This window comes from Limnospira sp. PMC 289.06 (assembly GCF_032350395.1).
In the GTDB taxonomy this organism is placed as follows: Bacteria; Cyanobacteriota; Cyanobacteriia; order Cyanobacteriales; family Microcoleaceae; genus Limnospira; species Limnospira platensis.
This window is the reverse complement of record NZ_JARPLC010000005.1, coordinates 27,252-84,922: the sequence shown is the minus strand read 5'-3', so window position 1 is coordinate 84,922 and position 57,671 is coordinate 27,252. Positions and strand designations below refer to the sequence as shown.

The 57,671-nt window shown below is 45.6% G+C and carries 51 protein-coding genes, 1 rRNA gene, 2 pseudogenes and 1 CRISPR repeat array (1 of these 55 only partly in view); of the genes and pseudogenes, 33 read left to right on the top strand and 21 right to left on the bottom strand.

What is annotated here, in order from left to right:
* Positions 1–562: the end of a glycosyltransferase gene (locus tag P5674_RS02520; RefSeq protein ID WP_062945865.1), read on the top strand. The gene continues 794 nt to the left of window position 1, outside the view; the window shows 562 of its 1,356 coding nt (coding positions 795–1,356); its start codon lies off the left edge, out of view; the stop codon is at positions 560–562.
* On the opposite strand, the gene P5674_RS02515 is transcribed toward P5674_RS02520, so the two are convergent.
* From P5674_RS02515 to P5674_RS02505, 3 genes are all read right to left on the bottom strand, one after another.
* A complete protein-coding gene (locus P5674_RS02515) occupies positions 541–1,608 on the bottom strand; it encodes a hypothetical protein (RefSeq protein WP_014276289.1) in 1,068 nt (355 codons plus the stop codon). The genes P5674_RS02520 and P5674_RS02515 overlap by 22 nt on opposite strands.
* A gap of 40 nt (positions 1,609–1,648) precedes the next feature.
* Positions 1,649–3,238: a hypothetical protein gene (locus P5674_RS02510; protein WP_014276290.1), complete on the bottom strand. Its 1,590-nt coding sequence runs from the start codon at positions 3,236–3,238 to the stop codon at positions 1,649–1,651.
* A 119-nt stretch (positions 3,239–3,357) separates the two neighbouring features.
* Positions 3,358–4,971 carry a polyprenyl synthetase family protein gene (locus P5674_RS02505; RefSeq protein ID WP_014276291.1) on the bottom strand — a complete coding sequence of 538 codons (1,614 nt, stop codon included), beginning with the start codon at positions 4,969–4,971 and terminating at the stop codon, positions 3,358–3,360.
* Between the two features lie 167 nt (positions 4,972–5,138).
* Here P5674_RS02505 and P5674_RS02500 point away from each other — a divergent pair, with 167 nt between their 5' ends.
* Positions 5,139–5,264 carry a hypothetical protein gene (locus P5674_RS02500; RefSeq protein WP_286171587.1) on the top strand — a complete coding sequence of 42 codons (126 nt, stop codon included), beginning with the start codon at positions 5,139–5,141 and terminating at the stop codon, positions 5,262–5,264.
* Here P5674_RS02500 and P5674_RS02495 read toward each other — a convergent pair.
* Positions 5,261–6,406, bottom strand: a complete 1,146-nt coding sequence (locus P5674_RS02495) for a pentapeptide repeat-containing protein (RefSeq protein ID WP_152088318.1) — start codon at positions 6,404–6,406, stop codon at positions 5,261–5,263. The two genes, P5674_RS02500 and P5674_RS02495, sit on opposite strands and share 4 nt — an antisense overlap.
* Positions 6,407–6,948: 542 nt before the next feature.
* On the opposite strand from P5674_RS02495, the gene P5674_RS02490 reads away from it, so the two are divergent.
* Both P5674_RS02490 and P5674_RS02485 read left to right on the top strand, forming a co-directional pair.
* Entirely contained in the window at positions 6,949–7,149 is a 201-nt protein-coding gene (locus P5674_RS02490) for a hypothetical protein (RefSeq protein WP_014276293.1), read from the top strand.
* Positions 7,150–7,209: 60 nt separating this feature from the next.
* Positions 7,210–7,428, top strand: coding sequence for a hypothetical protein (locus tag P5674_RS02485; protein ID WP_014276294.1), 219 nt, complete (start codon positions 7,210–7,212; stop codon positions 7,426–7,428).
* Here P5674_RS02485 and lhgO read toward each other — a convergent pair.
* Positions 7,423–8,613 carry an L-2-hydroxyglutarate oxidase gene (gene lhgO / locus P5674_RS02480; RefSeq protein WP_006619545.1) on the bottom strand — a complete coding sequence of 397 codons (1,191 nt, stop codon included), beginning with the start codon at positions 8,611–8,613 and terminating at the stop codon, positions 7,423–7,425. The genes P5674_RS02485 and lhgO overlap by 6 nt on opposite strands.
* A 78-nt stretch (positions 8,614–8,691) precedes the next feature.
* Between lhgO and amt the strand changes: the two genes are divergently transcribed.
* The 5 genes and pseudogenes from amt to P5674_RS02455 all read left to right on the top strand — a co-directional run bounded on the left by amt (position 8,692) and on the right by P5674_RS02455 (position 12,468).
* On the top strand, positions 8,692–10,272 hold the full coding sequence (amt, locus tag P5674_RS02475) for an ammonium transporter (RefSeq protein ID WP_014276295.1): 1,581 nt from the start codon (positions 8,692–8,694) through the stop codon (positions 10,270–10,272).
* Positions 10,256–10,330, top strand: a pseudogene (locus tag P5674_RS02470) (hypothetical protein); the annotation flags it as partial. The gene amt and the pseudogene P5674_RS02470, both read left to right, overlap by 17 nt.
* A gap of 3 nt (positions 10,331–10,333) precedes the next feature.
* Positions 10,334–11,188, top strand: a complete 855-nt coding sequence (locus tag P5674_RS02465) for a PP2C family protein-serine/threonine phosphatase (RefSeq protein ID WP_006619547.1) — start codon at positions 10,334–10,336, stop codon at positions 11,186–11,188.
* A gap of 165 nt (positions 11,189–11,353) precedes the next feature.
* Positions 11,354–11,953, top strand: a complete 600-nt coding sequence (locus P5674_RS02460) for a Tll0287-like domain-containing protein (RefSeq protein ID WP_006619548.1) — start codon at positions 11,354–11,356, stop codon at positions 11,951–11,953.
* Positions 11,953–12,468 carry a DUF3122 domain-containing protein gene (locus P5674_RS02455; protein WP_006619549.1) on the top strand — a complete coding sequence of 172 codons (516 nt, stop codon included), beginning with the start codon at positions 11,953–11,955 and terminating at the stop codon, positions 12,466–12,468. Before P5674_RS02460 ends, P5674_RS02455 begins: the two co-directional genes overlap by 1 nt.
* Before the next feature lie 47 nt (positions 12,469–12,515).
* On the opposite strand, the gene P5674_RS02450 is transcribed toward P5674_RS02455, so the two are convergent.
* Both P5674_RS02450 and P5674_RS02445 read right to left on the bottom strand, forming a co-directional pair.
* Positions 12,516–14,456, bottom strand: coding sequence for a M48 family metallopeptidase (locus P5674_RS02450; protein WP_315669776.1), 1,941 nt, complete (start codon positions 14,454–14,456; stop codon positions 12,516–12,518).
* 2 nt (positions 14,457–14,458) lie between these two features.
* Positions 14,459–15,070 (bottom strand): LemA family protein, encoded by a 612-nt coding sequence (locus P5674_RS02445; protein WP_006619551.1) that lies wholly within the window; start codon positions 15,068–15,070, stop codon positions 14,459–14,461.
* 289 nt (positions 15,071–15,359) lie between these two features.
* Between P5674_RS02445 and P5674_RS02440 the strand changes: the two genes are divergently transcribed.
* Together P5674_RS02440 and P5674_RS02435 are read left to right on the top strand one after the other, a co-directional pair.
* Positions 15,360–16,643 (top strand): valine--pyruvate transaminase, encoded by a 1,284-nt coding sequence (locus P5674_RS02440; protein ID WP_315669775.1) that lies wholly within the window; start codon positions 15,360–15,362, stop codon positions 16,641–16,643.
* A gap of 233 nt (positions 16,644–16,876) precedes the next feature.
* On the top strand, positions 16,877–17,302 hold the full coding sequence (locus tag P5674_RS02435; protein ID WP_006619553.1) for a hypothetical protein: 426 nt from the start codon (positions 16,877–16,879) through the stop codon (positions 17,300–17,302).
* 15 nt (positions 17,303–17,317) lie between these two features.
* On the opposite strand, the gene P5674_RS02430 is transcribed toward P5674_RS02435, so the two are convergent.
* The 3 genes from P5674_RS02430 to radA all read right to left on the bottom strand — a co-directional run bounded on the left by P5674_RS02430 (position 17,318) and on the right by radA (position 20,124).
* Positions 17,318–18,007 carry an SH3 domain-containing protein gene (locus P5674_RS02430; RefSeq protein WP_006619554.1) on the bottom strand — a complete coding sequence of 230 codons (690 nt, stop codon included), beginning with the start codon at positions 18,005–18,007 and terminating at the stop codon, positions 17,318–17,320.
* An 87-nt stretch (positions 18,008–18,094) separates the two neighbouring features.
* The gene (locus P5674_RS02425; protein WP_006619555.1) at positions 18,095–18,322 is read right to left on the bottom strand and encodes an indolepyruvate ferredoxin oxidoreductase subunit alpha; all 228 of its coding nucleotides are present in this window, start codon (positions 18,320–18,322) and stop codon (positions 18,095–18,097) included.
* A gap of 62 nt (positions 18,323–18,384) precedes the next feature.
* The gene (radA, locus tag P5674_RS02420; RefSeq protein WP_006619556.1) at positions 18,385–20,124 is read right to left on the bottom strand and encodes a DNA repair protein RadA; all 1,740 of its coding nucleotides are present in this window, start codon (positions 20,122–20,124) and stop codon (positions 18,385–18,387) included.
* Between the two features lie 151 nt (positions 20,125–20,275).
* Between radA and rpaB the strand changes: the two genes are divergently transcribed.
* Genes rpaB through P5674_RS02395 form a run of 5 tightly spaced genes read left to right on the top strand, consistent with a single transcriptional unit; the run spans position 20,276 to position 23,006 of the window.
* The gene (gene rpaB, locus P5674_RS02415; protein ID WP_006619557.1) at positions 20,276–21,007 is read left to right on the top strand and encodes a response regulator transcription factor RpaB; all 732 of its coding nucleotides are present in this window, start codon (positions 20,276–20,278) and stop codon (positions 21,005–21,007) included.
* Positions 21,008–21,041: 34 nt separating this feature from the next.
* Positions 21,042–21,713 carry a cofactor assembly of complex C subunit B gene (locus tag P5674_RS02410; RefSeq protein ID WP_006619558.1) on the top strand — a complete coding sequence of 224 codons (672 nt, stop codon included), beginning with the start codon at positions 21,042–21,044 and terminating at the stop codon, positions 21,711–21,713.
* A gap of 14 nt (positions 21,714–21,727) precedes the next feature.
* Positions 21,728–22,249 carry a DUF456 domain-containing protein gene (locus tag P5674_RS02405; protein WP_006619559.1) on the top strand — a complete coding sequence of 174 codons (522 nt, stop codon included), beginning with the start codon at positions 21,728–21,730 and terminating at the stop codon, positions 22,247–22,249.
* A gap of 50 nt (positions 22,250–22,299) precedes the next feature.
* Positions 22,300–22,671, top strand: a complete 372-nt coding sequence (locus P5674_RS02400) for a hypothetical protein (RefSeq protein WP_006619560.1) — start codon at positions 22,300–22,302, stop codon at positions 22,669–22,671.
* The gene (locus tag P5674_RS02395) at positions 22,671–23,006 is read left to right on the top strand and encodes a hypothetical protein (RefSeq protein ID WP_315669774.1); all 336 of its coding nucleotides are present in this window, start codon (positions 22,671–22,673) and stop codon (positions 23,004–23,006) included. Before P5674_RS02400 ends, P5674_RS02395 begins: the two co-directional genes overlap by 1 nt.
* A gap of 50 nt (positions 23,007–23,056) precedes the next feature.
* Here P5674_RS02395 and P5674_RS02390 read toward each other — a convergent pair whose 3' ends face one another.
* Positions 23,057–23,656, bottom strand: a complete 600-nt coding sequence (locus P5674_RS02390; protein WP_315669773.1) for a gamma-glutamylcyclotransferase — start codon at positions 23,654–23,656, stop codon at positions 23,057–23,059.
* Positions 23,657–23,815: 159 nt separating this feature from the next.
* Between P5674_RS02390 and mgtE the strand changes: the two genes are divergently transcribed.
* Complete coding sequence (gene mgtE, locus P5674_RS02385) at positions 23,816–25,195, top strand: magnesium transporter (protein WP_152088315.1); 1,380 nt, start codon at positions 23,816–23,818, stop codon at positions 25,193–25,195.
* Here the strand turns inward: mgtE and obgE are convergent.
* From obgE to P5674_RS02365, 4 genes are all read right to left on the bottom strand, one after another.
* Positions 25,178–26,188: a GTPase ObgE gene (gene obgE, locus P5674_RS02380; RefSeq protein WP_006619564.1), complete on the bottom strand. Its 1,011-nt coding sequence runs from the start codon at positions 26,186–26,188 to the stop codon at positions 25,178–25,180. The genes mgtE and obgE overlap by 18 nt on opposite strands.
* Before the next feature lie 20 nt (positions 26,189–26,208).
* A complete protein-coding gene (psb32, locus tag P5674_RS02375; protein ID WP_014276297.1) occupies positions 26,209–26,916 on the bottom strand; it encodes a photosystem II repair protein Psb32 in 708 nt (235 codons plus the stop codon).
* Positions 26,917–27,058: 142 nt separating this feature from the next.
* Complete coding sequence (locus P5674_RS02370; protein WP_286167355.1) at positions 27,059–27,391, bottom strand: hypothetical protein; 333 nt, start codon at positions 27,389–27,391, stop codon at positions 27,059–27,061.
* Positions 27,392–27,565: 174 nt separating this feature from the next.
* Positions 27,566–28,468 (bottom strand): NB-ARC domain-containing protein, encoded by a 903-nt coding sequence (locus P5674_RS02365; RefSeq protein ID WP_234933347.1) that lies wholly within the window; start codon positions 28,466–28,468, stop codon positions 27,566–27,568.
* Between the two features lie 235 nt (positions 28,469–28,703).
* Between P5674_RS02365 and P5674_RS02360 the strand changes: the two genes are divergently transcribed.
* Genes P5674_RS02360 through P5674_RS02345 form a run of 4 tightly spaced genes read left to right on the top strand, consistent with a single transcriptional unit; the run spans position 28,704 to position 30,479 of the window.
* Positions 28,704–29,147, top strand: a complete 444-nt coding sequence (locus P5674_RS02360) for a hypothetical protein (protein ID WP_006619566.1) — start codon at positions 28,704–28,706, stop codon at positions 29,145–29,147.
* Positions 29,144–29,380 (top strand): hypothetical protein, encoded by a 237-nt coding sequence (locus P5674_RS02355; protein WP_148261863.1) that lies wholly within the window; start codon positions 29,144–29,146, stop codon positions 29,378–29,380. Before P5674_RS02360 ends, P5674_RS02355 begins: the two co-directional genes overlap by 4 nt.
* On the top strand, positions 29,335–29,943 hold the full coding sequence (locus tag P5674_RS02350) for a tRNA-(ms[2]io[6]A)-hydroxylase (RefSeq protein ID WP_006619567.1): 609 nt from the start codon (positions 29,335–29,337) through the stop codon (positions 29,941–29,943). Before P5674_RS02355 ends, P5674_RS02350 begins: the two co-directional genes overlap by 46 nt.
* Positions 29,944–29,996: 53 nt before the next feature.
* Positions 29,997–30,479 (top strand): GNAT family N-acetyltransferase, encoded by a 483-nt coding sequence (locus P5674_RS02345; protein ID WP_315669772.1) that lies wholly within the window; start codon positions 29,997–29,999, stop codon positions 30,477–30,479.
* A gap of 101 nt (positions 30,480–30,580) precedes the next feature.
* Here P5674_RS02345 and P5674_RS02340 read toward each other — a convergent pair whose 3' ends face one another.
* A complete protein-coding gene (locus P5674_RS02340; protein ID WP_043468481.1) occupies positions 30,581–31,573 on the bottom strand; it encodes a ribose-phosphate pyrophosphokinase in 993 nt (330 codons plus the stop codon).
* A 333-nt stretch (positions 31,574–31,906) separates the two neighbouring features.
* Between P5674_RS02340 and P5674_RS02335 the strand changes: the two genes are divergently transcribed.
* From P5674_RS02335 to rrf, 3 genes are all read left to right on the top strand, one after another.
* Entirely contained in the window at positions 31,907–33,901 is a 1,995-nt protein-coding gene (locus P5674_RS02335) for a serine/threonine-protein kinase (protein ID WP_148261864.1), read from the top strand.
* Between the two features lie 9 nt (positions 33,902–33,910).
* Positions 33,911–34,627 carry a dethiobiotin synthase gene (gene bioD / locus P5674_RS02330; protein WP_006617476.1) on the top strand — a complete coding sequence of 239 codons (717 nt, stop codon included), beginning with the start codon at positions 33,911–33,913 and terminating at the stop codon, positions 34,625–34,627.
* Positions 34,628–34,758: 131 nt separating this feature from the next.
* Positions 34,759–34,875: ribosomal RNA gene (gene rrf / locus P5674_RS02325) — 5S ribosomal RNA — on the top strand.
* Between the two features lie 144 nt (positions 34,876–35,019).
* Here rrf and argZ read toward each other — a convergent pair.
* A complete protein-coding gene (gene argZ / locus P5674_RS02320) occupies positions 35,020–37,134 on the bottom strand; it encodes a bifunctional arginine dihydrolase/ornithine cyclodeaminase (protein WP_006617477.1) in 2,115 nt (704 codons plus the stop codon).
* 153 nt (positions 37,135–37,287) lie between these two features.
* Here argZ and P5674_RS02315 point away from each other — a divergent pair, with 153 nt between their 5' ends.
* From P5674_RS02315 to P5674_RS02305, 3 genes are all read left to right on the top strand, one after another.
* Complete coding sequence (locus P5674_RS02315; protein ID WP_231851978.1) at positions 37,288–38,547, top strand: DNA cytosine methyltransferase; 1,260 nt, start codon at positions 37,288–37,290, stop codon at positions 38,545–38,547.
* Positions 38,548–38,553: 6 nt separating this feature from the next.
* Positions 38,554–39,423 carry a Bpu10I family restriction endonuclease gene (locus tag P5674_RS02310; RefSeq protein WP_152088314.1) on the top strand — a complete coding sequence of 290 codons (870 nt, stop codon included), beginning with the start codon at positions 38,554–38,556 and terminating at the stop codon, positions 39,421–39,423.
* Positions 39,424–39,614: 191 nt separating this feature from the next.
* A complete protein-coding gene (locus P5674_RS02305) occupies positions 39,615–42,773 on the top strand; it encodes an efflux RND transporter permease subunit (RefSeq protein WP_006617480.1) in 3,159 nt (1,052 codons plus the stop codon).
* Positions 42,774–42,970: 197 nt separating this feature from the next.
* On the opposite strand, the gene P5674_RS02300 is transcribed toward P5674_RS02305, so the two are convergent.
* Together P5674_RS02300 and P5674_RS02295 are read right to left on the bottom strand one after the other, a co-directional pair.
* Positions 42,971–45,160 carry a WD40 repeat domain-containing protein gene (locus P5674_RS02300; RefSeq protein ID WP_315669771.1) on the bottom strand — a complete coding sequence of 730 codons (2,190 nt, stop codon included), beginning with the start codon at positions 45,158–45,160 and terminating at the stop codon, positions 42,971–42,973.
* Positions 45,157–47,079, bottom strand: a complete 1,923-nt coding sequence (locus P5674_RS02295; protein ID WP_006617555.1) for an ATP-binding protein — start codon at positions 47,077–47,079, stop codon at positions 45,157–45,159. Before P5674_RS02295 ends, P5674_RS02300 begins: the two co-directional genes overlap by 4 nt.
* Positions 47,080–47,360: 281 nt before the next feature.
* On the opposite strand from P5674_RS02295, the gene P5674_RS02290 reads away from it, so the two are divergent.
* The 3 genes from P5674_RS02290 to P5674_RS02280 all read left to right on the top strand — a co-directional run bounded on the left by P5674_RS02290 (position 47,361) and on the right by P5674_RS02280 (position 50,517).
* On the top strand, positions 47,361–47,528 hold the full coding sequence (locus P5674_RS02290) for a hypothetical protein (protein WP_157888720.1): 168 nt from the start codon (positions 47,361–47,363) through the stop codon (positions 47,526–47,528).
* A 30-nt stretch (positions 47,529–47,558) separates the two neighbouring features.
* The gene (gene speA, locus P5674_RS02285) at positions 47,559–49,520 is read left to right on the top strand and encodes a biosynthetic arginine decarboxylase (RefSeq protein WP_006617556.1); all 1,962 of its coding nucleotides are present in this window, start codon (positions 47,559–47,561) and stop codon (positions 49,518–49,520) included.
* A gap of 85 nt (positions 49,521–49,605) precedes the next feature.
* On the top strand, positions 49,606–50,517 hold the full coding sequence (locus P5674_RS02280) for a UTP--glucose-1-phosphate uridylyltransferase (RefSeq protein WP_006617557.1): 912 nt from the start codon (positions 49,606–49,608) through the stop codon (positions 50,515–50,517).
* 73 nt (positions 50,518–50,590) lie between these two features.
* Here the strand turns inward: P5674_RS02280 and malQ are convergent, their stop codons facing one another.
* Complete coding sequence (gene malQ / locus P5674_RS02275) at positions 50,591–52,102, bottom strand: 4-alpha-glucanotransferase (RefSeq protein WP_006617558.1); 1,512 nt, start codon at positions 52,100–52,102, stop codon at positions 50,591–50,593.
* A 315-nt stretch (positions 52,103–52,417) separates the two neighbouring features.
* On the opposite strand from malQ, the gene P5674_RS02270 reads away from it, so the two are divergent.
* The gene (locus tag P5674_RS02270) at positions 52,418–53,230 is read left to right on the top strand and encodes a hypothetical protein (protein WP_006617559.1); all 813 of its coding nucleotides are present in this window, start codon (positions 52,418–52,420) and stop codon (positions 53,228–53,230) included.
* 129 nt (positions 53,231–53,359) lie between these two features.
* Here the strand turns inward: P5674_RS02270 and P5674_RS02265 are convergent.
* Positions 53,360–53,494: pseudogene (locus P5674_RS02265) on the bottom strand (4-alpha-glucanotransferase); the annotation flags it as partial.
* A 268-nt stretch (positions 53,495–53,762) separates the two neighbouring features.
* Here P5674_RS02265 and P5674_RS02260 point away from each other — a divergent pair.
* Positions 53,763–53,972: a hypothetical protein gene (locus P5674_RS02260; protein WP_014276309.1), complete on the top strand. Its 210-nt coding sequence runs from the start codon at positions 53,763–53,765 to the stop codon at positions 53,970–53,972.
* A gap of 17 nt (positions 53,973–53,989) precedes the next feature.
* Positions 53,990–54,733 (top strand): sirohydrochlorin chelatase, encoded by a 744-nt coding sequence (locus P5674_RS02255; protein WP_014276310.1) that lies wholly within the window; start codon positions 53,990–53,992, stop codon positions 54,731–54,733.
* Positions 54,734–55,108: 375 nt separating this feature from the next.
* Positions 55,109–57,435: a CRISPR direct-repeat array (repeat unit 37 nt; unit sequence GTCAGACCCTACCAATTCCCCGCAAGGGGACGGAAAC).
* Positions 57,436–57,671: the final 236 nt, after the last annotated feature.

Genomic DNA, 57,671 nt, shown 5'->3' with positions numbered 1-57,671 from the left:
GTTTACTTTGGGTTCAACGGTGGTCTGGACTCCCGGTAATTTTTATTGGTCTAGTGCGATCGCCGCCCACCAATTGGGTTATCGGTCAGTGCTAATGATGGGCCCTGGGGCGGATAGTCTCAGACCGGACCAATTGCCCGAAGGTGCGATCGCCGTCAATTATGCCCCCCACGGGCAAATTTTCCCCAGGGCGGCGGCGATCGTCCATCATGGAGGCATGGGAACCACAGCAGAAGCATTGCGATCGGGGCGGAGAATGCTGGTGGTTCCCCACAAATACGACCAGCCAGAAAATGCCGCCCGCGTCGTCCGCCTCGGGGTCGCCCGAATGCTCCTACCCCAACAATATACTGCGGAGTTGGTAGCTGCCGAACTTCGACAACTGTTGTTTGAAGAACAATATACCCAGAAAGCCGCTGCCATTGGAGAAGCGATCGGGGCGGAAAATGGAGTAGAAACAGCCTGTGATGCGATCGCCAACTTGATGAGCCAATACCGGAGTCGGAAACCCGCCAGATATTCCGGCTCCCCTAATGATTCTCAGATCACATATTCCCCGTAAACTAAGCCGGTGGCGAGCCATGTTTTTTCTCCTAGTTTAAGGGTAACGGCGGCGCGGCCAGTCAGTTCTTCAATAAAAGTATATTGCCGTTGTTGATTGTCGGGGACGATTAATTCCACTACCGACTCAAAATCAATCTCAATTAGCAATTGGTCTTGGTCATCAGCGGCGATAATTTCTAAGGTGCTGGGGGTTTGCAATAAGCGATCGCTAAATAATAGCGCCATAATTCCCGGCAACCTGGGGGGAATGACAGCCACCTCCGACCAGTCCCAATTAATCTGTAAAGTGGCACCCAAAAACACTTTTCGCAATTGGTGATTGACATAAATAAAAATATAGGGAAAGCCGCCTTGGGAATGGTCTTTGTTGGTGCGTCTGTCCAATACCAAAGTGATGGAGGTGCCATCAATGCAGGTGCCAAAAGCGACGAACCACTCCCAACCGATATCTTCCCCCCAGCGGAAGCGGCCAAAATTGCGATCGTGGTAGCAAAACCAGTTCGGGTGAATGGGAAACGATCGCCCAGCAACGGATAAGTTTCCCCTCACTTGCAAGCCCGGTACTAATCCCCAGCCGATGAATCCACTGCCAAACGGTGAATTTTCTGTGACTAATAGGGGGGTGGCTGTAGCTGTCGCCTCCAATTCAATGAATAGCTGCGATCGCCGATCTTCTACTTCTAACCGCGTCTGGGTTCCGTTGACTTGCAATTCCATCCCTTCACCTTGCCAATGTACGGGTTCCGGGCTGATTTGACTGGGGTTCCACTCTTGGGAAAAAGTCGTTCCGAAACTGGCAAAAGGGGCGCTCTGGCTACAGTCGAGCCCTTGAAAATCAGTCGGAACTGTCACCATAAAACTGGTTTGAATTTCTCCAGTTCCCGGTCTGGCGATCGCCGTCAGATTCACCAGCACTCTAATCTGAGTATCAGGATCTAATAATACATAATGATACCAATCTTTCCAATCTAGGGGGGCGGTGGGATCCTCGAGAGGGATTCGCAGTTGTTCCACTCGGGCAAGTGTTTGTTCGTCAATGGTCATTTTGGCGCTAGAAATTAACTACAATTGGGCGGTGGATAACTTATCGTTGTAGGGAACCTGGCTCGCTGAGAACGTCTTTAATTGGCGGGGTGGGGGTGGGGGCGGGTGGGGACACGGACGGTGCGCTAGAGGCGATCGCCTCCAATGTCGTAGCTATCCTGGGGGAAACACAACTGAGTCCCAAAACAATCTTGAGAAACCAAGCCTCCCCATCTATTCCTAATTGGTTCACCAAGTCCGCCGCCGAAGTCTGGGAATTAGGGATTGGGGAACCAGCAATATCCCACAACCACTGTTCCCAAAACTTGAGCAAACCCGCCCTAGAAGCCGGAGTCCCCACGGAATTGTGAAAAGCGGTAGCCGTGGCTTGACTGACGGCGATCCAACGGGGGACGGAGGCGGCGGCTAAACTCAAAACCCCATTTTTGCAGAACCGGGTGAGTCGCAATCGCTCTAGTAGCATTCGACCTGGGGGGGTTCTGGCATAGTCGTCCCCTTTTTGGGCGAAAATTAGCAATAATTCTAACACCAACCAACGAGCCGGAAGTAAGTCTAATTCTGGCAATCGCGTCCCTAAATGATACGAGCAACCCGCTATGGTTTGGGGGGGAGAGGTGGCTGGGTTTAATGGCTCAATTTTCTGGGTGGCGATCGCCTCTATATGGGAAGCAATTCGAGGCGACAATGACATCAATCCTAGGAGAAAATAACCCAACCAGCGATCGCTATCTGTTCCCAGTTTAGCCACAAATTCTGTGAAAGGTGCGTCAGAAATCAAATGCTCCGGTGTTGATTTAAATTCTCCGAATCTGACGCACCCTACAAATAATGGGGCGACGATGGGTTTAGCCGTTTCTGGGGCTTCTACGTCGCTGTCTACCAAACTCAACAGCCACCTTTCCCAAATATAAAGCAGGCCTTCCCGGCGATCGCCCTTGAGGACTTGACCGGACATCGATAAAGTTTCCGAAATCCAATCGGGGACTTTTGCCGTAGCCAGCACTGTCGATACAGTTGAGAAAAAAGCGGTTTGTCGCAGTTGCGAGAACAGTTTTACACCCTCCGGGGTGCCGGTGTATTCCTCTCCTTTTTGGCTGATGGCTACTAATAATTCTGCCACCAGCCAGCGAGAAGGAATGCGATCGAGGTCGTTCAATGCCGAAATCAATCCCCAGGCATTTTGGGTGGTTATGTCCTCATACATTGACGGGTTTTGAGCCGCTAATTTTGTTAATGGAAAGCTGATATTAACCGGATATTCTCTAGGCTTTCTCTCGGCAATTTCAGCTTTAACATTTAGGATGATTACCAGAGGTTCCTCAAGTAATCCGGGAAATCTTAGCCAACTTTTAATAACCTGTCCTGGTGGCAGTTCTAAAGGTAGTTTTACCCTCACAGTTTGAGTGGCTTTTCCCGCACCAGAACCTAGATAAATATAGTCAGGTTCCACCGGATTAATGGTGGCGAAAATATCCCCGTTCTCGGCGATCCAATTATCTAAAACTGGTCGCACCAGTAGGGTTTCACCGCTATTATTATGCAGGGACAGTCTCAGCACCAGTTCACCGCCGGGGTGAATTTCAGCTTCGACTGGGGGGGGCATTGCCATCGGGTTTTTATGTTCGATCATCTTGACAATCTCTCTATTTTATGGTAGAATAACTTCCTCAATACCACTTGATTTTATGGTGGGTCAATCCTCCTTAAATGAGCAAGGGGCTATGAATCGTATCATAACCCCCAAAAATGCTATAAATTTCGATAAATCACATAGTTAATTAATTCTTTCAGAAAGCGGCGATCGTGAACCGGGGTCTGCCATTTTTCCCCTGGTCTGAGCGGAGTTTTCGGTTCCATAAAATCCAGACTGTCCAAAATCTGGGCAGCTTTTTGAGCCAAAGATCTAGCCACAGCCCAACCATGTTCGATGCTACCATACTGGCGCATTTTCTCCATGACAAATTCTACCTGTTCCGGGGTCTTTTCCGGTCGGGGGGTGGCGAGAATTTCCAACATTCGGCGGGATTCGACTGGACTACTATGGGCGATCGCATGATTGAGCATCAAAGTTCGTTTTCCCTCATAAATATCTCCGCCAATTTCCTTCCCATAAGCCTTCATATCTCCCACCAAGTTTAATAAATCATCTTGGATCTGAAAAGCAATGCCTAAAATCATGCCAAACCGAGTAACTCCCGCCAAAGGTTCCACCAAATCTTGAGGGTTAGCCGAGGAATTCCCCACAATCAAACCGATGCGACAGGGGGTCATAAAAGAATACCAGCAGGTTTTTTTGACGCACATTTTAAAATAATCGCGATCGCTTAAATTTTGGGTATTTTCTGCCACCCAATCCAATTCCATCGCCTGTCCTTCCACCGATTGACGCGCCATAAACTCAATTTCGTGGAGTACATTCAGAGTTTTGGTTACCCCGATCGCCGATAAATTTTCCAGCAACAAACCAACAGCCAGTACATTGGTTGCATCCCCGACATTAATCGCCCGGGGAATGCCAATATTGTGGTGTAACGTCCCTTTTCCCCGGCGCGACTCTGACCCGTCCTCAATATCATCGTGAATCAGAAACGCATTGTGATACAGTTCCAAAGCCGCCGCCGTCGATAGCGCCACCTGTCCCATGCCACCCATCGCCCGCGCCGCACTAATACACATGGTGGGGCGCAGCATTTTACCTCCCCGAAACGGGTAATCGAGCAACAAATCATATAAGGGTTCGTAGGAACCGATAATTTCCCGCCGCCTACCAATAAATTCCTGAATTTTGGCCCCGATCGCGATTCGGGAGTCTTCTAGTGCTTGGTTAATAATGGTTTTATCAAACTGCGTCGGTTCCGATGTCGGGAGGATCGCCTCCGACACGATATTTAAGTCCGCTTCCAGGTTCGCATCTTCCGGCAGAATCGAACCCCGGTTATTTTTACCGTCGGGAATGCGATCGCCAAGGGTTGCGGATGCCACATCGTTGACTGCAATGGTCGCGGTTTGGGGAGTGCGATCGCCAAGCGGCACCGTAAGGCGCGTAGGGGCGGATGCCACATCGCCATTAGCATTGGAAACCGCGATCGTTTGGGGAACACAGGACTGTAATTCACCAGCCGAGTCCGTTTCCTCAGTCGGAAGAAATGGCACAACAGACTTACCATTCCCACAGCCATTTTCCCCCAATTGAGCGATCGAGGAAGTAGATTTTTCCAACTTATCCGATACCGAGTCACTCTTGACCCCTAAAAACATCAAATTGAGCAGGATTCCCCAAACCGTAAAATACAACAGGATTCCCCAAAAGACTAAATTGGATGGAGGGCTAAGACCGAGCCAATTTAACAGCAATTCAAACATTGATCAAGTACAGCTAGAAGGGCAGCTAGAAGGGCAGATAACCACCATTAAAATCGGATACATTTTGGCATTATTCATCATTGCCTAGTGCTAGACAGGCAAAGAAAGCCAATTGACAATCTTTATAGAGGCTATCCCTAGGGATAGCCACTTATTTACATCAATCAATGACAAAAAGCTCACCCCACCCGGTCACATCAGACAATGTAACCGGGTTTGATGATGGATTTCAACAATGGGAAATTGATACCATCAACGGTAGAATAATTTGTCGTTGGGATTACCTTTATTAGGCAATTCCTAACAGTTGCTTCTGGGCATCATCAAGTTTAGCCCCCGTGAGGTTCGCATTACTGAAGTTAGCCCCAGTGATGTTGGCTCCCCGCAGGTCCGCATTTGTCAGGTTGGCATTGGTGAAGTTAGCCCCAGTCATGTCGGTTCCTTGCAGGTCGGCATTTGTCAGGTCAGCACCACAGAAGTTAGCATAGCCCAGATAGGAATAGCTGAGATTGGCATAGCCCAGATAAGCGTAACAGAAATTCGCGTAAGCCAAGCTAGCCTGGTTTAATTGGGCTCCAATTAGCTTCGCCTGACACAAGTTAGCAAAACTCAGATCCGCTTCGGTGAGGACCGCGTAGCTTAAATCGGCAAAACACAAATTAGCATAGCCCAGATAGGCATAGTTGAGATTGGCATAGCCGAGATAGGCGTGACAGAGATACGCGTAACTCAAGTTAGCCGCGACCAGGTTAGTGGCTCCTAAGTTGGCTGCACACAGGTAGGAAAAGCTCAGATCGATACCACTCAGATTCATTTTGCTCAAGTCTACTTGCGGCAAGTAACTATTCGGAAAATCTCGCTTGCCCATGTCATACGGAAACTTTATCTTTGTGTAGCCTGGGGGTGTGGGGGCGCAGCCACCCTGTGGTGGTTGTATGAAACTAGACCAGTCAACATTCGGCGGGGTCGGTTGTGGCTCCTCTGAACCCCCACTGGGCTGGGTCGGTTTCTCGCCTTCATTTGAACTGCCACTTGGTTTCTCTTCCCACCAGGAGGGGGCTGCATCGCCAATCGAAGGCCATTCTAGCCAGATACCAGCTTTATTGGTCAAACCTAGTTGGCCGGGACGGCAAGACTGGGAGCCTTCTTTGGCTGTGGTTTGCAAGTTCCCAACCGGGTCGGCCATTTCAATGTTAAATACACTCCGGGCTGGGACGGCATTGGCAGGGTTCCCACCAATCACAAAGTGCAGTGTTCCTCTCGCGCCTTTACTCAGATCGATTTGCGTGTCCGGGTCGGTGTAGAAAAACTCCCTCAAATCGGTGTGGTAGACTATCTCTTGGTCGTTCGCAGTTTGGGAATTTCCGTAGACAAAGTACCCTTTGCCATAGGTTTGGTTATTGTTAGTGACTGTCCTGAAGTACACTTTCACCATGATTGAAGTCCTTAATTTTGAAAGGCAATAAAATATCGAAATCGCAGTCTTTGCTGAACTAGACTCGGTGACGTAACAACGCCATCGAAAGTCATCACAAATTAGCCCCCTCTCCCAACTGTCTGGTGGAGCATATTTTGGGGTGTGACCAATCACCGACCTATGCCATGACATGACCGCGCGATCATGATACTGGATAGATCACATTGGCTAATTTTTGAGACTAAAACCCTCTTCCTGGGTTGATTTTCAAGCCCAGTTCAAGCTCTATACTTGATGATGCACCCGATCGCAACTTAGACTAAGTTCTTTGAAACCACCACAGATGGCGTTCAAGCCAGAAACTAGACGCGCACTACTGGCGATCTGCTTCGCTGTCACTGCCCAATGGAAAATCAGTTCAGCGGTTAACCTAAGTTGGCAACCAACATAACAAATTTGCCGTTTTTTGTCAACTAAAATACAATTTTTATTGTGAAGATTTATGAACAGGCAACGAACACTATTTAGAGAGCCTAAATGGGCCATATATAATATATATAATGGTGTCCTCGCCTGGGTCAACACTCCCTAGATCCGTTTATGGTGGCCATGGGACTTTTTCAGCGATCGCTTTCCTAATTTCTCAAGAAGGGGTAACTTTTTCAGCGACCGGAGGCATTCCTATGGTATTGACAGGGCGGCGATCGCCATCTTCCAACCCTGTGGGAGTTGCACAGAAAGAAACCCCGCTTCTCGGTTAACTCTTCAAAAGCAATTCCCTTATTGTTATAATAATCAAAAAGGTAGTCGGAGAAATATAAATGAATACTTCTATTATCGATCGGGTCGTTGAACAACTCAAAGTCATGCCACCGCAAAAGCAATCGCAGGTACTTGAGTTTATTGAGACATTACTCAAAGCTGAAGTTCGAGGGACTCCAGGAAGGCAGTTACTACCTTTTGCTGGTTCAATTCCGTCCGACGATCTTCAGTTAATGAGTGAGGCGATCGCCCAAGACTGCGAGGAAATCAATTTATGAATAATTCGGGACTTTTTGAGCGATCGCTTTCCCAATTTCTAAAGAAGCCGTCGCCGCCGGTGATGGCGCATTACAAACATGAAGCGCACGGGGACTTTCTACAATTAGAAAATCATCCACTAATCCCCCATTAGGCATTAACGCCTGTGCCCGGACTCCCGCATGGGTGGGGATGATATCCTCCGCTTGAATTTCAGGAATTAATCGTTGTAAACTCCGTACAAATGCCGCTTTACTAAAAGACCTGATAATTTCTTCCACCCCATCACTCCAATATTTAGCCGCCAGTTTCCACAGTCCTGGATAAGTCAAAATTTCCATTAACTCACCCAAATCAACATCAGTTTTTTTATAACCCTCTCTTTTGAGGCTTAAAACTGCATTAGGTCCCGCGTGTACCGAACCATCAATCATCCGCGTAAAATGCACCCCTAAAAATGGGAAATTGGGGTTAGGAACTGGATAAATTAAATCCTTGACTAAATATCTTTTTTCCGGGATTAACTCATAGTATTCTCCCCGAAATGGGATGATTTTAGCTGGGGGTTTTACCTGGGTTAATTCTGTGATGCGATCGCTATAAAGACCAGCACAATTAATCACAAAATCCGTCACAAATTCTCCCTGGTTAGTGGCTAATACTAAACCCTGAGAAGTTTCCGTGATTTTATGCACCTTAGTATTTAACCGTAAATCCCCCCCTTTTTCTGCCACTAAATCCGCATATTTGGCGCTCACTTCACTATAGCTAACAATCCCCGTAGACTCAACTTTAATCGCCGCCAAACAACGCACATGAGGCTCAATTTCTGCCACCTCTTCCGGCATAATTTTAGCGACAGGAATTTGATTATCTAAGCCTCGTTGATAGAGATTATCTAACAATGGCAATTCTTCCGGATCCGTGGCTACAATTATTTTACCACAGACATCATATTTAATCCCCTGCTGTTCACAAAAGTTAACCATTGATAAATTCCCCTGGCGGCAGAGAGTCGCCTTGAGGCTACCTGGTTTATAATAAATACCAGAATGGATAACCCCACTATTATTACCAGTTTGGTGAAAAGCCCAAGATTTTTCTTTTTCCAAGATGATAATTTTAGCCTTTGGGTGAGTTAGACTTAATGAATAAGCAGTAGATAGTCCGACAATGCCACCACCAATAATTGCTAAATTGTACATAATTTCGATAATTTCCTGAATTGATTGCGTTGTGCTATAAATATTAAACAGGCACCTTTTCAAACCATCTTAAAATTCATGAATGATCTGATTTGGCTGCTGATTTGCTCCAGTTTAGTATTCCTGATGCAGCCCGGGTTTATGTGTTTGGAGTCGGGGTTAACCCGTTCCAAGAATAGCATTAATGTTGCTATCAAAAATCTAGCTGATTTCGGAATTTCCGTCTGGCTATTTTGGGCGATCGGCTATGGGCTAATGTTTGGCACCTCCCAATTAGGACTTTTCGGTTCTAGTTACTTTGTTTTAGATGTTAGTAACATCCCCAGTGTAGCTGCTTTTTTCCTATTTCAGACTATGTTCTGTAGCACCGCCACCACCATTGTTTCTGGGGCGGTGGCTGAAAGAATGCGATTTACAGCCTATTTAATTGTAGCTGGTTTTACCTCTGGCTTAATCTATCCCATTTTCGGACATTGGGCTTGGAATGGTTTAAATAATGGTGTCAATAATGGTTGGCTAGATCAGTTAGGGTTTATAGACTTTGCTGGCTCCACTGTTGTGCATAGTATCGGGGGATGGGTAGCCCTCGCTGCTTTATTAGTAATTGGACCCCGCGCCGGGCGATTTCCTAAAGGTAAAAGTCCCCGCAAAATTCATGGCTCTAATTTGCCTTTATCGGTGTTAGGAGTGATGCTACTTTGGATAGGTTGGCTGGGGTTTAATGGTGGTAGCGCCTTGGTTTTAAGCAATCAAATTCCCGTGATTATTGTGAATACTATTTTAGCCGGGGTCGCGGGAATGTTGGTGCGTTTATTTATGGCTTGCTGGCGCACAGGTTCCATAGAAATAGAATGTTTAATTAATGGTTCTCTGGCTGGACTGGTGGCAATTACTGCCTCCTGTAACGCTGTGGGAACTTTGCCAGCTATAATCATTGGAGCCTTGGGCGCAATTATTACTATGATGGTATCTACACAATTAGTTAAGTGGCGCATTGATGATGCTGTAGATGCGGTGGCGGTTCATGTGGGGGCGGGAGTTTGGGGAACTTTGGCAGTGGGTTTATTTGCCCGTTTAGATGTGCTAAATACAGGCTTAAATCGCTTTGGTCAAATAGCTGTACAAGTTTTGGGAACAGTTAGCGGCGCTATCTGGGGATTTTTAGTTAGTTTAATTTTGCTTTTAATTATCAATAGATTCTACCCTTTACGGGTTTCAGAAGACGGCGAAAATATCGGACTAAATATTTATGAACATCGGGCTAAGTCGGAAATTTATGAACTGTTTAAGGTTATGGACTTTCAAGCTCAAACTAAGGATTTGAGTTTGCGGGTTCCGGTGGAACCATTTACGGAAGTTGGACAAATTGCCACCCGCTATAATTATGTGATGGATGCCTTGGAAGAAGCGGTGCGAAAAACTGAGGCGATCGTTGAGACTGCTACTGATGCTATTCTTACTTTGACGACATCTTCTCTGGTGGTTTTGACTGCTAATTCTAGTGCTGAAGCTGTTTTTGGTTATAGCAAACAAGATTTGATTGGCATGAAAATTAGTGGATTGATTACGGAAAGTTTTAATTCTAAAATCTGGGATAATTCCTTAATCAATCAATGGTTAAAAAAAACCTTGTCAAGGGGCGATCGGATGGCGGGCTGATGGTTTTAATTTTCCGGTAGAAGTTACCTTAAACCCGGCTCAATTAGGAGCCCGATCATTTATGATTGGCACTTTTCGAGATATTACTGAACGACACCAAGCCCAAGAGTCCCTGGCTTCAGCATATCAAGAAATTAAAATGCTTAATCATCAACTCCATGATGAAAATAAATATCTCAATATGGAGTTGGAAATTACCCGCCGCCTACAACGTTTGCTGTTACCGAGTGAAGCAGAACTTGAGGAAATTAAAAGCCTGGATATTGCGGGTTATATGGAACCTGCTACAGAAATAGGAGGTGATTATTATGATGTTCTCGCCTTTGGCGGCGGGGTGACTATCTGCATGGGAGATGTCACGGGACACGGTTTAGAAAGTGGTATGGTGATGTTAATGGCTCAAACTGCTGTCAGAACTCTACTAGAAGCGGGAGAAACTGATCGAGTTAGATTTTTGGATGTTCTGAATCGAACTATTTACCTAAATGTGTTAAGAATGAACTGTGATAAAAATATGACTCTGGTATTGCTTGATTATCAAGGTGGAGAAATCAGAATCTGCGGTCAACATGAGGAAGCAATTTTAGTTCGTAGTGATGGAAATGTCCAACGAATTCAAACTATTGATCTGGGTTTCCCGATTGGATTGGTTGATGATATCTCGGAGTTTATTAGCCATTATACTACCTATTTAAATGCTGAGGATGTGGTGATTTTATATACTGATGGTATTACTGAGGCAGAAAATGCAGATGGGCTTCACTATGGAGTTGACCGACTCTGTGCCGTGGCTGCCAAAAATCGTGATCTGACTGCTGCTGAAATTCGACAGTCTATTATTCATGATGTTATGGAATACATCGGTAATCATCAGGTTTATGATGATATGACTATCTTAGTGTGTAAACAGCGCTAATTTCTAAATTATTAATAATCACCATAAGCAAATATACTGCTTACCTTCGACACCAGAAGCCCCCAACTACCCCCAGCCAAGCTGTCTATTTCTTGGGAGAGAGATAGATGGATGAAAGTAAAATTGTGTGGTATTATAACTACATGGTTAAGTAATAGGTGATCTATGTTAAGGGCTTTGTCAAAATTCGTTTTAGGGCTACTGGTGGCAGTTTTCCTTCTGGGTAGCTATAGGACGACTCCAGTATATGCTGGGGTGGTTCCCGAAGAATTGGCTAAAGCAGTTGAGGCGATCGAAAATCTGGATGGGTTGCGTAGGGGTTTAGCTTCGACGCTAGAAGGACAAACCACAGAACCGACCGGACAAACTTTTAAAGAAGTTTGTAAACCGGTGGGAATGCAAGCAAAACAACTCAGCGAAGATAATGGATGGCAGGTTAAACAAATTGCTAATAAATATCGCAACCCGGCTCACGCTCCTGATAATTTACACGCTAAAATGGCGTTAGCACAATTTGAACAAAACCGGGAATTGATGGGATTTTGGGAACCAGAAACTATTGATGGTAACTCTGGTTTCCGTTACTATCGCCGGATTAATGTTGAGGCTACTTGTTTGGCTTGTCATGGTTCCCAAAATAGCCGCCCTCAGTTTGTGAAAGATAAATACCCTCAAGATTTGGCTTTTGATTTTAAGGAAGGGGATTTGCGGGGAATGTATGCGGTGTTTATCCCAGAAATTCAAGCTGCTTTAGAGGCAAAATAATGTTAATTAATGTCAGAAAAAATGTCAGAAAATTGGTGTCGATTTTGTTGCTAATTATTCTGCCTTTGCTGTTGGTTATGGTTCCGCCTCAACCAGCGATCGCCTTAATTCAACAACAGGAGGAGGCCCCCGGACAGATACTTTATAAATCTCGCCATAGTTTGAGAGATAATCAAGGTAATTCTTGGCAGGTGGTTCTGTTTAAGCGGATCAAAAATGGGGAGGTCAAGGATGTGAATTTGCGCTTGGTGGGGTTTCCGGGGTCGGTAACATTTAATCATCCTGAACCGTTGCAAATTGTGGTCGGTAATGGTACAATTATCGAGGCGGTAGATGAGTTTGGCGAAAAAGCACCCGGCCCGAATGTTGGACAATACAATTTAACGGATGTTTTGCCCAAAATTTCCCCAGCCGATGAAATCGAGCTTTACTTGTCGATCGCTGAAACAAAATGTGCGATCGCTATCCCGTCTCCAGTAGTTCTGGAATGGAAGGCGATCGATAATCCTGGTTAATAATTTCTTAGGGTGGAGAAAAATAATTGTCTCCACTCTATCCCTGATTATGGTTGACTGGGTGCATCTAAAAACGGTGGAATAGGACAGTTAAGAGAAATCACGATCGCCCTTAGTAACTCGGCTTGGTCTAAGGTGACATTGTGATCAGCCAGGACAGTATAGGCGCAAGCATCAACTACCGCCTGTTTAAGTTTGGGGGCGGCGAGTTCCAGACGTTTGAGGCTTTCACCAACTTGAGTTAAACTATATTCACCGGGCGCGGTGGGTAAAGTTTCCCCAGAATTTTTAGGTAGGCGCAATAGTCCGGCTTGAAAAGCGATATCAACCGCTCCCGGAGAGTCTTGGCCGACGCGAGCCAAAGCTGATAAAACAGTAACACAATCAGACCAAATCTGTTTAATGTCAGTAAACTTAACTTTAGATTCCGGTTGTGTACTCGGAAAGTAGTTAGTCAACCGTTGACGCAACACAACAAAAATCGCATACTCGGACAGACTCAGATGATTGTCAGCCTTAATCAAAACCCTGGCTTGTTTCAGCAGTTGGGTACATTGGCTAACACTTCCACCACGTAAAGCAGGTATGGCTAAATCAATCAACGGTAGACGAGTCCGCGCGTTCAAACTCTCCAGGTAGGGACTGAGGTTTTCGATCATTTCCAACACTGGCGGCGGGGAGGACTCTCGCAAGGAAGACATTTGGCGATCGCGCACTTCTGGGTCTGTATGCAACAATAAACTATAGATAATGGCGATCGCTCCATTTACATCACGGGTAGCCATGCGTACAGGTTCGGGAATATCCGCCAAAAACCCCCGCACATTATCAAGATGTTTGGGGTTGGTAGTCCCCACTCCGGCGACTACCCTATCCGGTGAAACTGACAACGACTCCGGTTGAGGCTGTGGTTGAGGTGATGAACCCGCAAACCCCGCCACCATTTCATTACCGGAAGCTATAGACGACATAGAGGGATTATTTCCGGTTTCTTCCACCGACCAAGTGCGACCGGCGAAACCTTCCAAACGCTTAACCCTTTCTTTCACAGGGGGATGAGTTGCAAAGATTTGTCCGAAACTCTCAAAAATCCCTGTAAACGCCTCCCCAAAAAACAGGTGACTAGCTTCTTCAGCCCTAGGATTTCTTACCTTAGAACCAGATTTATAACCCGCAATCTTTTGTAGTGCGCCACTAATACCGTCAGGGTTGCGGGTAAACTGAACTGCAGAAGCATCCGCTAAAAACTCCCGTTGGCGAGAAACGGCACTTTTGATTAACCTTCCGCAAAAAAAGCCGACCCCGCCAATAACTACCATTCCTAAACCAATAATCAATCCCGAATCTTTGCCCTTTGACGACGATTTGCCACTACCTCCCCCTAAAAAACTACCCCTTAACATTACCCGACCTATAAGATAAATGAAAATCAAACCCTGAATTACTCCGATTAGTCGCAGATTTAGGCGCATATCTCCATTGAGAATATGGCTAAATTCATGGGCGATTACTCCTTGTAACTCATCGCGATCGAGTTGTTCTAAACAGCCTCGCGTTACCCCAATTACTGCGTCATTGGGAGTAAATCCCGCCGCGAAAGCATTGATTCCCTGTTCTTCCCCCAAAACATACACTTCGGGAACGGAAATTCCAGAGGCGATCGCCATTTCCTCGACAATATTAAGTAGTCGTTTCTCCAGTTCATCCCCGGTCATGCGATCGACTAATGTTCCCCCCAAATCCTCAGCGACTACCTTACCTCCCCCCCGTAATTGAATAGATTTCTGGACACTTCCCGCACCGACAGTGCCGATAACTCCCAAGGCGACTAACAACAACAGTTCTGGTTGCCATACTAATCTATCAAATTGTGCAAATACCACCACCCCATATAATAGGATAATCATCACAATCACAGCCACCACAAACAAACCCAGCAAATAAACCGTGTTTTGTCTGGCTTGGTCTTGATGCTCAAAGAAATTCATAATTAGAAGGAAACGTTAGGAACTTCTTTCACCTCTGGGGATGATTCTTCTAGTAATTGAGCTTCTTGGAAATTGAAGCTACTAGCCACCAAATTACTCGGAAATACATCCTTTTTGGTATTGTAAACAGTTACGGCATCGTTAAAAGCCTGTCGCGCAAAAGCAATCTTATTTTCAGTAGAGCGCAACTCTTCCATGAGTTGATCCATGGATTTATCAGCCTTTAAATCGGGGTAGGCTTCCGACAGAGCAAATAACCTTCCTAATGTACCCGTTAAAGCGGCTTCCGCCTGTCCTAATTCTTGCATAGCTTGGGGGTCGCCAGGGTTCGAGGCTGCTTGATTCGTGGCGGTAACAGCAGCATTGCGAGCGGCAATAACTGCTTCTAAGGTTCCCCTTTCATGAGCCATATAACCCTTGACTGTTTCGACCAAATTCGGGATTAAATCATGGCGGCGTTTGAGTTGAACATCAATCTGAGCATAGGCATTTTGATAGCGTCTGCGTAGGCGTGCTAGGCTATTATATGCCTGGACACCTACAATAGCCACCAGGATGACCACAACAATACCGATGACAAGCAAAACGGCGAAAATTCCAGCAAGTATCTCCACAGTCTAGGATCTCCTTGGTGTGTGTCTGCATGGTTCGCGGATTTGACGCGGGTTATACTCGGTGTATCAAGCTGGATTAGTTTAATTATGTTTTCCCAACCTAAAAGAAGTAACCCGGCTATGGGGCGCATTATAACATAATCAAATCTGGCTAACCACAAATTGTTACACTTTTTAACTTAACCCGCACTCCCACCCCGGACAAAATAGAAACTGGCTACTTGGCTTCGCCACTGTACTCGAGGTGTGGTTAGAATCTACTCGAGATTAATTATAGGTCAAGTTGACTATGAATCCTGCTTTGACGAACTTTGGCGATCGCATGTCTCGTTTAACGGGAGTGCGAGCCATTATGAAAGATATTATCGAAACCTTGCGCTCTGGTAAAGGTCAAGAATTCATTAATTTAAGCGCCGGAAACCCGGTCATCTTACCAGAAGTCGAACAACTTTGGCGCGAATGTACCGAGCAACTCCTATCTAGTCCCGAATATGGTGAGGTAGTCTGTCGCTACGGTTCGAGCCAAGGATACCAACCTTTTATTGATGTCATTGTGGAAGATTTTAACTCTCGCTATGGGTTAAATTTAAGCGATCGCAATATCCTAGTCACTCCCGGAAGTCAATCAATTTACTTTTACGCCGCCAACGCCTTCGGAGGTTATAACAGCCAAGGACAGCTCAAAAAAATTGTCCTTCCCCTCAGTCCAGACTATACGGGTTACGGCGGCGTTAGTCTTATTCCCGAGGCGGTTTTTGCTTATCAACCCACCCTCGACATAGACGAAAATTCCCATCGGTTTAAATATCGACCCGATTTTAATCAACTCTCCATTAATGAGGATACAGGCTGCGTTATTTTTTCCCGTCCCTGTAATCCCAGCGGCAATATTCTCACCTCAGAAGAAGTGCAAAAAATCGCCGATTTAGCATCCCCTTATGATGTGCCAGTATTCGTAGATTCCGCCTATGCTCCCCCGTTCCCGGCTTTGAATTTTACGGACATGGCTCCGGTTTTTGCTGATAATATTATTCACTGTATCAGCTTGTCTAAAGCCGGATTACCCGGAGAGCGTTTAGGTGTGGCTATTGGTAATGAAGATGTGATTAAAGTTTTGGAAGCCTTCCAAACTAACGCCTGTATTCACTCCCCCCGCTACGGACAAGCTATAGCAGCTAGAGCGATTGGATCGGGAGCTTTGTCTGATATTTCGGTTGAGGTAATTCGTCCCTACTACAGCAATAAATTTAATATCTTAGAAGCTACTTTAAATGATGCGATGTCTACGGATTTACCCTGGTTTTTGCATCGCGGAGAAGGGGCAATTTTTGCCTGGCTGTGGTTTAAGGATTTACCAATCACAGACTTAGAACTATATCAGGAGCTGAAAAAGGTGGGTATTATCGTGGTTCCTGGTAATTCATTTTTCCCAGGATTACAACAAGAATGGTCTCACAAAAATCAATGTATTCGCATTAGTCTAACTGCTACTGATGAGGAGATTGTGGAAGGGATGAAGCGTCTAGCTCAGGTGGTCGAAATGGTTTATAGACAGGCTATGGTAGAAGTTTAAGTGCTAATTAAGGCTGTATAATTACTAGAGTTTATCGGGGTTCAAAATCTCTGGAATTCTGAACCCCCGTAAATGCTCGATCGCATTTATTCGCACCTGGACGGGAAGGCGATCGCTTCTTAGTCAACTTAACGGTAATTCAGAATCGATCGCCACCCGATGAGCATTAATGTAGAATGAATCAGGGATAATCTCAAATCTCGCTCAGAGCCAATATGGGGTCGGAGGGACACATGGATGAATTGAAGTATCTAGCTACTTGGGTTCGGGAACAACACGCACGGGAGTATATTCTCACTTGGTTACTCAATCAACCGGGGATCTGGTGGTCAAATGGTGATGTTTACCAAGCGGCTATACAAAAATCTGGTTCTCGTCTGAAAGAGTATGTAAAAAATAGTAAACAAGAGGGTTTATTCCAGGGGATTGCTGATAAAATCAGGAGCGATGAGGCTTGGGATGCGATCGCCCTAAGTTTAGCTCGCCTCATTGCTACCTATCAGGAAGAGCTGGTTAAACTCCAAGAACAAAATCGGTTAGATATCAGTAAAGTCTCGGAAATATCCCCAAAGTTCAACCCCGAAATAGATGATATCTGGTCTGCTAATCTTCAGGAGCCCCTACCAGACCCGAACTCTGACGCTTTAACAGGTCTGTAATTAGTCTATTATCGATTATTGATTATCGATTGATTCGGGTTGAATAATCAAATGAGTGGGAGCATGGGTGCGGATAAAATCGGTCATCAGATCCCGTTCTTCAATAGTAGGAGTAGCCAAACAGCCAGCGGTTCCGGTTTCTTCATTATCCTTAAAAACGGAAGGATCATAATGAACCCCAAACCCACCGCGATCGGTTTCAAAGGTGGGAGTTACTGCTGACCAAACCCCGCCAAATTCGCCGCCAGCATATTCTACGGAACCTGGTATATCAAAAGTATAAACCCCAAAAGGAATGGGTGTTTGAGAGCCAGGCTGGTCTGATGGTGTTTGCTGACCGATACGACCAGAGATACAGCGGACTGTATTAACTAACCATCCCCCAGCATCAAATAACTCGGTGTGATAGACCTTGAGACCACCGGCGATGGTCTGTTGTGTTTGAGTGGCGACAATTTTCGGTCCGGGAATAGTATTAGCGAGATGATCATCAGTTTCAGTTGTGGGGTTATGAACAGTTAAAAACTCTCGCGACACCCAGCGATCGCCACCAATAGGAACCCAAGTCAACCCCCCTTGAGGAACAGGAGTTCCGATCACTTCGACAACAGTTCCGGGTTCAACAGTATCAATAACGGGACCATAGGGACTAGAGCGGACATTGAGGACATCACCACTGGTAGTAACGATCGCTTGCTGTATCATAATTTCGAGTTGTTTGGGTGTAGACTGGTGTTGATTATCAGGGCGATCGCCAAGATCATAAACACAGAAAGCGATCGCCGTGGCAAGTTATGATGGAGTTTGTTGCAACTCTGGTCTTTCTTCCGCCACAATAGCCCCTTCTACCGGACAGACCTGTAGACAAATCCCGCAATCAATACAAGTATCGAAATCAATCCAATACCAATCAGTCCCCTTAGTATTCTTACCAGGACCGGGATGGATACAAGCCACCGGACAAGCGCCAACACAATCAGCGACCCCTTCGCAGACATCAGTAACAATAGTATGAGCCATAATAAATTCCCCTTTGATAACGCACTGACAAACTAGCCGTTTATACCTAGTCTCAGCCTAACTCAAAAACCGATATCATCATCATCAAAATCATCACCAAAACCCTCCGACACATTTGGCGGTTGAGTAGGGATAGAAGCAAGAATCGCATCAATCACCCGACCCACGGGCAAAATTTGCATTCCCAAATCCTCTGGTTTTTGTCCCTTGGGTACAATAGCGCGTTTAAAACCCAACTTAGCCGCCTCCCGCAATCTTAACTCTAATTGTGAAACCGGGCGCACCTGTCCGCCTAATCCGACTTCCCCGATTAAAATGGTGCGAGGATCAACAAGGCGATCGCGGAAACTAGCGACAATGGCGATCGCCACCCCCAAATCCGCCGCCGGTTCATCCACCTTTAACCCTCCCACAGAAGCCACAATCGCATCTAACTTAGAAAGAGGGATACCAACGCGCTTTTCCAGAACCGCCAAAATCTGCATCAAACGGCTACTATCAACCCCCGTAGTCGTCCGTCGCGCCGACCCATAACTAGCAGGACTCACCAAAGCCTGGATCTCGACCACAATAGGTCTAGTTCCCTCCATAGAGACAATAGTGGCAGTTCCCGGCGAGCAATCATCGCGATTTCCCAAAAACAATTCCGACGGGTTAGAAACCTCTTGTAAGCCGTGGGAAACCATCTCAAACACGCCAATTTCATGGGTAGCGCCAAATCGATTTTTCATCGATCGCAATAGACGGTGAGACGCAAAGCGATCGCCCTCAAAATACAATACCGTATCAACCAAATGTTCCAAAACCCTCGGACCCGCCAGGCTGCCATCCTTAGTCACATGACCCACAATCAACAAAGTAATATTTTCCCGCTTCGCCACCTGCATCAAAGCCGAGGTACATTCCCGCACCTGAGCCACAGAACCCGGAGCCGATGTTAGACTAGCAAAATAAACAGTTTGAATACTATCGATGATCGCCAGGGTGGGTTTCAGAGATTCCAACTCCCGCAGGATGACCTCTAAATCCGTCTCTGGGAGCAAAAATAAATCCTGCTCTTCCTCACTATTCTGGCTATTCTGGCTATTTTGACCATTTTCCGACTCTGGGGATAATTCCGGTGGCGACTCAGCCGAAGATAAATTACCATTTCCTGTAGCGAGGGATGTCTGGTCAAGGCGTTGGTTTCGTAACTGTTGGGTAAACGGGTCAACATTAGTAACTTCCACAGCATCTGAACTATGGTGGTTATTTACTTGTGCATGATTGTCAGTCTGTAAGTCATCATCACCATCACCATCATCATCAGCCACATTAGCCACTGATTGAGCATTCCATAAACGCTGCGATCGCAATTTTACCTGTTGTCCAGATTCTTCCGCCGACACATACAGCACCATGGCATGATGGGATAAACTATTAGCCACCTGTAGCAGTAAAGTAGACTTACCAATACCAGGTTCACCGCCAATCAACACCAACGACCCCGGAACAATGCCACCCCCCAACACCCGATCCAACTCTCCATATCCAGAAGGGATGCGCGATTGAGTCTGATCAGAAATCTGGGACAGCCTAAATGATAACCTCGGTTGTCCCAGGTTCGGCTTATGTTCCCCATCCTCAGTTAAGCCAGATCCCAACTCGCTCCAGCTAAACCGCTGTAGAGACGGCGTAGGCGATGGTTCAACCACCTGTTCTACAAGAGAATTCCAGGCTTGACAATTGGAACAGCGACCAAAGTATTGGGAGAACTCGGCCCCGCATTCACGACAAACATATAATGTTCGAGGCTTGGGCATTGTTTAAAATAGTGGCTGTACAATGCTTATTGTATATGCAAACAATGGGATCAACACGCGCTATATCCGACCCGCACAATAGAGGCGATCGCACCTACAGTTAAACTATATGAAACCAAGTCTAGTCTTATAGAGGGAGTATTGAGGTCAATTGGAAAACCATAAGGAAAGAATTTTAGTTGTCGATGACGAGGCCAGTATCCGCCGGATTTTGGAAACTCGCCTTTCCATGATCGGTTACGATGTAGTAACTGCCGCCGACGGGGAGGAGGCTTTAGAAACCTTCCGCCTGACAGAACCTGACCTCGTGGTTTTGGATGTGATGATGCCTAAACTAGATGGCTACGGAGTTTGTCAGGAATTAAGGAAGGAGTCTGACATCCCCATTATTATGCTCACCGCCTTGGGGGATGTCGCCGATCGCATCACCGGGTTAGAATTAGGCGCTGATGATTATGTCGTCAAACCCTTTTCACCCAAGGAACTAGAGGCCCGTATCCGTTCCGTCCTGCGCCGCATTGATAAAAATGGCGCTTCTGGAATTCCCAGTTCTGGAGTTATCCAAATTGCCAGTATTAGGATTGACACCAACAAGCGACAGGTTTACAAAGGTGATGAACGCATCCGCTTAACCGGGATGGAGTTTAGCCTATTGGAACTCTTGGTCAGTCGGTCAGGAGAACCCTTTTCCCGATCCGAAATTCTCCAGGAAGTTTGGGGATATACTCCCGAACGCCATGTTGATACTCGCGTCGTCGATGTGCATATTTCCCGGCTCAGAGCTAAGTTAGAAGATGATCCTAGCAACCCAGAACTGATTTTGACCGCTCGCGGTACTGGCTATTTATTCCAGCGCATTATTGATCCTTCAGAAGTGGGTTGATCGGATCTCAGTTGTCCTTTAGAGCTTCTCATAAATGGCTCAAATAAATTCTAACCGAGTTCTGCGACTTTTGCCCCTGGTGGTGGGGGGTTTAGGGGGGGTGCTATTGCTCGTCAATCGTTTAGAAACCCCCCAGATTTTGGACTCTCAAGCCCGCTCGGATGCCTTGGGAGTCATATTAAGCGCTTTGTTGATTTTGACCGGCTTACTGTGGCAGCAAATTCAACCTATCCCACCGGAGGCTGTGGAGTTGGAGGGTCGCCAAGGTTTTGAACTCAAGCCGGATTTGCCCGATCCGGTCAAAACTGAACTGGCTTGGGCCTCTCTGATGCTGTTAACTAATACTGTCACCCGATCGCTTTTGGTGGTTTGGGATGCTCAGGTGTTACTCCGACGCGGCGTTTTGGGGGTTAATTCTCAGGTGCAACCCGGACCTATTGTTAAACGGGTTCTCGATACCCACAAACCGGTTTACTTGGTCAATTTGGCCTTGTATCCCGGAAGGGTCGAGTTTGACTATTTACCTCCTAACACTCAGGGTGTCATCTGCCAACCTATGGGCGATCGCGGTGTCTTGATTTTGGGGGCGAATACTCCCCGCAGCTATACCAAACAAGATGAAGTTTGGATTGAGGGAATTGCGGATAAATTGGCTGATACTTTGGATCGCTTTGGTGGGTCCGATGCCACCAAAATTACAACTTAGAAATGGGGTAGACAATGTTATTTTTATACTGGGTATTGGTGCTGGTAATGCTCCTGGGGGTCATCGGAGCCGTCGTTCCGGGGCTGCCTGGGTCGGGTCTGATTGTTACCGCTATTTTGATTTGGGCTATCTTTGCTGGTTTTTCCGGTATGGGCTGGCCTATTGGTGTGGCGATCGCTGTCCTGCTTTTAAGTGTCGGTGTTGAATTCCTCAGTGCTTATCTGGGTGCTAAAAAAGCTGGCGCTAGTAAATGGGGACAAATTGGCGCAATCATTGGCTTATTATTGGGGTTCTTTGGTCTCTTACCAGCTTTGCCTTTTGGCGGACCCTTATTAGGGCTGTTAATCGGTCCTTTGGTGGGCGCTTTTGTCGGAGAATTTCTCTATCGTCGGGATTTAGTCTTAGGTCTGCGGGTGCGCTCCGCAGTTAAGGCGGCGATCGGGATTTTTGTCGGGACCGTCCTCGGTAATTTACTTCAAGGGGTTTTAGCTTTCGCCTCCGTAATAGTTTTCCTGACCAGCACCTGGCCCTATTGAAAAAGAAGACGTAGTTAGCGATCGCTTTATAGATTCAGGGGTGAATATCTATGGACCTTGTGTTTGAGTCCACTGATGAGTTTAATCAGGACTTAGCTAAATTTACCCAGGAAGAACAATTAATTATCCTCAAGGAACTTGAACATTGGCTTCCCTTATTATTAACTAACTCTAGTCTGCGGAGTAGACGACTTCATCAGTTTTGTCAATTTCATCTCAAAGATAACTACCGTTCTTCCCTATACTCATTTATTGTTAACTACTACCTGCGCGTAATTCTCACCATTGACGAAGACCCCCTATTTAATCGCCTGTCAATCACCCTATTTAAAGCCATAGAAAGCCGTCATGCTGCTACAGCTTATCGACAGGTCGGCAACTCCATCTATGAAAAAATAATTGACCATAAGGATAGTTATTGATGTTATCACCATTTCCCCCATTAATTGACGAGCGCGGTATTATTCGCCAAGCTATGGCAGTTTTTTCCGAACCTCAGCAACTGAAATTTTTGGCGGCGATCGCCGAGTTACAAAATCCCCAATCCTATCAAAATCAATACTTTCCCATTAGTCGCCTCAAACGATTAAAGGGAACTCAAGCTCATATTTATACCGTAGATATTGACCCTACCTCAAAATGGATGTTTTACATTGAATATCAAAATGGTAATATCTATTTGAGGGAACTTTATAAACCTACCAATAATCACGCCAAAACCAGCTTAGATATTATTGCAGAAGTTAATGATTTCTGACATCTAATCATCAGCCGAGACCAGCCGAGACTGGTCTCTACAGTAGCCTTTTAGGAATTATGATAACTAACTTGTTGGCGTTGCAGATGATACATATGGTTAAAGAGTTGCCAACAATATTCCTGAGTTAAACCACAGGTAACAGCACCCCGTAAAACCACATTAAAATACCAATCATTCGGGGCTAATTCTTGGGCGAGTTTATTAATTACCATATAAGTCCGCACATTTTGATAATCCTTACCCAGAGAATGTACCTCAATCATTTCTGGGCGATATCCGCCAATATGAACCTGTTTATCCGGGTCAATTCTTACTTCTTCCCGTTCATCAAGGCGATCGCTTAAACGCCAAGGAAGTCGATATAACACCCCTTCCACAGAAGAATTAGCATCTTTAACTATATCCAAAGCCCCACAATTGCGCCGCCGGGAATGCCGATAAAACCCCAACCGATAACCCTGTAGAGTAGCAGGTCCGATCACATAGGAATGAGTAGGTTCACTTAGAGTCCGCTGCAAATCCACCGGACACATACAAGAACCGTAGGCGAAATAATAAAAACTCGGTTCAGCATGAGAAGTTGAGATGAATTTTTCGTCCCACTGAATGGGATCTATAGATTGAATCGTATCTGTGTCAGAGTTCAATGTTACTTCCTCCTGTCCTAGGTGACACCCCCATATTTTAGCAAAATGCACCCAAGTTCATGTATCACAAATAACTATTTTTCAGCCGCCATATACTAGATCATAGTGATTTTGCTATATCCTTAATACTGTAGTTAATTATTCCCAGGAGCTAAAACTATGCAGGAGATTGAGGAAAAGAGTTCCCGGAGTGAATTGCGGGCAATTGTCAGGGAACAATTGCGACTGTTATTAGAAGAGCGCAACTGGGAAGGTGCTAAAACTCTATTATTGCCAGTGCAGCCTGTCGATATTGCTGAAGCCATAGATGGGTTGCCCAAAGCCATGCAATTGACTGCTTTTCGTTTACTTTCTAAAGCAGAAGCCGTAGAAGTTTATGAACACCTTTCTACAGATATTCAACAGTCTTTAATTGAGGAGTTTAGAGATTCCGAATTATTAGAGATTGTCAATAGTATGGCTCCCGACGATCGCGCCGGTTTATTTGATGAATTACCCCCTCGGTTAGTGCGGCGGGTTCTCGCCCAACTTTCACCCGAAGAACGTCAAGCCACCTCTCAGTTATTAGGTTATCAGGCGGGAACAGCCGGCCGTCTCATGACCCCTGAATATATCGCTTTGAGGTACAATTTAACCATTAAAGAGGCATCCGATCGCATTAGACAATTAGCACGCGATCGTGAAGTGAGTTATTATGTCTATGTAGTTGATGAACAACGGCGGTTAATGGGAGTCGCTTCTCTGCGGGATTTATTATTAGCTGACCTTGAGCAATTCCTAGGTGATATCATTAATCCCGATGTGGTTTTTGCCCAAACAGATACAGACCAGGAAGAAGTCGCCCGTTCCATTCAACGTTATGATTTAGTTGCTTTACCTGTGGTCGATCGCGATCATACCTTAGTCGGAGTCGTAACCGTAGATGATGCGATCGATATTTTGCAAAAGGAAGCCACCGAAGATATTTATATTATGGGTGCCGTCAGGTCCGAGGGGGAAAGCTATTTTCAATCCAATTTAGCCACCATTACCCGTAAACGTATCCCCTGGCTATTTATTTTGTTAATCACCAACACCCTAACTATTTTTGTGATGAGCAATTTTGAAGCCGTCCTTGATGAAGTCGTCGCCTTAGCCTTTTTTACCCCTCTGTTAATTGATGCTGGCGGTAATGTCGGTGCCCAGTCTTCAACCGTCGTCATTCGCGGGTTAAGTACCGAAGAATTGAAATATAAAAAACCCCTTTGGGTGATTATGCGCGAGTCCATGACTGGCGGACTTTTGGGCATTTTATTAGGGGTAGTAGTAATTGGGATGGTGTTTGTCTTTTTAGGACAAGTTGAAATCGGTTTAACCGTGGGGATTAGTTTACTGTGTATTACTATTATTGCCGCCACCGCCGGGGCGGGATTACCCTTTCTGTTTCATTCCTTTGGGTTAGATCCCGCCTTGATGTCCTCTCCTTTTATTACTACCATTGTCGATATTTTGGGGATCTGGATTTATTTAAGTACCGCCAAATTACTCCTCGGTCTTTAGGTCATCCAAAAATCGCCAAACTTCCTGTAAAAGTGCATCCAAACCAATGCGGGCTACAGCCGAAATTAGGAAGACTTTAACCCCGGCGATCGCCTCAAGTTGAGATGCGATCGCCTTAGTTCTTTCCTCCGAGTCGCCCGCCGCATCAATTTTATTAATAGCCAGAATTTGCCGCCGCCTTTCCAAACCCCGCCCATAGGCATTTAACTCCTGTTGAATAATTTGATAATTAGCGATCGGGTCAGTATCGGTAATATCAATCATGTGTAGGACAATGCGGGTTCTTTCGATATGGCGCAGAAACTCATGGCCCAGTCCAGTGCCTCGGTGTGCCCCTTCAATCAATCCCGGAATATCCGCAAATACCGTCCCATCTCCCGTTGGTTTACGCACTACTCCCAGGTTAGGAATTAACGTAGTAAAAGGATAATCCGCCACCTTGGGACGAGCTGAAGATAGTGCCGAAATCAGAGTTGATTTTCCCGCATTCGGTAAACCAATAATCCCCACTTCTGCCAACAACTTTAACTCTAGTCGTAGTCGCCGACTTTCTCCTGGTAGTCCCGGTAAAGCATAATCAGGGGCGCGGTTTTGGTTACTGAGAAAATGAGTATTTCCCAAACCGCCTTTACCCCCAGCCGCCACGCAAAATTGCTGATTAGGGGTGACTAAATCCACCATCACCTCTGAGGTATTCGCATCATAGACCACGGTACCACAGGGGACTTCGATAATGCGATCGCTTCCCGATGCCCCCGTTTGATTTTTCGGTCCTCCTCGTTTGCCATCATCAGCCTTAAAGCGACGGTTATACTGGAAGTCCAGGAGAGTTTGCAGGTCTTCCACAGCTTTGAGGATCACAGAACCCCCTCGGCCCCCATTGCCTCCCGCCGGACCCCCAGCCGGAACGTATTTTTCCCGGCGAAAGGCAACTATGCCATCTCCCCCTTTTCCCGCCTCTACTTCAATTTCAGTGCGATCAATAAACTGCATCGATTTAAATCAGCCCATTTTTAAGGCCGTTGAAGGTAATAATAAGTCGCCATAGGTGCGACTGTGGCAATTACTAGGACTACCACAACTAAGATCGTCGCACTTTTGTCGTCCGTTTCTTCAGCGGATTTAAATGTACTGGCCACTTGCAGATTTTCCTGGAGTTTAGGCGCGCCCGGATCTCCTTGTCCTGAAAGGACTTTGACTATACGATCTGTCGCCGCCAGGAAGGCTTCATTATACTTCTCACCTTCTCGCAGGGGAATCTGTAGGGTTTCGTTGGCTACACTATCAGCGATCGCACCACTTAGCAACGGTTTTACATTGTCTCCCGTATGGATGGCGCTATTATTGGTTTGGGTATCCACCATCAACAGAGTTTGATTAGCCGCCTCTTCTGCGGTGGGAAACCATTTCTCAAACAACTGATCAGTAAAACTTTGGGCTGTTTCTCCGTAGTCCAGGCGGCGGATCGTCACTAACCGCACCTCATACCCTGTCTGGTCCGCTAGTTTCTCCAGGCTTTGGTTAATTCTGCCTTCCGTAGCGCGACTGAGAATGTCCTCATCATCAATAATCCAAGTGCGATCGCCAGTTTTCAAGTCTGGCATTTGATAAACTCCTGTAGCCATAGCTGGCGCAGTGGACAATAGCAAGACCATGACTATTGCTATCATTCCCGCCAACAAATGCCACCATTTTGACATCACGTTAAGCTGTTGATTCATGCTGCCATAGTAATTTCTGTATCATTAGACCCCACTTTATCGCAAATTTTGCATTAGCGATCGCTATACTTTCACATTAGTTAATCTTACCTATAACCCCTCATCGTCACCACATGATCACCCCGAAACCACCCTCCAACTCTCAGATTTCAGATCGAGCCGTCAGTGAACCCTTCCGTATATATTGTTTAAAGACAGGACATAAAGCGAAGGCCATTGTACCATTTTCGATAGTTTTTAGCAAGCATCGTCTCTGCAAAGATTGTAAACCTTTGATGATCTCGGTGGAGGATAGGGATAATTTTTCGTTTAACTGCGATCGCGACAGGGGACGGTCAACTTGGCTTAACTCTAAGGCGATCGCTTTTTCCCTGGAAGATAATCGCTCGAAAACTTCTCCTAATTGACTACTCATTAATTCCGTGATTACCGGGGTTTCTTCTGCCAAAAACTCCGAGACTTTACCGCAAAACATATTCCTAATTAAATAGCAAATATCTTCCAAATAGACTGGATTTCCTTCGTATATTTCGATTAAATTTGACCAGCTTTCTCGGTCTGATAATTGCAGACTCTCTAAAATGTCTACACTATTTAAGCCGGATAAAGTTAAGGATTTGATAGGATATAGGTCATTATTGAGGGATAATCACATTTCTTGGGATTGTTCTTGGCTGATTACAATAATGCTGCTTTTATGTTCAATTTGTGTGATCGTTCTCAAAAATTGGCTATAGTTTTTATATTGGGTTTGGTATTGTCCCGCCAACTTGCCGCTGATAAATAGTTCTTGTAAATCATCGAATATCAGCAAACATTTTTGTTGCATTAACAGATTAATCAGGTCATGGATTTGATAATCTTTGGGGCTGGATTCCTTATTGAATTTGGTTAAAATATCATTGCCAATAGTGGTTAAATGTGGTGATAGTTTTAGATTTTTCCAACTCACCACCTCAAAACTATCTTTATGGCGATCGACTAATTTTTTGACTAGGGTGCTTTTGCCAATTCCCGCTATTCCCACCACTGAGATTAAGGGTATACTTTCATCAATTAACCAACGGGATAGGGTATCTATTTCGTCATTGCGATCGCAAAATTTCCAGATTTTAGGTGCCATGGTTAAATCATGGCATATTTTTTGGGGCGGCGGTAGTTGGGGAGTAGCGATCGCTTGTTCTTCCTGTTCAGAATTGCCATTCGGATAATAAGGACACCAGGTCACATTATTGTTATTAAAGCTAAATATTTGCGAATTTATTGCCCTTTCCAGAGTCCAACAAAAATTGGATTTTTTAATATCCTCATTAAGCTGTTGAGATAAAATTTTAAATAATTTCCGGCTAACATCTCCGATATAGTTTTCATTGTAGCCATTCCCGATATCTTCCACGATATCCTTGTACGTCTTCCCTGTCAACAGTCCTTGAATGATCGACTTTTGTAGGTCGTCTAGGTGTTCTCCCGTCTGTTGTGCTACCAACCGATCCGCAAATTGTAACAATTCTGTTATATCCATCAACTGCTGCTTGGTAAGGGTTTCAGCCATTATAACTTAGTTCTGAATCAGAAAATCAAGTTTTTTCTGGCATTCCCCTAACATTTTGTCACAAAATTGACCAGAAAATCTGTTTTTTTCAGGTTGCAGGGGTCAGGCGATCGGATATAGACTGGGGAAAGAATGATAGCAGTACACTACTGAGACGAGACAGGCTCAACCAGTCACAGCCTTAGCAGCAAAAGGTTTTACTGAATCAAAAAATGGCAATTCAGGAGATGGATCTATGGCTATTGATAAAGATCTTTTTTCAGTAAACAATTTTCAGTCAACAATTAGAGGATATTGTAACCGAATTGGTTGGGGTATTGCAGAACTTAATTCCAACAAAGCTGTCCTGAGATTTGGTATGGATTCAGGAACAACTCAAACGGTTTTTATTATCAGATATGAAACAACTTTAGAGTTTTCTTGCCCCACTGGCTTGAAGTTTTCTAGCTTTGATGCAATTCCTCATCAGCTTTCTTCGTATATGCTTAAAGAAAATAGCAAATATAAGATTGGATTTTGGTGCATTGAAGAATTAAGCAATCGTCAAGTTTTTTCAATTATGCATAATGCTGAAATGAGTCTAATAGACATCAACTATTTTCTCAGTATTGTTAAAACTTTAGTGCAAAAATGTGAGAATTTAGAACAGGCAGCAGAGCAAGGTTTAAGAGGTATATGAATACCAACCTCACCCTACTACTGTACTATGGTGCGTCAGTATCAATCATCGGGTTATCAGCCAGGTTGACCGCTTCTGATACTCCCTATGGTGCGTCAGTATCAATCATCGGGTTATCAGCCAGGTTGACCGCTTCTGACGCACCCTACTTCTGCTATGATTGGGGTGGCTTTTCCGTGGTATTGATATGGGATCTGTGGTTTCTGGTTCACGAGCAACTATTAAATACTTGAAAGAACCTACCTCAATGGCTTGGGTTCAACAGGCGATCGCTAATTTGGATATTATCCTACTTGACCACTCCCACTGTGAACGTAAGGCGGCGGGAGTAGCCTTGAATTTGATGTTTCGTTATCCCTCTAGTACCCAATTGGTGCGAATGTTAACAGCGATCGCTCAAGAAGAATTACAGCATTTTGAACAGGTCAATCAGTGGCTGGAAAAACGACACATTCCCATGCGATCGCTTCCCTCTCCCCCCTATGGCGCAGGTTTGAATCGCCATGTCCGCCGAGAAGAACCACACAGAATGCTTGATTTATTATTGGTTTCTGGATTGATAGAAGCCCGCAGCCATGAACGTTTAGGCTTATTATCCCAATATTGTCCTGAGTTGGAATTGGCTAAGTTTTATCGCAGTTTGATGGCTTCCGAAGCCCGTCACTATGGTATTTATTGGGTGTTAGCAACTACTTATTTTGAACAGGAAACCGTTAGCCAAAGACTAGAGGAATTGGCTACTATTGAAAGTCAACTCCTTTCCACACTGCACCCGGAACCCCGGATTCATAGTTAGTCTCTGCCAAAAACTCCGATTTCTTAACTGATTATATCACCGAATTAACGGTTATGAGAAAAGTATATAAAGATTTTATAATTCGTTCCTGGGAATCAGGCGATCGCCAAGTTGTTCAAGACTTAATCGCCTCCGTCTTAGCTGAATATCGTTTAACTTGTGAACCGGAAGGCGCTGATGTGGATGTCTGGGAAGTCGAAAAGTATTATCTTAATAAGAATGGGGAATTTTGGGTAGTAGAACAACATCAAAACCTAGTCGGAACTGCTGCTTATTATCCCATTAATCGTGGTACAAATGCCGTGGAAGTTCGCAAAATGTATTTACAGCCACAGGTCCGAGGTCTAGGATTAGGCAAATATTTATTAACCCAATTAGAACAACAAATTCACACACGAGGATTTCAGGAGATTTGGATTGAAACTGCAACGGTTTTAACGGAAGCCGTGAAACTCTATGAAAATCATGGCTATCAACCGACAACGGGAGTAGAAACCCGACGATGCGATCGCATTTACAAAAAAACTTTGCCTTAGTATAGAGACCTATACCAACCCGGCGGCGGTTCTGAATGCCACACTCAGCCTTTCCGGTAGAGTCGGGAGCTTTCCCGCCGCCAAAGCTAAAAATTGGTCAATTAGCGGAACATACTACTAACGGAACTATCTTCGTGAATGCGCCAAATAGTTTCACCAAGTAAATTAGCAACCGATAACACAGTCAGCTGATCAAAAGTTTTATCCGGGGAAGCGGGGATAGTGTTAGTCACAATCACTTCCTCCAAAACCCCCGTAGACAGACGTTCAATAGCTGGGTGAGAAAACACCGCATGGGTAGCACAGGCATAAACCTGCCTAGCACCCTCTTCCCGGAGGAGGCGAGCGCCTTCGCTAATAGTCCCGGCTGTGTCAATCATATCATCAACCAAAACCGCTGTTTTACCTCTAACATCACCAATGACATTGAGAACCTCTGCCACATTATGAGACTGACGGCGCTTATCAATAATCGCCAGGGGTGCATCATTGAGTTTTTTAGCAAAAGCTCTAGCACGAGCGACACCTCCGACATCTGGAGATACTACGACAATATCAGATAGTCGTTTACTAGCTAGGTAGTTTAAAATAACAGGTGAACCATAAACATGGTCGAAGGGAATATCAAAATATCCTTGAATTTGTGCCGAATGCAAGTCCATGGCTAAAATCCGACTAGCACCAGCTTCGGTGATTAAATTAGCGGTCAGTTTGGCTGTAATCGATTCACGGCCGGCGGTTTTGCGGTCTGCCCTAGCATAGCCATAATAGGGTATTACCGCCGTAATTTGCCTAGCAGAGGCTCGACGACAAGCATCAATCATAATTAGGAGTTCCATCAGATTATCATTGACTGGATGACAACAGGGTTGAATTAGGTAGACATCACAGCCTCGAATGGACTCCTGAATTTGGATGTAAAGTTCTCCGTCCGCAAACTGCTTGCGAACCATTGGCCCCAAATCAATGCCCAGATAGCGACTCACTTCGGTAGCTAAACCTGTATTGGCAGAACCTGAAAACAATCTTAGTCGATTGTGGTCGGTCATTAGTGCCTCAGAATGAGGAAGGGGTAGAGTGGCAGAACGGATCACGGCATTTCCTCGCAGTTCATTCCTAGCAATTTTATCATTATTTAGTAGCCCAGGAAACAGTTAAATTGGCTATCATTCAGGGGTAACTCTCCTTATCAAAGGATGGGAACAGGTGGCGACGGTTGTTGATGATATGCTCAACCAAGTTGGGGCGAGGTTGGCTCAACATACAGGTTATGGGTAAGTTGATCAGACCAGACTAGACCAATAATGCAAGGACGGAAAGGGAAGGCTCACGGAAACATGGTTAAAAATGTTGTTAAACACCAATTAGGGGGCATAATCAAGACTTTTTGAGGGCCTGGCCTTGATGTATCTGTTAATTTGTAACTCATGACAAGTATGAATTCTATGCAATCGGCTATTCCACTAGGGACTGTTTTACAAAATCGCTACCGCTTGATCAGGGTTTTGGGTCAAGGTGGGTTTGGCTTAACTTATCTGGCTGAAGATCTCGGTCGCTTTAATGAGTATTGCGCGTTAAAAGAATTTACCCCGGTGCAAATGGGGACCTATGCTTGGGAAAAGTCTAAAGAACTATTTAGGCGGGAAGCTCAGGTGCTTTACCAAATCCAACACCCGCAAATTCCTAAGTTTGGGGCGGTTTTTGAGGAAAATCAGCGCTTGTTTTTGGTTCAAGACTATGTGGAGGGTCAAACCTATTATGCGCTGCTCAAAGACCGGAAAAATGCCCCTGTTGGTCAACCTCGCACTTTTGCTGAGGCTGAGGTGATAACTTTCCTTGAGCAAATGCTACCAGTTTTGGAGCATCTCCATAGCCTCAATATTATTCATCGCGACATTTCCCCGGATAATATTATCCGCCGCGATCGCGATCAGCTTCCGGTTTTGATTGATTTTGGGGTAGTGATTGAACAGGCGACTTATATTCAGTCTCCGGGTCAAACTCAGCCGGTGGGTCAAACTAGGGTGGGAAAATTGGGTTATGCTCCTGCTGAACAAATGCAAACGGGGAAGGTTTCCCCCAGTAGCGATTTGTATGCTTTGGCGGTAACGGCGATTTTTCTGCTGACGGGACGGGAACCTCAAGATTTAATTAACCAACAAAATCTAACCTGGATGTGGGAACCTTGGGCTACTGTGACTCCTCAACTGGCGGCGGTTCTCAATAAAATGTTGAGCCGTAATCCTGGCGATCGCTATCAGTCGGCTAGGGAAGTACAACAGGCTCTCAATAATCTCTCTGGCATTATACCGACTCCCCCCACTACTGACCCGAATTTATCAGGACTCAAAACTCTGGCGGTGGGGTCTCCTGTGTCTATGCGATCGGGGTCTAATCATCAAACTACTCCGGTGATCTCTACCCCTTCCCTTCAGTCTTTCTGGAATAACCCAGTTGCTGTTATTTCGGCGGGAATTGCTGTGGCTATCATCGCGGGTTATGGTTCTTGGAGTTTGGTGAGCTATTTACTAAATTCTACTGGGTCAACTTCAGACCCAGACCCGATTACTACTGTTGAAACGGAACCTAGACCTAGACCTAGACCTAGACCGACACCGACACCGACACCGGAACCGACACCGACACCGGAACCGACACCGACACCGACACCGACACCCACACCGGAACCGGAACCGACACCGGAAGTGTTAACTAGACGCTTAGATGTCACGCCGGGAGATACTACTGTTGTTGAAGGGGCGATCGCCGCCAATCAAATATCTGAATATCTCCTATCGGCTACGGAAGGACAACAGCTTTATCTGTCTGTTACTGGTGATGGTGTGTTACTGACATTGCTGGGACCTGACAACAACCCGGTTAATTCCCGCGCGACTGGGGTATCAATTTGGCAGGGTCCTTTATTTGCTGATGGTGACTATACTATCATCTTGGAAACTCTCCCAGAATTGTCGGAAAGTCAATATACGCTAGAGTTGGAATTGATTAACTCTTTACCTCCTATCATTCCCGAACCACAACCAGAACCACAACCACAACCACAACCACAACCACAACCGCAACCACAACCACAACCGGAGCCGCAACCACAACCGGAGCCGCAACCACAACCGGAGCCGCAACCACAACCGGAACCGGAACCACAACCGGAACCGGAACCACAACCGGAGCCGGAACCACAACCGGAGCCGGAACCACAACCGGAACCGGAACCCAAGCCGGAACCTAAGCCGGAACCCGAACCGGAACCCAAGCCGGAAAACACAGAGAGAAATCTTGATCTGAGTGGGAACCCTAAACCATCGGAAAAACCGCCAACTTTCTTTCCTGAATCAGAGACGGAGGTAGATGGTATGGGGAATAATGAGGTTAAGAATCTCGATAAACTAATTTTGCCATAGTAGTTAATTGTGAAAAATACCCTGCTGATTACTGCAACTGATACGGAAGCCGGAAAAACGGTTTTAACTAGCGCGTTAATTGCCTATTTTCAAAGTTACCAAAGGTCTGTGAGTCTGGGTGTACTCAAACCAATTCAATCGGGAATAGGCGATCGCGAATTGTATCAACGCCTATTTTGGCCGGAACAGTCCCTAGAGGCGATCGCACCGATTTATTTTGATGCACCCCTGGCTCCCCCCTTGGCGGCGGAAAAGGAAAATCGCCAGGTCGAACTCAGTCAGGCTTGGTCAGCTTTGGTCAACCTTCAGCAAGAGCGAGATTTGGTGCTGGTGGAAGCCTTGGGAGGTTTGGGTTCCCCTGTAACTAGGGAATTGACTGTGGCTGATTTGGCGCGGGATTGGGCTTTACCAACGGTTTTGGTGGTTCCTGTGCGACTAGGGGCGATCGCTCAGGCTGTGGCTAATGTGGCCCTGGCTAGACAGGCTAAAGTAAATTTGCGCGGCATTGTCCTTAACTGTCTTCAACCGACAGAACCCCAGGATGTTGAGAATTGGACTCCGGCGGATCTGATTACCTCCCTGACCCAAATTCCGGTTTTGGGTGTGATGCCCTATTTGGACAATCCCACGGACCTGCAACAATTAGCCCAAGTCGCCGCCCAATTAGATTTGGAGGCGATTTTGCCGATCAGATGGGCGGGAAATCCTTGTATATCAGGGGTTTGAGGAAATCTCAAAAAAAGTTTGATTTAGGGGTTGACATTTCCTGAACTATCCCCTACTATTAATAACTGTGCGAGAGAGAGAAGCGACGAAACGCTAAAGCGATCGCAACCAGAGAAAGATTATAGAGCTTTCCTGGTGTCTATGGCTCAGTGGAACCACACCGATCCATCCCGAACTCGGATGTGAAACGCTGAAACGGCGAAGATACTTGGCGGGTAGCTGCCTGGGAAAATAGCAAGATGCCAGGATAATTATGAACTAGGACTTCCCGCCAGTGGTAAACGGTAGGAAGTCCTAGTTTGTTTTGGTGGGGTATGGGAATATGAGCATCTCCCCGATGAGATGATTAGATCGGGGGAGACTTGCGCGATAGTGTAATTAATTATGGATGGTTAGACTGCTGTTTTGGCATCATAGCGACTGGTTAGGCGGTCTAGTTGTTTGACCAACAAGCTGAGGAACAGCCCCACGTCAGTGACTACACCCACAGACTCAACGGAACCGCGATCGCTTAATTTTGTGACCACAGCCGGGTTAATATCCACACAGACCATTTTAACGCCAGATGGAGTCATATTACCGACACCGATGGAATGAAGCATGGTAGAGAGCATGATAATCATGTCTGTACCTTGTAGCAACTGGCTATAGTGCTGCTGTGCTTGAATTAAATCCATCTGGGTATCAGGTAGAGGGCCATCATCGCGGATAGAACCCGCCAGGGAGAAGGGAACATCATTGCGGACACACTCATACATAATACCACTGGTGATAACTCCCTGTTGGACAGCACTAGCAATGCTACCGCAACGCCGAATAGTGTTAATGACTTTGAGATGATGGCGGTGTCCCCCTTTGACGGCGACTCCCTGTTTCATATCGACACCGAGAGAAGTTCCCATCATGGACTGTTCAATATCATGAACAGCGATCGCATTTCCGCCCAATAAAGCCTGGACATAACCCTCGCGAATGAGGTGAGATAAATGCTGAGATCCTCCGGTGTGAATAACGACAGGACCAGCGGTTACGACGACTTTACCACCGCGATCGCGAATTTGGCGCATTTCCCAGGCTACCTGTTCGACGATCAATTCTACGCGGCGTTCACTAGAAACCCCGGCTGACATAAAGCCAAATTCCTGGTTATTACGCTGTTCGCGAGATTCAGGTTTGCGGATAGTGCGGATACCCATAACATCGACAACTACTTTTTCGCCAACTTCGAGATCGCGCAATAATTTACAACGGGCGATCGGTCCTGAGGGTCCTTCGGTAACAGCGATCGCCCCATCCATGCGCTGATTTTGAACGAGGACCCACTCACCAGCGATGCGTACTTCTGTGGGATAAATAGTAGTCACATAGAAATCATCGGGACTGACACCATGCTGATGGACGGTTTCCAGTTTCGCATCTTGAACATCCTCTTGTAGAGAAAACGCGCCGATATCAATTAGTTGACTCATAATCTCTTCCATGACCTCATGGGAGGGAGCCGAGATTTTAATTTGCGCGGTAGAGGTACTTTGGCGCTGTTCCCCTAGATTAAAATTCTGGACTTGGAAGCTACCGCCGCCTTCGACGACTAGATCTAAGGCGCGGTTAATTAAACCTGCGTCTAATAAGTGACCCTGTAAACAGACTGTGCGGCTTTCGAGTTGGGTCGCAGCATGGCGATCCTCGATGATGGGTTCAGTTACCCGCAAAGTTAAACATTTCGCCGCCCCTCCCGCTTTCAGAAATTCGGTCAGGGGAGTTTCAACGACATTAAATCCGGCTTCAGATAGCCTTGATTTGAGGTTATCGCTGATTTTGTTCATAATCACCGTCTGGTTAATATTGACGGCGTTACAGGCGAAATTAACCGCGTCTGGTTCATCAATAGCAATGCGTTTTTCTGGGGGAACCCGCAGTTCAATGAGACGATTTGAATATGAGTCAAAAGCTGGGGGATAGTACAGCAAATAACCCCCTGTCAGAGGACAAAAGCAGGTGTCGAGGTGATAGAAGCGATCGTCCATTAATCGCAGGGATAGGACTTCTATATTCAACCATTCGGCTAACAGGGAGTGAGAGTCAAGTTCAGACCGGAAACCATATCCCGCCCACAAATAGCGGCCTTCACGGTCTAATAAAGCATCTCCTGCGCCTTCAAAAGGGAGATCTTTGGGGAGTTCGTGAACGGTAAATCCTTGGCTTTCAAACCAAGCCTTAAAATAAGGTTCCTCTCCTTGGCGTTCTTTATGGTAGAACCGACTGAGAACCACAGTCTTATCTAATACCAGTCCGGCGTTAGCTGTGAACACCATATCTGGCCAACCTTTCTCTGGTTGCACTAGATCGACGATCGCATGATCTTTAATGGTATGGTAGAGTTTCTGCCATTGTTCTACAGCGCGATCGTAGGATGATTTATGAATGTTACCCTCCATCCACGGGTTGATCACATAATCTACATCATAGTGATCTGGGGGACACATGAGAAAGCGAATCGCATCAGTCATAATTAAGCTAATTGGTAGATATACACATCACAGCCACTAAACCACAAAAACCACTCCCACACCTGACAAGTGTTTTAGAAGTGGTCAAGTTTAGCCATAGTCAAGCCGACTTATTATTCTAACATGGCCGGACGTAGCAACACACTTTCCCCATTGCCAACTGCAAATGCTAGACTAGGTGCTGGGGACGATCGCACTTCTATCTCCAGTCATTGCACACCCAACTACCAAAACATGAAATATTCTGTGTTAGATACATTTGCTGGAGCCGGAGGGTTCAGTTTAGGATTCCAGTGGGCGGGAGCCCACATTATTGGTGCTATTGAAATCGATGAATGGGCTGGTGAGACATTTCAATTTAATCATCCAAATGCTCATCTAATTAAAGGTGATATTAAAGGGATAACTGACGAACAAATCCTTGACACTTTTGGGGAGATTAAACCTCACATCATTTTGGGAGGTATTCCCTGCCAAGGCTTTTCTATTTGCAATCAAAATAAAGGCGATCGCCAAGACTCTAGAAATTATATGTTTCAGGATTTAATCAGAATTAGCAGTTTGCTACAGCCGGAGATTATCATTATTGAAAATGTCCCGAATTTAATTAAAGCTAAAACCACCAATAGACAGCTAGTTATTGATTTGATTATGTCAAAATTGCGGCATCTAGGATATCAAGTAAATTATCAAATACTGAATGCTACTGATTATGGAATTCCTCAAGTCAGAAAAAGATTATTTATCCTGGCTCATAGATGTGATCTTACCCATCCATTTCCTCAGCCTACACATACAACAAGTAATCAGACAGAGTTGTTTACACATAATCTAAAGAAATGCCCAAGTCTATGGGAGGCTATCTCAGACTTACCCGATATTGATGCGGGGGAAGGAGCAGAAGAAATGGAATATAATAAATGTCCAGATCATGAATATCAACAGATTCTCAGGAATGGTTCTGATAGGGTTTTTAATCATAAAGCTATGAAACATTCTCAGCGATTAGTTCAGCGTTTTGCATCAATGGGCTGGGGAGACTCGACATCTGATGTACCTAATCATTTGCGCCCCCTCAAAAGAAATAGCCATCAGTTTTCTGATAAAATCTATGACCAAAATAATAGAAGAATGTCCCCATATAAACCATGCAACACTATACCAGCTTCCTTTTATGCTAATTTTGTTCATCCTTATAAAAATCGCAATTTTACGGCGCGGGAGGGTGCGAGAATACAGTCTTTTCCAGATTGGTATGTGTTCAAAGGTAAGCCAACTGTTGTCAGTCACAAACTTTTAGAGCGTGAGGGTAGATTGGCGGAAAAGCATCTATGCCAATATAATCAAATTGGTAATGCTGTTCCCCCTTTAATGGCAAAAGCTATAGCGGAAAATCTCTTTAAACAACTTTAAAATAATATGTTTGTTCACGGTAAAAATATTAGCCAAAAAGAAAACCATAAAACCAAATATAGAGACGATGAATCTCGGCGTTATTTGGCGGAAATTAGATTACATTATGAGCAGTGGAAATCTGCTAATCAATCCCTGATAGGTCCCGGTTCAAAAGCACATCCAAATGACTTGGTAATCATGGATGAACGAGTAAAAATCCTCAATGATTATAAAGATTTTTTAGATCAGCAACACTATGCTGCTAAATTCGATTCTCGGTCTAATCTACATTCTTCGGTATTAGAGGAGTTTATGTACTACTTATTTAGAGATTTGGTTCAAGAAATTTCTCCCCATGCACTGCTGGGAAAAGCTCACTCTTTTAAAGATGTATTTTTTCGCCCACCTTCTTATCAAGAAATGCTGAAAAAGCCCTATGCTTTAATTGAGATAAAAGACCATGACTTTGCGATTGGAGTTAGTGTGGAAACACAAATGAAATGTGAAGGTTCTCCGGTCGTAGAAACACACAATTGGGATATTCCTGCTGTAGCGATTGAATGCAAAACCTATTTAGATAAGACGATGCTGCAAGATATTTCTACGGCGGCTGAACAACTCAAGTATAAAAATCCCAATGCTATGTATATTGTAGTGGCAGAATGGCTCAAACTTACTGACTCGGTGAATCTGAGAAAATATAAAATTGATCAAATTTATATTTTGCGAAAACAAAAAAATACTGATAGAGAATTTAGATATCTTGAGAGTTATCAGAAAAATCCTATATACTCTGATGTAGTACAACATCTATTTCTGAAAGTACGAGAGTTTCTGATTTCCGACTGGGAGGGAGGAATATCAGATGGTTTAAATCGTGGTTTTTTACTCTAAAATCTTGGCTATGACAATTCCTCTGGCTTCCCCGAGTCCCTGCCCTAATTATCCCATATCATTATTAAACTCGCAAGGAGGTGAATCTTTCCGCGTTTGTATGCTATGATATGCTACAATTCAGACTATACTTTTCTCCCTTGACAACCCAAACCGATTAGATTAGATGACTGTAAATTAATCAATAAATTATGGCTAAAAATAGTTTTAATCTTTCCGAATGGTCGATTCGACAACCTGTTCCCACTTTGGTGCTGTTTTTGATCCTGACGCTGGTGGGGTTGATGTCTTTTTTTCAACTGGGAATTGATGATACTCCTAATATAGATATTCCGGCGGTTACGGTGACAGTTACACAACCGGGTGCGGGTCCTAATGAATTGGAAAATCAGGTGACAAAACAGGTCGAAGATGCGATCGCCGGATTAGGAAATATTGACCAACTTACCTCTACAGTCAGAGACGGAGTATCTACCACTACCGTGAGTTTTGTTTTGGGAACCGATAGCGATCGCGCTACTAATGATGTCCGTAATGCGATCGCTCAAATTCGCCAAAGCCTACCCCAAGACATTAACGATCCTATTGTACAGCGTCTGCGATTTGCGGGCGGGTCGATTATGACCTATGCGGTAACATCACCCACCCGCTCAGTAGAAGAACTTAGCGATCTTGTCGATCGCACTATTAGCCGCGCCTTACTTAACGTTCCTGGTGTCGCCCAAATTCAACGACTCGGAGGAGTTGACCGAGAAATTCGCGTCGAACTTCACCCCGATCGCATCCAAAGTTTAGGCATCACCACCACCCAAGTTAACGACCAAATTCGTGCTTTTAATATTAACCTTCCCGGAGGGCGATCGCAAGTAGGCGGTAGTGAAAAAAGTATCCGCACCCTCGGAAGCGCCCAAACCGTCGAAGCATTAAGAGACTATCCAATTATACTCCCCAATGGTAACTCAGTTCCCCTGTCCAGTATTGGCACGGTTACCGATGGTTTAGCAGAAGTCCGCCAAGTCGCCAAATTTGCAGACTTTCCCCTAGAGTCTAACAGTGAAATTGGTACTCCTGTTGTCGGCTTTTCCGTCCTCCGCAGTACCGGAAGCACCCTAGTATCAGTAGAACAAGGTATTCGCGAGCGGGTGGTAGACCTACAAAAAACACTCCCAGAAGACATTAACCTAGAACTAATTGTCACCAGGGCTAATTCTATTCGCGAGTCCTATCAAGCCTCAGTGGATGCGTTAGTTATCGGTTCCATTTTAACCGTGGTGGTCGTCGGTGTATTTTTGCGAAACTGGCGACCAACTTTAATTACGGCGATCGCCTTACCTTTATCGATTTTACCCACCTTCCTGGTGATGCGGATGTTTGATTATACCCTCAATGGGATGACTCTATTAGCCCTAGCTTTAGCCATGGGAAACCTAGTAGATGATGCTATCTGTATGATGGAGAATATAGATCAGCACGTTGAGATGGGTAAACCTCCCTTTAAAGCTGCTATTGACGCTTCCCGCGAAATTGGGTTAGCCGTAGTCGCCACCACCGCCACCATTGTCGCTGTCTTCCTTCCCGTCGCTTTTATGGGAGGGGTTCCCGGTCAATTTTTCCAACCCTTTGGAGTTACAGTAGCTACCTCTACCATGTTTTCTACCCTAGTCGCCTGTACCATGACTCCCCTATTGGGCGCTAGGTTACTTAAACAAAAATCAACACCTCCCAAAACTGACACTAATCACACCCGGCGGCGCTTCTCTCCCTATCGCAGCCTTTTGGCTTGGTCGTTGCGACACCGCATCACTACCCTGTTATTAGCGATCGCCTTTTTTATCGCCAGTTTACAATTAGTCCCCCTCATCCCCAAAGGCTTATTTAGTAGTGGAGATACTGGATTAAGTACCATTTCCCTTCAATTACCGCCCGGTTCCACTTTAGCCGAATTGGAAACTACCACCCAAGAAGCGATCGCCCACTTAGCCGAAAATCCCGCCGTTGACAACGTTTTAGCAGTCTTGGGAAATCGTGGGGAAGGTGTCGTAGAAGTTAACCAAGCTACCCTGTCTGTAAATTTAGTCCCCTCCGATGACCGGGAGATATCCCAGGCGGAATTTGAAACACAAATGAGAACCCGTTTTGCTCAAATTCCTGGCGCGAGAATTAGCTTTCAGTCCCAGGGTGCAGGTGGCGGCGGCAAGGATTTATCTATTGTTCTTAGTAGTGATAACCCCGATGCTTTGTTAGAAACTGCTAATGCTTTGGAAAGCCAAATGCGGTCAATTCCCGGACTCGTAGAAGTTACCTCTAGCGCTAGTTTGGTCAGACCGGAAATCTTGATTCGTCCTGACCCTAGAAGGGCTGGAGATTTGGGCGTTTCTGTACAGGCGATCGCCCGCACCGCTTTATTAGCTACCTTGGGTGATAACCAGTCGAATTTGGCTAAGTTTGACTTACCCGATCGCCAAATTCCTATCCGAGTACAATTGGCTGAGGAGTTTCGCAATGATTTTGAGGCGATCGAAAATTTACGCATACCTACCCAGGATGGTCGATTAGTTCCCCTCTCTGCTGTCGCTGATATTACTATCGGTAGCGGTCCCGCTACTATTGACCGCTATTTCCGTTCCCGACAAGTACAATTAGAGGCTAATTTAGAAGGTCTTTCCTTGGGTGATGCTCTCGCACTGGTAGAGGCTTTACCAGCTATGAACCCCCTACCGCCTGATGTACAACAGCAGTCCGAAGGTGATGCTAGAATTATGATTGATGTCTTCACCCGCTTTCTCTCCGCTTTGGCTTTAGCTGTCTTGGGAATTTATGCCATCCTCGTATTGCTTTACAACAACTTTATTATCCCCGTTACCATTTTGATGGCTTTACCTCTATCCCTCGGCGGCGCATTACTAGCCTTGATGGTTACTCAAAAAGAGTTGGGCTTATTTGCTCTCATTGGTATTGTTCTGTTGATGGGTTTGGTCACTAAAAATGCCATCCTTTTGGTCGATTGTTCTATGGCTAATCAACAGATGGGAATGTCTCGATTTAATGCAGTCCTAGAAGCTGGATGTTCCCGACTGCGACCTATTTTGATGACCACTTTTTCTACCATCGCTGGTATGTTACCTATTGCTTTGGAGTGGGGCGCAGGTTCTCAGGTACGCAGTCCTATGGCGATCGCTGTTATTGGTGGAATGACTACATCTACCCTCTTAACTTTGGTCGTCGTTCCCGTTTGGTTTACCTATGTTGATGGGTTCCAAAACTGGCTTAAAAATCCCTTTAAACCTAAACGGCGGCGCGTATCACCTGCTAAAAAAATGCCCAAAAATATGGCTTCTATCAAAGAATAATCACCCTGATTTTGGGCTAGATGATTTTTTGTTCAACACCTAAAAAAAACGCCCGATTTTTCAGTAAAAGGTTGACAAATCATCAGCCCTAAGCTATAATGGTATCGTTGGGGTTGATATGGCTATACGCTTGATTTTTTATTCAACATAGTTAAACCAGAGGGGGTGGTAGTGTGGGAGGGGTGGAGGTTTCAGCCCTAGCCCTGAATGGTTAAAAAATAGATCTGTCCGCCGCCATCACCGGCGACCACGGTACAGCCATCAGAAGCGATCGCACAGCATCGGACAGAAGAAGAAGTGATCAACTTAGCGAGGACGGTTCCGGTGTTCAAATCCCATAACTTGAGGGTATCGTCAAAAGACCCGGACAGAGCCCGCTTACCGTCTGGGGTGACAGCCACAGCATTAACCGATCGCCGATGAGCCACAAGCGATCGCACTTCTCGTCCTGTGAGCAAATCCCATAACTTGAGGGTATCGTCAAAAGACCCGGACAGAGCCTGCTGACCGTCTGGGGTAATCGCCAACGCATCAACCCAACGGCGATGACCGACAAGCGATCGCACTTCTAGTCCAGTTTGTAAATCCCAGAGTTTAAGGGTGTTATCCTCCGACCCCGAAAGCCCCCACCTACCATCAGGAGTAATCGCCACAGCCGAAACCGAATCATCATGACCCATAAATGAGCGAATTTCCTTGAGAGTCCTCATATCCCAAAGTTTAAGGGTGTTATCCTCCGACCCCGAAAGCGCCCACTTCCCATCAGAGGTAATCGCCACCGCCCTAACCGGGTCAGTATGACCAGTCAGAGAAAATAATTCCTGTCCCGACTCCAAATCCCACAGCTTGAGAGTAGTATCCTCCGACCCAGATAAAGCCCGTTTACCGTCCGGGGTAATCGCCACCGTCCTGACCCAATCACTGTGACCCACAAAGCAGCGCAACTCCTGTCCCGTCTGCAAATCCCACAACTTGAGAGTTTCATCATAGGAAGCCGACAGAGCCCACCTATCATTAGGGGTAATTGCTACAGCAGAGATAGCATCACTATGACCGAGGAAACAATCTAACTCCTCTTCCGTAGCCAAATCCCAAAGTTTGAGAGTCTGGTCAAAAGACCCCGAAAGCGCCTGCTTACCGTCTGGAGTAATCGCCACATCCCAAACCCAACGACGATGACCCGCAAAAGATCGCAACTCTTCCCCGGTTTGTAAATCCCAAAGTTTCAAAGTCTTATCAAAAGACCCAGACAGAGCCCTTTCACCGTCTGGAGTAATCGCCACCGCATTAACCGAATCCTCATGACCCGCAAAAGTTCGCAACTCTTCCCCGGTTTGTAAATCCCAGAATTTAAGAGTCTGGTCAAAAGACCCCGACAGAGCCCGTTTACCATTAGGAGTAATCGCCAACGCCCAAACTGAACCCTCGTGACCCGCAAAAGTTCGCAACTCTTCCCCGGTTTGTAAATCCCAAAGTTTCAAAGTCTTATCAAAAGAAGCCGATAGAGCCCGTTTACCATCAGGAGTAATCGCCACCGCCGCCACCAAATCCCCGTGACCCGTAAAAGTTCGTATTTCCTCCCCTGTCACCAAATCCCACAGCCTGAGAGTAGTATCTTTTGAACCCGACAGAGCGCGTTTACCGTCTGGAGTCATCGCCACCGCCGTCACCCAATCCCCATGACCCGCAAAAGTTCGCAACTCTTCGCCAGTCCGCAAATCCCACATTTTGAGGGTATTATCATAGGAGCCGGAAATCGCCCGCTTACCGCTAGGGCTAATCGCCAAAGCCAAGACCCTACAAGTATGACCCTGAAGCGATCGCACCACTCGTCCCGTCTTCAAATTCCACAGTTTTAGGGTAGTATCTCCCGAAGCCGACACACCAGCCCTACCATCAGGAGTAATCGCCACCGCATTAACCGAGTCTCCGTGACCCACCAAAGTCCGAATCAGCACCCCATCAGGGGAATCAAAACAGGGAAACAGCGGACAAAACCAAGACCGATCCTGATATTGTTTCACCTGTTCGATAAAGTCTTTAATCCCCGGTTCCGAGAAATATAATAGCCGTCCCAGCAATTGTTCCGCCAACTGGCTGTTATCTTCCTCCAAAATATGAGAAGACATCAGCAAAGACTTTTGAATCAATTGGAAAACCCGTTGCTGACCTGGGGACACCAAAGATAAAGCCAAATCATAATCATCAATTAGCGCCCGGATCCCCACATTGGCTAACTTTTGTTCCAAAAAGCCAAAATCCATTAACCAATCAACCAAGCGCTTTATATCCTTAATTTCCGCCAGATAAATAGGTTGGTGTCGTAACACATGGAGACGGTCTTCTGGTAACTGTTCAGTCAGCCAATGGGTCAGTTTTTGGGTCATAAAGGCGCTCCCTTCGCTAAATTCTCCACAATACCACGTTTAAGCTCTTCAAGATTCACACCAGAATCAGCCGATTGCTTCTCCAGGAAATCATGAAAAGACCCGTGGTAAATACTGTATCGAGTTTCGTTGTCAATCATTTGCACCTGCAAAAATTGAGCCCATTGTTCCAGAACTTTAGATAGCACCGACTCTTCTACCCCCGTCAACTTCGCCAGCAAACGACGAGAAACAGGTTCGCGCACTTTGGATAATACATAAATGGCGCGAATTTGAGCCATAGGTAAGGATTTATGATTAATCCTGATCATCTGCCAGTGGTGATGATAATACCCCCACAAACCAATCGGTAAAGTCTCCAGACTTTTACCATCATAAACCCCATTATGGATGTCATTCAACACATAGCACAAATACATGAAGTTATTTTCACTTTTGGCGACCAGTTGAGTACAAAACTGTTCCGCTGTTAACTTTTGCGATGCCATCCACTTTTGAATTAGGGGACTTTTAGACAGGCGCTTATTCGTGTATTGACCAGCATCCCAAGCACTTTCTGCCCGATACTGCATTAAATTACAGATGGTTTGATGGTCACTTACTGGCAAGGGCAGTTGTTTAGAACGTTTGGAGATGATAAAATAGACATTCTCCGGCAGTTTATCTGGTAAGTAAAGCACATTACTTCCCGGTGTTTGACTAGATAAATCCACCTCGTTTAAAGCATCCACAACTACCACTAACTTTTTCCCCCGTGGTAGCTTCTCGCTGGCTTCCTTCAACAGCCCAGCCAAAACTTTACCATTTCGCAGGGCGTTTTCTGGTAAACTGGTATAGTCCAGTTGATAACCTTTAATTAGTGCCGTGCAGATATTTTCTAAGAATTGTCGTGCCGTAACTTTTCCCAGAGAATTGCTGTTAAAATAACTGAGACAATGACCTTGACACAATTGGACTAAACGCGCGAGGATGGCGGTTTTCCCATAACCAGAATCTGCTTCTAACACAAAATAACCTTGGGATTTTGTTTGCAGAAACTCCAGAATTTCTTGGAAAACATGGGTGCGCCCCACAAAATCCTTTGTTGTATCAGCTATGATACTTTCGCATTGTGGCGAAATCTTAAAAAGCGTTTGTGTCTGATCTAAATAAGGTTCTAAGGCTTCCTGAATGGCTCCTAGTTCGTCATCCAAGCCTGTGTTTAACTGTTTTAAAATTTTCAGGATGTCCTGTTGAGTAATGGCTATTTGATGGGCGGATGTCAGACTATCCCGCAGCCAATCTAATACCATACCATGAAAAACTTGCCCCCCTTTAGCAGCATCTTGTTTCCAGATTTCTGCTAGATTATGGGCAAACCGTTTATGCAGATGTTGACTAATGGCATTGATGGCATCTTGGTAATGGTGAATACCTTTAGGTAAATGGGATTTATGCTGTTCCATTAACCAGGTAATTAGAGATTGCCAACTATCGAGATCCAGAGTTTTTAAGAAAATATCTGAACCGTTAGCCGCTAATGTATAACGCAAATGCTCTTGACCAATAGCTGGATAGTCGGGATCTAGGGAACTACTGGGTTCGATTTGTAGCCAGTATTTTTGAGTATTTTTGGCTAAATTCTTTAATTCGGGGGCGATATTTTGATAGGATTGTTTTTGGGAGATTTGCAAGATTCCTAAAGCGATCGCACCTCCCACAGATTTGGCTAATTTTTCCTTACTCAAACCCGGGGATGTTTCCCCTAGTTTTTTGGCAAAATCCAGCAATTTACTGGCTGTGATACTGTTAGCAAGAGGTTCCGTAAAATGTCTGTACAAGGGGGTAGCGGCTTTGGTGTAACCTGTAACGACGGAACCTACAGACAGTAAGGCTGTCACCTCTAGGAATAATTTGTGTTGCTTAACGGTGTTGATCATAATTTTGTATATGCTAGTGATGTTAACCGAGCAAACCTCTAGGCAATTCCGAGGATATAACTAGGATAGAGTCTATGGTAGGCTGAATTTTAGAGATAGCAGCAATACATAAACTTATTTTCACTTTTGACCCTGATCCTAGGCCACTCTCCTAGGATAGATTTTCACAACAATACTCTGTGATGTATTTTGAACCCATATTTTCAAGAATATCTTGATAGTTATATTCTTGAGCCATCTCTGATTATGCCACAGACTTTGATGCCATATTGTATCAGATTATGCCCTTCCGTGATCATCTGGGTGAACTAACCTCTGAGTCACAATTACAAGCGATCGCCACACCAACACCGATCCTATATTTGAGGATACAATGGCGACCAGAAAGCACTATCGACCTCGATCTGGTTTCGACCCTGATCTCCGACTTGTCAAGCTACACTGTCTGATAGACGGTAACAGTAAGGAAATTCGCGATTATGAAATTACAACCCCTGACCCCTTCTACTTCTGACCCGGTTTCTGATCATGGGGTATCTGACCAGGTGCGAACTTGGACCATTGAAGATAGCGAGAAACTCTACCGCATTCAGGGTTGGGGTGAACCTTACTTTTCTATTAATGCTGCGGGTCATATCACGGTCTCCCCTCAAGGCGATCGCGGTGGGTCTATTGATTTATATGAGTTGGTGGAGTCTCTGAAAAAACGAAATTTGGGGCTACCTTTATTGATCCGCTTTCCTGATATCCTGGAAGACCGCATTGAGCGCCTAAATGCTTGTTTTTCTAAGGCGATCGCCCGCTATAACTATCCCGGAGTTTATCGGGGAGTATATCCGGTTAAATGTAACCAAGAACGTCATCTAATTGAGGATTTGGTGCGCTTCGGTGAACCTTATCAATTGGGATTAGAAGCGGGTTCTAAGCCAGAATTATTGATTGCTTTGGCTTGTCTGACTACTCCCGGCTCTCTACTAATTTGTAATGGTTATAAAGACCAAAAATATATCGAAACTGCCATGTTAGCCCAACGGTTGGGACGTAAAACTATTATCGTCATGGAACAGTTGGAAGAAGTGGAATTAGCCATAGCAGCTAGTCAAAATCTGGGTATACAACCGACTTTAGGAGTGCGGGCGAAATTGGGAAGCCGAGGTGTAGGACGTTGGGGAGGTTCGACGGGCGATCGCGCTAAGTTTGGTTTAACTATTCCTGAAATTATCCAGGTATGCGATCGCCTCCAAGGTTTGGGAATGTTAGATTGTTTGCAACTCCTACACTTTCATATTGGCTCACAAATATCCTCTATTAGTGCTATTAAAGATGCCATTCGAGAGGCTAGTCAAATTTATGTGGAACTGGCTAAATTAGGCGCTAATATGCAATATCTCGATGTGGGCGGCGGTTTGGGAGTCGATTATGATGGCTCTAAAAGTAACGCCCCGGCTTCTAAAAACTACAATATGCAAAATTATGCTAATGATATTGTCGCTGAAGTTAAGGAAGCCTGCGAGGAGGGAAAAGTTAATGCGCCGGTTTTGATTAGTGAAAGTGGTAGGGCGATCGCTTCTCATCAGTCTATCTTGGTTTTTGATATCCTAGGAAGTAGTGAACCCACAGCCGAAAATCCCCCTACTATTAATGATGATGATCATTTGATTCTCAGGAATTTAGCCGAAACCTATCAATCTATTAATCCTGAGAATTACCAAGAAGCCTATCACGACGCGATCCAGTTTAAAGGGGAGGCGATTAGTGTATTTAATTTCGGTTACTTGAATTTACGCGATCGCGCCAAAGCTGAACAATTATATTGGGCTTGCTGTCATCAAATCCGCGACATTCTTCGGGGTTTGGAAACCATCCCTGATGACTTGAAAAATCTTGAGCAGATTATGGCTTCTATATACTATGTAAATCTGTCCGTGTTTAAGTCTGCGCCGGACTCCTGGGCTATTGACCAACTTTTTCCGATTATGCCGATTCATCGTCTGAATGAAGAACCGACTCAGAGGGCGACCTTGGCAGATTTAACCTGTGATAGCGATGGTAAAATTGACAGCTTTATCAATTGGGGAGAATCTAAACCTATTTTAGAATTGCACCCCCTCACCCCCTCACAACCCTACTATTTGGGGATGTTTTTGGCGGGCGCATATCAGGAAATTATGGGGAATTTACATAACTTATTTGGCGATACCCATGTAGTTCATATTAAACTCAATCCTCAAGGTTATGCGGTGGAATATGTCATCAAAGGGGACACTATGAATGAGGTTTTGGGTTATGTACAATATGACAGTGAGGATTTGGTGGAAAGTATCCGCCGCCAAACTGAACAAGCCCTTCAGTCCCAAAAAATTACCATCGAAGAATCTCAGCTTCTCCTACAAAACTATGAACGCAGTTTGACCCAATATACCTATTTGACCTCTCACTGATGCTCAAATTTTACGGAATTACCCCAATTTCAGCATAAAATAAGTTAAAATATACAGGTTTCCCTAAAGGGGATAATTTGAGACTATGAAAGCACAAGAAAATCGACGGGTTCGCAAAGCTGTCATCACAGCCGCAGGATTTGGTACTCGGATGTTCCCAGCCTCCAAAATGATTAAAAAAGAGTTTTTCCCTATAGTTGATGCTGAGGGAATCGCTAAACCTGTGATTCAGGTGGTCGTGGAAGAGGCTATTAATGCTGGAATTGAAGAGGTCGGAATTATTGTTCAATCGGGCGATCGCTCCTTATTTGAGGACTATTTCCAAGGGTCTCCTAAACCGGAATTTTGGCGGAAATTGTCCCCCAGTAGTCGAGACTATAGCCACTATTTACAAACCTTGGGGGAACGGATTACTATTTTAACCCAGGAACAACAAGAAGGATTCGGTCATGCGGTTTTTTGTGCCGCCCCCTGGGTGCATGATGAGCCTTTTATGTTACTATTGGGTGACCATGTTTATGCTTCCGATTTGGAGGTAAACTGCGCCCGTCAATTGTTGGAGGTTTATGAGAAAGTTCAACAGAGTGTTATCGGTGTGCGAATTACTCCCGGCGATCGCATTCAGCACTATGGTTGTGTAGCCGGAACTCCGGTTAAAGATTCTGATTATTTATTTGACCTGACGGAAATCTATGAGAAGCCAACTCTCAATTATGCGCGGACAAATATGCGAGTTCCCGGACTGGAATGGGATCGGTTTTTGACTATATTTGGGCTGTATATCATTGAACCGAAAATCTTTGACTTCTTAGCCGACAATATCCGCCGTGATGTCCGGGAAAAGGGAGAATATCAACTGACTTCCTGTTGGCAAACTCTCCTAGAAAAAGAACAAATTACTGGGTATCTTGTCCAAGGTCGCTGTTTTGATACGGGTCTACCAGAAACCTATTTTAAGACTCTGGTAGAATTCCGCAATATCAAGACTAAATCCTAGGGAGTACAGCCGATTTAATCAGGGGGGGTTTATCAGTTTCCCTCCCCAACCTTCCCTCAAAAAAAAGGGGGATTTAGCGGCTATACATTTGGGTTAAATAGCGCAGGCGATCGCACAAAGGATGGGTTAACAATGTGGAACTTTCATAGCGCCACCGCCAATTTCCGGCATTGGTGCTAGGGTCATTCATTCTCCCCCTATTATCTAATCCTAGCAGGTCTTGAAACGGGAAAATGGCTAGGTCAGCAATGGAACTTAGGGCTAACCGAATTAAAGCCCAATTAATGTCCTCAATGGCTTCTGGGAAAGCATAACCTAAATATCCAGCTACGTGCTGACGAATTTCTGGGGTCATGGTTTGCCACCAACCGACAGTGGTATCATTGTCATGGGTTCCGGTGTAAACAATGCTATTGCGGGTATAATTATGGGGTAAATAAGGATGGTTAGAATCTTCCCCAAATGCAAACATGAGGATTTTCATTCCGGGAAACTCAAAGCGATCGCGTAACTCTTCCACCTCTGGGGTAATGATTCCTAAATCTTCCGCTAAAACCGGTAAACTTCCTAACTGTTGACCGAGACTCTCAAAGAACTCCGCACCGGGCGCTGTTACCCACTCCCCATTCAAAGCGGAAGTTTCCCCATAGGGCACTCGCCAATAGGCTTCAAAGCCTCGGAAATGGTCAACCCGGACTAAATCTACATATTCCAAGGTGGCGCGGAATCTTTCAATCCACCAAGCATAATTAGTGCGTTTTAGTTCATCCCAATCATAAACGGGATTCCCCCAAAGTTGTCCGGTAGCACTAAAATAGTCGGGGGGTACTCCCGCAATATAGGCAGGATTAAGGGTTTCTGGGTGCAGTTGAAAGTTGTTAGGCGCAAACCAGACATCTGCACTATTATAGCACACATAAATGGAGATATCACCAATAATTTTAATGCCTTTATTGTTGGCGTAGCGTCGCAGTTGGCTCCATTGTTCAAAAAACTTGAATTGCAGAAACTTATGGTATATAATCTGAGTGTGGAGTTCTTCGGTTTTGGCTTGCAAGGCTTGGGGCTCTCGGCGGGCGATCGCCGGTTCCCACTGATTCCAATCTTTACCGTCGTTCTGCTCTAGGAGTGCCATAAATAGGGCGTAATCATTGAGCCAGGAGGCTTTTTGTTGACAAAACTCCTCGAAACGATGGTTAGGTTGTGATTGTAGGGACTCCCAGAAGGAATCAAAGGCTTGTTTGAGGTATTGTCCTTTATGAGGAATTACCCTAGGAAAGTCAACGCGCTGAGGATTATGGTTATCTGGTAAGGGTAGCAATTCCCGGCTATTGAGTAACCCTTCTTCGGCTAGGCGATCGAGAGAAATCAACAGAGGATTTCCCGCGAAAGTGCTAAAGTTCATAATGTAGGGGGAATGCTCGTAACCTGTCGGACCGAGAGGCAGAATTTGCCAAATTTTCTGGCCACTACGTTCTAGGAAATCGATAAACTCATAAGCGGCACGTCCTAAGTCACCAATACCAAAGCGACTAGGGAAGCTGGTGGGGTGTAATAAGATACCGCTGGCTCGTTCAAGGTGCATAATTAATATATATTCCCGTAGAAACCACTTTTATTTATATCACACAAATGATGCTGGATCTACCATGTATAACATGACCAAAAAAGCTGACCGATATAGTTTTTACCCAACTCCTGAACAGGAAAACCCACCAGGGAGAACTTGGATTTTGTGTCCCCACAGTGTACAACATGGGTAGGGGCGAAAAATCGGGGTCTTTTACTAGCCATGAGGGCGGAAATATGATGAAACGCTTATGGCGATCGCCACGGCTGCTGAAGTCTCTTGTGGACGGATGTTCTCATGTCAAGCCACTTACTTTAGGTAATAGCGAATATGAATAGTTTAGTTGATACTCTGAGTCAAGTTTTGATTATTGCTTATAAAGAGCCTACCCAAAAATTAGAAGAATACTTGACCAAAGAAGGATTTGAATGTCTAGTTATTCGCCAAGAAGATAAGCCAGAATATCAACAATTTTCTCCAAGTTATAGGTGTATGCTCAACCACCGTCAGGCTTGGGAAATAGCGACTCAGCAGAGCCAGCCTAGTTTAATTGTGGAAGCGGATTTTGTTCCGGTTTTAGAATTTGGACAACTGCCTTTACCTTTTGATAAGGAATTGCCTAATCTCGGAATTACCTGGATTTATACTTGCAGCCCTCAAGTATATTGGGTCTCTCCAGAAGGATATGCCGAAGGTTTTTCAACCGGTATGGTAGCTTATATTGTCAGCCCCAAAGCCGCAGAAATTCTCATTAAATTTTCCGAGAAAATCACCGAAAAAACTCAGGGAAAAACTTATTCTACTTGGGATTCGGAAATAGATACATTTTTGCGCTCTCATAATTTGCAAAACTTTATTCCTTTCCGCAATTACGGAGAACACGGAGGTTTGGCTAACCCTGAACACCGCAAACATGGTTTAAGTCCTGGTCATCAAGCCGATGTTCTCTGGGGAGAAATAGCCTTTGAGCCATTATATACCCAGGCATATAATGCCCAACTGATACGCGCTAAAGCCCGCATTAAAGGCATACTGCGATTACTAGCAGGTTATTTTGTCAGAATCAAAACACTCCGAAATAGTGGAGTTCGTTGGCGGTTAATTAGCTTTAGTTTTCGTCGCCAACTGACCTGGAGATTATAGGGAAAAAACCTGTGTTAGGAATACCCCCTATACTACAGAGGTGGCTTTCTAGCTTAGAAGCCACTTTCTGAAAACATTACCCTCACCCTAAATCCGAATCCTAGGGGGGAGAGGGGCTTTGAGATAGTATTGCCAAACTTTCTGGTCACTACGTTCTAGGAAATCGATAAACTCATAAGCGGCACGTCCTAAGTCACCAATACCAAAGCGACTAGGGAAGCTGGTGGGGTGTAATAAGATACCGCTGGCTCGTTCAAGGTGCATAATTAATATATATTCCCGTAGAAACCGCTTCTATTTATATCACAAAGCGATCGCCTTTTTGGGGGGATTATTGCCTCGGTTAAACTTAAATGAATTGTGGGGTATAATAGAGGGTATCCCCCAGCACGGTTGATGCAAATCACAACTAAGAGCGATGGGGATCACCTGTTCAGGTGATCCAACTCATATGTAGTCGTCTGTATAATCACAGAAAAAATCAGCCACTTGAGGGAAGATATATATATAGTGGAGCATTGAGGTTAGGGAGATGAGCAGCTACTATAACAGCATGACCAATTCTAATGGTTCCCTTGAGGAAATGTTTGGTCAAGTGATGTTTTCCAGTGTGGTGACGACTGAAGACCGCCAAAAGTTGAAAGCTATCCTCCTCAAAGAAACCATCACGGAGGATGAACAAGCGATTATTAACCGCTTACTCTACAATGTGCGCCGGGGATGGGTTAAACTAATTGACTGAAGTTTAATTAGTAGCCCGTGTTATCCACTGTTTTGCTTGTGTCCCACGGTAGTCGCGATCGCCGCCCTCAATTGGTTGTAAATAGGTTAGCACAACAGTTAAGCGATCGCCTGAAGGTTGAAAAGGGTTGGAATGGTTTAACTGATTCTTTGGTGGGGAGTGCGGTGTTGGAGTTAGGTCCGACTCCCCTATCTGTACAAATTCAACAATTCGCTAAGTATAGCCTGAGTTTAGGGATTAATCGAGTCCAAATTCTGCCGCTGTTTCTGTTACCTGGGGTTCATGTGCGCGAAGATATCCCCACGGAGGTGGAATTGGCGCAAAAATTCCTGGGAAGGGAGATACAGCTTGAACTCCAACCTTATCTGGGAAGGGAGGTTAACCAGTTGGCGCGACTACTAGAGGCTCTCAAGAGGGGTTACTATGTTGATGCTTGGGTTCTGCTTTCCCATGGGAGTCGCCGCGCGGGTGGAAATGAGGCGATCGCTGATATAGCTGATAAAATCAAGGCTGCTGTAGCTTATTGGTCTGTTCCTCCCCATGTGGAGTCACGGGTTGAGGAGTTGCTGGAAGCTGGATATGACAGGATTGGGATTTTACCTTATTTTCTGTTTTCGGGTCGCACTACTGATGCGATCGCGGATGTGGTGGCCAATCTTGGCGACAGGTTCCCCCATAGCCAACTACACCTCACGCCTCCCCTAGACCACAGCACACACCTGGGGGATTTGATTTGTACTTGGGCGAAATCTTACCTCTAAGATATCTTCCCCCTGCTCGGGTGGGGGGTGATTCTCATAATTATTGGGGTTTTTTGAGGCGATCGACCCTCCCCAATATCTCTGTTGGTTTCGGGGTAAGTGTTTGGGCTTGTGTAAAGTAATGTTACAGATTCTCATAACCTCGCGCGAGTTTTAATTTGGCGATCGTTCAAGTAAACTGGAGCCAACAACAGAAAAGTTTTTGTTTTTGGGGGTTGACACTCTGGCGCTCTCTCTGATAGTATTAATTTCAGTGAAAACAAAGGAATTTGCTTCGACAAAAACAGCCTGTAAAGTTTTGTTAAGCACCTTCTAGGTATGCTCGCGCAAACGCACCTTGAAAACCCCATACTGCAACGTTTCCAAAGGCATAGGGTCAGACCCTACCAATTCCCCGCAAGGGGACGGAAACATCGCTTTTTCGCAGTGTGCCTGGTTCCAGTCGTCGAACCCCAACACGGTCAGACCCTACCAATTCCCCGCAAGGGGACGGAAACGTGACAAGTCCTGGAACTTTCATGATGCATGGGATGGTCAGACCCTACCAATTCCCCGCAAGGGGACGGAAACTTTGTGACTACTTCTGCCAGCTTGTCTATGCCTAAGTCTGGTCAGACCCTACCAATTCCCCGCAAGGGGACGGAAACCTTCGCGATCTCTGCAATCGTCGTTTCTTTCCCCTGACTTTCGAGACGGGGTCAGACCCTACCAATTCCCCGCAAGGGGACGGAAACCCAACCAAAAATTACTTTTGTCCTTATTTTTGATTTTTTGATGTCAGACCCTACCAATTCCCCGCAAGGGGACGGAAACCTTAATGAAAAAACGGGAGCATTTTAAAGCATTTCAAAACACGTCAGACCCTACCAATTCCCCGCAAGGGGACGGAAACTTTATGTAAACTGGTAACAATTCTAATTTTAGAGGATTACTAGGTCAGACCCTACCAATTCCCCGCAAGGGGACGGAAACTCTTTTTATTGAAAAACTTTCAACCTGGTAGGTCGTTGTCAGACCCTACCAATTCCCCGCAAGGGGACGGAAACCAAAAGATGTCGCCACGATTGCCAAGAGCCACATTTCCGTCAGACCCTACCAATTCCCCGCAAGGGGACGGAAACCCATCAAGAAATTAAAGCCGAATCATTTTACACATTCAATATTCGCGTCAGACCCTACCAATTCCCCGCAAGGGGACGGAAACCATCAGTCCGCCAGAAGTCGTAAACCTCTTGGCGGCGGTCTATCGGAAGTCAGACCCTACCAATTCCCCGCAAGGGGACGGAAACCCAACACCTTGCGCCTATGCCCTCTGAGGGTAGTGAGTTCCCGCCCTTGTCAGACCCTACCAATTCCCCGCAAGGGGACGGAAACTCCGCGTTCTGCGCGGTCATCAAACTTCCGGTGTTCGCCCGGTCAGACCCTACCAATTCCCCGCAAGGGGACGGAAACCAGAATGTACTCTGGCAGGTCCGAAAAGTCCTCCTCCAGCATCCGGTCAGACCCTACCAATTCCCCGCAAGGGGACGGAAACGATTGCTTAGATATGGAACACAACAATATTATTGTAATAGTCAGACCCTACCAATTCCCCGCAAGGGGACGGAAACCCTGGAACTTTCATGATGCATGATGCATGATGGATGGGTAAAGTCAGACCCTACCAATTCCCCGCAAGGGGACGGAAACGAAGCGGACAATTGCGTACCCCCGATACACCATGGGGGTCCTGTCAGACCCTACCAATTCCCCGCAAGGGGACGGAAACGCTTTCTTAAATCACCTTCGACAATTACATTCAAAGTCAGACCCTACCAATTCCCCGCAAGGGGACGGAAACTACACGGCAAAATGTGGACGTTAGGATTCACACCGACGCGTCAGACCCTACCAATTCCCCGCAAGGGGACGGAAACAAGATGAACATTTCAAACAAGGAAATGCTAGCCAGCAATTGTCGTCAGACCCTACCAATTCCCCGCAAGGGTACGGAAACACCGGCGGCTGCGAGGCCTTGGGCCTTTATAGCCCTCAACGTCAGACCCTACCAATTCCCCGCAAGGGGACGGAAACATTCTCGAGCATCAGGCGGTGCATGCCCGAGATCTCAGCCCCGGTCAGACCCTACCAATTCCCCGCAAGGGGACGGAAACCGGAGAGGGAGTTTGATCTCCTTGAGCAAAACGCCATAGAGGGTCAGACCCTACCAATTCCCCGCAAGGGGACGGAAACTCTCCATCCCCGTCACCCCGATTGAAGAGTGCCCAAATTTCTGGTCAGACCCTACCAATTCCCCGCAAGGGGACGGAAACCTGTCACAATGCTCCAGTGGAGGGCGGGCCTATCGATAGCATAAATAGTCAGACCCTACCAATTCCCCGCAAGGGGACGGAAACCAGGGAGCTATCTCTTCTTTCTCAATTTCAAGAATGAGGTCTAACCCTACCAGTTTCCTGTCAGGGGACGGAAACAACCCGGAACCACAAATAATATCTGTTCCGGGTTCTCCTACCTTCTAACCCTACCAATTAAGCGCAAGGGGACGGAAACCAGGGAGCCATCTCTTCTTTCTCAATTTCAAGAATGAGGTCTAACCCTACCAATTAAGCGCAAGGGGACGGAAACAGCTTTTGAAACTTAGCCTTAATAAAAAGAGAATCAGATAGTCAGACCCTACCAATTAAGCGCAAGGGGATGGAAACTTAACTCCACAAGGACACCTCGTCGCTTGTGGTGAAAGCGACCGTCAGACCCCAGCAACTCCCCCCAGCAGAGCGATCGCATTTTCACAGCCAGCAACTCCTCTAGGGGCGATCGCATTTTCACAGCCAGCAACTCCCCCCACCAGAGCGATCGCATTTTCACAGCCAGCAACTCCTCTAGGAGCGATCGCATTTTCACAGCCAGCAACTCCTCTAGGGGCGATCGCATTTTCACA

Coding starts and splice junctions, on each gene's coding strand:
- P5674_RS02270 (WP_006617559.1), top strand. CDS start 52,418: ATGAATAGTTTAGTTGATACTCTGAGTCAAGTTTTGATTATTGCTTAT.
- P5674_RS02490 (WP_014276293.1), top strand. CDS start 6,949: ATGGTGTCCTCGCCTGGGTCAACACTCCCTAGATCCGTTTATGGTGGC.
- P5674_RS02495 (WP_152088318.1), bottom strand. CDS start 6,406: ATGGTGAAAGTGTACTTCAGGACAGTCACTAACAATAACCAAACCTAT.
- P5674_RS02505 (WP_014276291.1), bottom strand. CDS start 4,971: ATGTTTGAATTGCTGTTAAATTGGCTCGGTCTTAGCCCTCCATCCAAT.
- P5674_RS02370 (WP_286167355.1), bottom strand. CDS start 27,391: ATGTTTTGCGGTAAAGTCTCGGAGTTTTTGGCAGAAGAAACCCCGGTA.
- P5674_RS02485 (WP_014276294.1), top strand. CDS start 7,210: ATGAATACTTCTATTATCGATCGGGTCGTTGAACAACTCAAAGTCATG.
- P5674_RS02425 (WP_006619555.1), bottom strand. CDS start 18,322: ATGGCTCATACTATTGTTACTGATGTCTGCGAAGGGGTCGCTGATTGT.
- P5674_RS02290 (WP_157888720.1), top strand. CDS start 47,361: ATGCCCTTCCGTGATCATCTGGGTGAACTAACCTCTGAGTCACAATTA.
- P5674_RS02395 (WP_315669774.1), top strand. CDS start 22,671: ATGTTATCACCATTTCCCCCATTAATTGACGAGCGCGGTATTATTCGC.
- P5674_RS02305 (WP_006617480.1), top strand. CDS start 39,615: ATGGCTAAAAATAGTTTTAATCTTTCCGAATGGTCGATTCGACAACCT.
- P5674_RS02430 (WP_006619554.1), bottom strand. CDS start 18,007: ATGATACAGCAAGCGATCGTTACTACCAGTGGTGATGTCCTCAATGTC.
- P5674_RS02345 (WP_315669772.1), top strand. CDS start 29,997: ATGAGAAAAGTATATAAAGATTTTATAATTCGTTCCTGGGAATCAGGC.
- P5674_RS02440 (WP_315669775.1), top strand. CDS start 15,360: ATGAATCCTGCTTTGACGAACTTTGGCGATCGCATGTCTCGTTTAACG.
- P5674_RS02410 (WP_006619558.1), top strand. CDS start 21,042: ATGGCTCAAATAAATTCTAACCGAGTTCTGCGACTTTTGCCCCTGGTG.
- P5674_RS02460 (WP_006619548.1), top strand. CDS start 11,354: ATGTTAAGGGCTTTGTCAAAATTCGTTTTAGGGCTACTGGTGGCAGTT.
- P5674_RS02500 (WP_286171587.1), top strand. CDS start 5,139: ATGACAAAAAGCTCACCCCACCCGGTCACATCAGACAATGTAACCGGG.
- radA (WP_006619556.1), bottom strand. CDS start 20,124: ATGCCCAAGCCTCGAACATTATATGTTTGTCGTGAATGCGGGGCCGAG.
- malQ (WP_006617558.1), bottom strand. CDS start 52,102: ATGCACCTTGAACGAGCCAGCGGTATCTTATTACACCCCACCAGCTTC.
- P5674_RS02350 (WP_006619567.1), top strand. CDS start 29,335: ATGGGATCTGTGGTTTCTGGTTCACGAGCAACTATTAAATACTTGAAA.
- P5674_RS02435 (WP_006619553.1), top strand. CDS start 16,877: ATGGATGAATTGAAGTATCTAGCTACTTGGGTTCGGGAACAACACGCA.
- argZ (WP_006617477.1), bottom strand. CDS start 37,134: ATGACTGATGCGATTCGCTTTCTCATGTGTCCCCCAGATCACTATGAT.
- P5674_RS02295 (WP_006617555.1), bottom strand. CDS start 47,079: ATGATCAACACCGTTAAGCAACACAAATTATTCCTAGAGGTGACAGCC.
- P5674_RS02450 (WP_315669776.1), bottom strand. CDS start 14,456: ATGAATTTCTTTGAGCATCAAGACCAAGCCAGACAAAACACGGTTTAT.
- P5674_RS02510 (WP_014276290.1), bottom strand. CDS start 3,238: ATGATCGAACATAAAAACCCGATGGCAATGCCCCCCCCAGTCGAAGCT.
- P5674_RS02405 (WP_006619559.1), top strand. CDS start 21,728: ATGTTATTTTTATACTGGGTATTGGTGCTGGTAATGCTCCTGGGGGTC.
- P5674_RS02515 (WP_014276289.1), bottom strand. CDS start 1,608: ATGACCATTGACGAACAAACACTTGCCCGAGTGGAACAACTGCGAATC.
- P5674_RS02310 (WP_152088314.1), top strand. CDS start 38,554: ATGTTTGTTCACGGTAAAAATATTAGCCAAAAAGAAAACCATAAAACC.
- obgE (WP_006619564.1), bottom strand. CDS start 26,188: ATGCAGTTTATTGATCGCACTGAAATTGAAGTAGAGGCGGGAAAAGGG.
- mgtE (WP_152088315.1), top strand. CDS start 23,816: ATGCAGGAGATTGAGGAAAAGAGTTCCCGGAGTGAATTGCGGGCAATT.
- amt (WP_014276295.1), top strand. CDS start 8,692: ATGAATGATCTGATTTGGCTGCTGATTTGCTCCAGTTTAGTATTCCTG.
- P5674_RS02280 (WP_006617557.1), top strand. CDS start 49,606: ATGAAAGCACAAGAAAATCGACGGGTTCGCAAAGCTGTCATCACAGCC.
- P5674_RS02455 (WP_006619549.1), top strand. CDS start 11,953: ATGTTAATTAATGTCAGAAAAAATGTCAGAAAATTGGTGTCGATTTTG.
- P5674_RS02260 (WP_014276309.1), top strand. CDS start 53,763: ATGAGCAGCTACTATAACAGCATGACCAATTCTAATGGTTCCCTTGAG.
- psb32 (WP_014276297.1), bottom strand. CDS start 26,916: ATGAATCAACAGCTTAACGTGATGTCAAAATGGTGGCATTTGTTGGCG.
- P5674_RS02365 (WP_234933347.1), bottom strand. CDS start 28,468: ATGGCTGAAACCCTTACCAAGCAGCAGTTGATGGATATAACAGAATTG.
- P5674_RS02400 (WP_006619560.1), top strand. CDS start 22,300: ATGGACCTTGTGTTTGAGTCCACTGATGAGTTTAATCAGGACTTAGCT.
- P5674_RS02360 (WP_006619566.1), top strand. CDS start 28,704: ATGGCTATTGATAAAGATCTTTTTTCAGTAAACAATTTTCAGTCAACA.
- P5674_RS02300 (WP_315669771.1), bottom strand. CDS start 45,160: ATGACCCAAAAACTGACCCATTGGCTGACTGAACAGTTACCAGAAGAC.
- P5674_RS02465 (WP_006619547.1), top strand. CDS start 10,334: ATGATTGGCACTTTTCGAGATATTACTGAACGACACCAAGCCCAAGAG.
- lhgO (WP_006619545.1), bottom strand. CDS start 8,613: ATGTACAATTTAGCAATTATTGGTGGTGGCATTGTCGGACTATCTACT.
- P5674_RS02335 (WP_148261864.1), top strand. CDS start 31,907: ATGACAAGTATGAATTCTATGCAATCGGCTATTCCACTAGGGACTGTT.
- speA (WP_006617556.1), top strand. CDS start 47,559: ATGAAATTACAACCCCTGACCCCTTCTACTTCTGACCCGGTTTCTGAT.
- P5674_RS02355 (WP_148261863.1), top strand. CDS start 29,144: ATGAATACCAACCTCACCCTACTACTGTACTATGGTGCGTCAGTATCA.